This is a genomic window from Bacteroides sp. B1-V-101 (genome assembly GCF_023656585.1).
GTDB lineage: Bacteria > Bacteroidota > Bacteroidia > Bacteroidales > Bacteroidaceae > Bacteroides > Bacteroides thetaiotaomicron.
Map to the genome: position 1 here is coordinate 112,126 of NZ_JAMOKH010000012.1, position 47,848 is coordinate 159,973.

The 47,848-nt window shown below is 44.6% G+C and carries 42 protein-coding genes and 2 other RNA genes (1 of these 44 cut by a window edge); 20 read left to right on the forward strand and 24 right to left on the reverse strand.

Features of this window, described 5'->3' with window-relative positions; translation table 11 throughout:
• Positions 1–1,079: the 3' portion of a type II toxin-antitoxin system RnlA family toxin gene (locus tag NBH01_RS11545; protein ID WP_009040055.1), read on the forward strand. Its footprint begins 4 nt before the window's first position; only the last 1,079 of its 1,083 coding nucleotides appear in the window; its start codon lies beyond the left edge, outside the window; the stop codon is at positions 1,077–1,079.
• A gap of 1 nt (position 1,080) precedes the next feature.
• On the forward strand, positions 1,081–1,464 hold the full coding sequence (locus tag NBH01_RS11550; RefSeq protein ID WP_005647599.1) for a type II toxin-antitoxin system RnlB family antitoxin: 384 nt from the start codon (positions 1,081–1,083) through the stop codon (positions 1,462–1,464).
• Between the two features lie 248 nt (positions 1,465–1,712).
• On the opposite strand, the gene NBH01_RS11555 is transcribed toward NBH01_RS11550, so the two are convergent.
• The 9 genes from NBH01_RS11555 to NBH01_RS11595 all read right to left on the reverse strand — a co-directional run bounded on the left by NBH01_RS11555 (position 1,713) and on the right by NBH01_RS11595 (position 8,580).
• Positions 1,713–2,204 carry a dihydrofolate reductase family protein gene (locus NBH01_RS11555; protein WP_008627633.1) on the reverse strand — a complete coding sequence of 164 codons (492 nt, stop codon included), beginning with the start codon at positions 2,202–2,204 and terminating at the stop codon, positions 1,713–1,715.
• Between the two features lie 178 nt (positions 2,205–2,382).
• Positions 2,383–2,562, reverse strand: a complete 180-nt coding sequence (locus tag NBH01_RS11560; protein WP_050427868.1) for a hypothetical protein — start codon at positions 2,560–2,562, stop codon at positions 2,383–2,385.
• A 50-nt stretch (positions 2,563–2,612) separates the two neighbouring features.
• The gene (locus NBH01_RS11565) at positions 2,613–2,972 is read right to left on the reverse strand and encodes a helix-turn-helix domain-containing protein (RefSeq protein WP_004327328.1); all 360 of its coding nucleotides are present in this window, start codon (positions 2,970–2,972) and stop codon (positions 2,613–2,615) included.
• A complete protein-coding gene (locus NBH01_RS11570) occupies positions 2,947–5,046 on the reverse strand; it encodes a bifunctional DNA primase/helicase (protein WP_117515176.1) in 2,100 nt (699 codons plus the stop codon). Before NBH01_RS11570 ends, NBH01_RS11565 begins: the two co-directional genes overlap by 26 nt.
• Positions 5,009–5,437, reverse strand: a complete 429-nt coding sequence (locus NBH01_RS11575) for a helix-turn-helix domain-containing protein (protein WP_032581435.1) — start codon at positions 5,435–5,437, stop codon at positions 5,009–5,011. Before NBH01_RS11575 ends, NBH01_RS11570 begins: the two co-directional genes overlap by 38 nt.
• 238 nt (positions 5,438–5,675) lie before the next feature.
• The gene (locus NBH01_RS11580; RefSeq protein ID WP_004327325.1) at positions 5,676–6,512 is read right to left on the reverse strand and encodes an RteC domain-containing protein; all 837 of its coding nucleotides are present in this window, start codon (positions 6,510–6,512) and stop codon (positions 5,676–5,678) included.
• Positions 6,513–6,659: 147 nt separating this feature from the next.
• Positions 6,660–7,505, reverse strand: coding sequence for a helix-turn-helix domain-containing protein (locus tag NBH01_RS11585; RefSeq protein WP_009040051.1), 846 nt, complete (start codon positions 7,503–7,505; stop codon positions 6,660–6,662).
• Positions 7,506–7,728: 223 nt separating this feature from the next.
• Positions 7,729–8,247: a hypothetical protein gene (locus tag NBH01_RS11590; RefSeq protein ID WP_250700113.1), complete on the reverse strand. Its 519-nt coding sequence runs from the start codon at positions 8,245–8,247 to the stop codon at positions 7,729–7,731.
• 30 nt (positions 8,248–8,277) lie between these two features.
• On the reverse strand, positions 8,278–8,580 hold the full coding sequence (locus tag NBH01_RS11595; protein WP_008627610.1) for an immunity 17 family protein: 303 nt from the start codon (positions 8,578–8,580) through the stop codon (positions 8,278–8,280).
• A 130-nt stretch (positions 8,581–8,710) separates the two neighbouring features.
• On the opposite strand from NBH01_RS11595, the gene NBH01_RS11600 reads away from it, so the two are divergent.
• From NBH01_RS11600 to NBH01_RS11620, 5 genes are all read left to right on the forward strand, one after another.
• Complete coding sequence (locus NBH01_RS11600; RefSeq protein ID WP_008627608.1) at positions 8,711–9,466, forward strand: WG repeat-containing protein; 756 nt, start codon at positions 8,711–8,713, stop codon at positions 9,464–9,466.
• Between the two features lie 1,219 nt (positions 9,467–10,685).
• Positions 10,686–10,979 carry a coiled-coil domain-containing protein gene (locus tag NBH01_RS11605; RefSeq protein ID WP_011109256.1) on the forward strand — a complete coding sequence of 98 codons (294 nt, stop codon included), beginning with the start codon at positions 10,686–10,688 and terminating at the stop codon, positions 10,977–10,979.
• 13 nt (positions 10,980–10,992) lie between these two features.
• Positions 10,993–11,283, forward strand: coding sequence for a cell division protein ZapA (locus tag NBH01_RS11610; RefSeq protein WP_008760084.1), 291 nt, complete (start codon positions 10,993–10,995; stop codon positions 11,281–11,283).
• Between the two features lie 116 nt (positions 11,284–11,399).
• On the forward strand, positions 11,400–12,935 hold the full coding sequence (rny, locus tag NBH01_RS11615) for a ribonuclease Y (RefSeq protein WP_008760083.1): 1,536 nt from the start codon (positions 11,400–11,402) through the stop codon (positions 12,933–12,935).
• Between the two features lie 122 nt (positions 12,936–13,057).
• Positions 13,058–13,807: a copper homeostasis protein CutC gene (locus NBH01_RS11620; protein ID WP_225679006.1), complete on the forward strand. Its 750-nt coding sequence runs from the start codon at positions 13,058–13,060 to the stop codon at positions 13,805–13,807.
• 46 nt (positions 13,808–13,853) lie between these two features.
• Here the strand turns inward: NBH01_RS11620 and NBH01_RS11625 are convergent, their stop codons facing one another.
• From NBH01_RS11625 to NBH01_RS11640, 4 genes are all read right to left on the reverse strand, one after another.
• Positions 13,854–15,068 (reverse strand): sodium ion-translocating decarboxylase subunit beta, encoded by a 1,215-nt coding sequence (locus NBH01_RS11625; protein ID WP_008760081.1) that lies wholly within the window; start codon positions 15,066–15,068, stop codon positions 13,854–13,856.
• 14 nt (positions 15,069–15,082) lie between these two features.
• A complete protein-coding gene (locus tag NBH01_RS11630; RefSeq protein ID WP_225679007.1) occupies positions 15,083–15,514 on the reverse strand; it encodes a LapA family protein in 432 nt (143 codons plus the stop codon).
• 346 nt (positions 15,515–15,860) lie between these two features.
• The gene (locus NBH01_RS11635; RefSeq protein ID WP_225679008.1) at positions 15,861–16,298 is read right to left on the reverse strand and encodes a DUF8440 family protein; all 438 of its coding nucleotides are present in this window, start codon (positions 16,296–16,298) and stop codon (positions 15,861–15,863) included.
• A gap of 83 nt (positions 16,299–16,381) precedes the next feature.
• On the reverse strand, positions 16,382–19,099 hold the full coding sequence (locus tag NBH01_RS11640) for a transglutaminase domain-containing protein (RefSeq protein WP_008764568.1): 2,718 nt from the start codon (positions 19,097–19,099) through the stop codon (positions 16,382–16,384).
• Positions 19,100–19,425: 326 nt separating this feature from the next.
• Between NBH01_RS11640 and NBH01_RS11645 the strand changes: the two genes are divergently transcribed.
• Positions 19,426–19,563 (forward strand): hypothetical protein, encoded by a 138-nt coding sequence (locus tag NBH01_RS11645; protein ID WP_008764567.1) that lies wholly within the window; start codon positions 19,426–19,428, stop codon positions 19,561–19,563.
• Positions 19,564–19,637: 74 nt separating this feature from the next.
• Here the strand turns inward: NBH01_RS11645 and NBH01_RS11650 are convergent, their stop codons facing one another.
• From NBH01_RS11650 to dinB, 3 genes are all read right to left on the reverse strand, one after another.
• Positions 19,638–20,339, reverse strand: coding sequence for a BT4411 family hyaluronic acid-binding protein (locus NBH01_RS11650; RefSeq protein WP_225679009.1), 702 nt, complete (start codon positions 20,337–20,339; stop codon positions 19,638–19,640).
• Between the two features lie 58 nt (positions 20,340–20,397).
• Positions 20,398–22,332: a heparinase II/III domain-containing protein gene (locus tag NBH01_RS11655; protein WP_221647179.1), complete on the reverse strand. Its 1,935-nt coding sequence runs from the start codon at positions 22,330–22,332 to the stop codon at positions 20,398–20,400.
• A gap of 295 nt (positions 22,333–22,627) precedes the next feature.
• Entirely contained in the window at positions 22,628–23,719 is a 1,092-nt protein-coding gene (gene dinB, locus NBH01_RS11660; RefSeq protein WP_008760075.1) for a DNA polymerase IV, read from the reverse strand.
• A gap of 212 nt (positions 23,720–23,931) precedes the next feature.
• On the opposite strand from dinB, the gene NBH01_RS11665 reads away from it, so the two are divergent.
• A complete protein-coding gene (locus NBH01_RS11665) occupies positions 23,932–25,323 on the forward strand; it encodes a DUF4419 domain-containing protein (RefSeq protein WP_130041620.1) in 1,392 nt (463 codons plus the stop codon).
• Between the two features lie 135 nt (positions 25,324–25,458).
• Here the strand turns inward: NBH01_RS11665 and NBH01_RS11670 are convergent, their stop codons facing one another.
• The 6 genes from NBH01_RS11670 to NBH01_RS11695 all read right to left on the reverse strand — a co-directional run bounded on the left by NBH01_RS11670 (position 25,459) and on the right by NBH01_RS11695 (position 34,510).
• Complete coding sequence (locus tag NBH01_RS11670; protein ID WP_011109247.1) at positions 25,459–26,634, reverse strand: DUF1735 and LamG domain-containing protein; 1,176 nt, start codon at positions 26,632–26,634, stop codon at positions 25,459–25,461.
• A complete protein-coding gene (locus NBH01_RS11675) occupies positions 26,631–27,788 on the reverse strand; it encodes a glycoside hydrolase family 18 (protein ID WP_193759415.1) in 1,158 nt (385 codons plus the stop codon). The genes NBH01_RS11670 and NBH01_RS11675 overlap by 4 nt, the downstream gene beginning before the upstream one ends.
• A 12-nt stretch (positions 27,789–27,800) precedes the next feature.
• Entirely contained in the window at positions 27,801–29,429 is a 1,629-nt protein-coding gene (locus NBH01_RS11680) for a SusD/RagB family nutrient-binding outer membrane lipoprotein (RefSeq protein ID WP_117860111.1), read from the reverse strand.
• 8 nt (positions 29,430–29,437) lie between these two features.
• Positions 29,438–32,758: a TonB-dependent receptor gene (locus NBH01_RS11685; RefSeq protein WP_250700114.1), complete on the reverse strand. Its 3,321-nt coding sequence runs from the start codon at positions 32,756–32,758 to the stop codon at positions 29,438–29,440.
• Positions 32,759–32,925: 167 nt separating this feature from the next.
• Positions 32,926–33,912: a FecR family protein gene (locus NBH01_RS11690; protein WP_070750168.1), complete on the reverse strand. Its 987-nt coding sequence runs from the start codon at positions 33,910–33,912 to the stop codon at positions 32,926–32,928.
• Positions 33,913–33,958: 46 nt separating this feature from the next.
• Complete coding sequence (locus tag NBH01_RS11695; RefSeq protein ID WP_008760068.1) at positions 33,959–34,510, reverse strand: RNA polymerase sigma-70 factor; 552 nt, start codon at positions 34,508–34,510, stop codon at positions 33,959–33,961.
• 490 nt (positions 34,511–35,000) lie between these two features.
• Between NBH01_RS11695 and NBH01_RS11700 the strand changes: the two genes are divergently transcribed.
• The 10 genes from NBH01_RS11700 (at position 35,001) to NBH01_RS11745 (ending at position 45,886) form a co-directional block, all read left to right on the forward strand.
• Positions 35,001–36,293: a site-specific integrase gene (locus NBH01_RS11700; RefSeq protein WP_117710131.1), complete on the forward strand. Its 1,293-nt coding sequence runs from the start codon at positions 35,001–35,003 to the stop codon at positions 36,291–36,293.
• A 2-nt stretch (positions 36,294–36,295) separates the two neighbouring features.
• On the forward strand, positions 36,296–37,315 hold the full coding sequence (locus NBH01_RS11705; RefSeq protein ID WP_117710132.1) for a hypothetical protein: 1,020 nt from the start codon (positions 36,296–36,298) through the stop codon (positions 37,313–37,315).
• A gap of 221 nt (positions 37,316–37,536) precedes the next feature.
• Positions 37,537–37,845, forward strand: coding sequence for a DUF3853 family protein (locus NBH01_RS11710; protein WP_117710133.1), 309 nt, complete (start codon positions 37,537–37,539; stop codon positions 37,843–37,845).
• Between the two features lie 11 nt (positions 37,846–37,856).
• Entirely contained in the window at positions 37,857–38,927 is a 1,071-nt protein-coding gene (locus tag NBH01_RS11715) for an AAA family ATPase (protein WP_117710134.1), read from the forward strand.
• Between the two features lie 278 nt (positions 38,928–39,205).
• Positions 39,206–40,138, forward strand: coding sequence for a DUF8464 domain-containing protein (locus tag NBH01_RS11720; protein ID WP_117710135.1), 933 nt, complete (start codon positions 39,206–39,208; stop codon positions 40,136–40,138).
• Between the two features lie 184 nt (positions 40,139–40,322).
• On the forward strand, positions 40,323–41,669 hold the full coding sequence (mobV, locus tag NBH01_RS11725; RefSeq protein WP_117710136.1) for a MobV family relaxase: 1,347 nt from the start codon (positions 40,323–40,325) through the stop codon (positions 41,667–41,669).
• A 325-nt stretch (positions 41,670–41,994) separates the two neighbouring features.
• Positions 41,995–43,119: a GIY-YIG nuclease family protein gene (locus NBH01_RS11730; RefSeq protein ID WP_117589533.1), complete on the forward strand. Its 1,125-nt coding sequence runs from the start codon at positions 41,995–41,997 to the stop codon at positions 43,117–43,119.
• Positions 43,120–43,146: 27 nt separating this feature from the next.
• Positions 43,147–43,326 carry a hypothetical protein gene (locus NBH01_RS11735; protein ID WP_005680237.1) on the forward strand — a complete coding sequence of 60 codons (180 nt, stop codon included), beginning with the start codon at positions 43,147–43,149 and terminating at the stop codon, positions 43,324–43,326.
• Between the two features lie 37 nt (positions 43,327–43,363).
• Positions 43,364–43,978, forward strand: coding sequence for a hypothetical protein (locus tag NBH01_RS11740; RefSeq protein ID WP_117589534.1), 615 nt, complete (start codon positions 43,364–43,366; stop codon positions 43,976–43,978).
• Positions 43,979–43,996: 18 nt separating this feature from the next.
• Complete coding sequence (locus NBH01_RS11745; protein WP_117589535.1) at positions 43,997–45,886, forward strand: WG repeat-containing protein; 1,890 nt, start codon at positions 43,997–43,999, stop codon at positions 45,884–45,886.
• Between the two features lie 104 nt (positions 45,887–45,990).
• Here the strand turns inward: NBH01_RS11745 and ssrA (NBH01_RS11750) are convergent.
• Positions 45,991–46,388, reverse strand: a transfer-messenger RNA (tmRNA) gene (ssrA, locus tag NBH01_RS11750).
• Positions 46,389–46,594: 206 nt separating this feature from the next.
• Positions 46,595–46,991: a transfer-messenger RNA gene (ssrA, locus tag NBH01_RS11755) on the reverse strand.
• A 322-nt stretch (positions 46,992–47,313) separates the two neighbouring features.
• On the opposite strand from ssrA (NBH01_RS11755), the gene NBH01_RS11760 reads away from it, so the two are divergent.
• The gene (locus tag NBH01_RS11760; RefSeq protein WP_250700115.1) at positions 47,314–47,748 is read left to right on the forward strand and encodes a DUF6078 family protein; all 435 of its coding nucleotides are present in this window, start codon (positions 47,314–47,316) and stop codon (positions 47,746–47,748) included.
• The last annotated feature ends 100 nt before the right edge of the window (positions 47,749–47,848 follow it).

A 47,848-nucleotide genomic window follows, 5' to 3' on the forward strand; every position in this document is an offset into this window, starting at 1 on the left:
AGACCAATTTGAATGTAATGGCGACTAAAAAATACTCTCTGGCTATTGAGAAAATAGATGAAGTAGCAAAAGAATTTATTGCTGCCCGCCCTGCTTATACGCTTCACATAAAGGAATGTAACCAAGGAAAGCAAAAGCAGATAGAGATTATCAATATAAAAAATCAGGAAAAAAGCACATTAAATTGTTTTATTACTGGTGGACAAGTTTCTCATAATATACAAGGCAAAAATGGAACTTTGAATGGAATTTGCAAGGATTGTTGGGAGTATATTGTGGAACAGACTGCGATACCGGATATGGATCAAAAATGCTTCAAATTGAAAGGTGTAAGGAGCGATGATTTTGATACATTGATTTCAGCGGTAAAAGAATATAATAATGTTGTTGTTTCCGAAGTAAACACGGATAAGAGTCCGAACATCCGGAACCAATATCATCTGAAAGGGAAATACGATGCTAAGGTTTCTGTTATCTTTTATAATAACGGAACATTAATGGTACAAGGATGTATCACATCATTTTATGTGGAATTTATAACCGAAGTGTTGCAAGCTATATCTTCCATTCCTTCCGAAGCTATAGAAGAAGTGTTTGCTATCCAAGCACGTGCTGGCTATGCATTAGACAACGACCTTAGCAAGTATATTGGAAACAGAGAGCATATTGATGGAAGTGTGATAGAAAACTTTATCAATACTTCAATCAATTTGGCTAACTCTGCGGTTAAGGTGGATGATTATGGATGTTATACTTTTGGCATTTTGAAAGCGTTAGATGCGGTATTGCGCACTCGTCTTTTGGAAGATGCGCCTGATTTTGACGAATACGGGACATATTTTCAGAAAAATAATAGTGGGGCGTATTGCTTTAAAAGTGGTATCGGAACGTATGACAACAATCTACATTTGAAGCAGGCTTTGGAACAAGGATATTCATTCTTCAATCAACATAGGCACTCGACATTCCATGTGGACAGTTTTAATGTGGAAACAAGTAGAACCCTTGAATACGATGAAGCCGTAAACATTATTAAGGACTGCCTTGTTATTATTAATAATATATGTAATAATTGGTAAAATGGAAAATAAAGAATTTCAAATAATCCCCTTGCAAGGACGGAGCTTGTTAGTGGTTATTTTATCGTCAGAAATGACGAACTACTACTGGAAAGAGCTTCAGACTGAATTGGCAAATCTCAACATTGCCGATGCAGAGGTCTATTTTGATTTTCTGTACCGCAATGGATTAAAAAATAGATTCTTTAAGTCTAAACTTAAAGGGATGATGTTAATTTCCAATTCATTAAGAAAATGTGAGGCACCCAAAGAATATATCAAGGTTGCCGATACTTTTTTTGCTTCACATTCTAAATGGATTGACAGTAGTGTATTGTCTTCTTTCCAAAAAATCTTTTATAAAAAGAGAATTATTGACACTCAGTCATTGCCAACGGCATTGTAATGTTTGTCAGTTACATATTATACAACAAAGGTGCATCATTGATGCACCTTTGTTATTTTGTACCTCAAATTTAGGCAACGGTATTACCTAAATTTAATATTCTTTTGTCTTTCAAAGAATTTACCTTATCTTTGCACCAATAGAACCCGCCAAGCCTCTTGATAATGCTCAAATCGGCGGGTCGTTTTTTTATAACCCGTCATCCTTTCCTGAATGACCCAAGCCACTTTTCAGTGGCTTTTTGCATTTCATGGGCATACCCTTCCGTACACCGTCCGGATTTTCCCGTCCTCCAATACCTTGCTCGACCGCACGACCCACGTCCTGTCGTCATTCAGCCCGCACTCCAGTGCCTTCTCACCGCCGCCGACCAGTACCGGCACGGTTATCACCACGATTTCGTCCGCCAGCCCGTTATCCAAGAGCAAAGCCCCGGTTTCCGCTCCGTAAGCCGTTACCGTACCTTCGCCGTCCGCTTTTATTCCCCGCAGTTCCGCTGCCGCATCCCCTGTAACAAACCGCACCCGTTCCTTCTCCGTCAAATCAATACAGCCGTCCGTCACGACCAAAGTTTCTTTTGCCGTGAGCGGCCAGCCCAGATGGTTCAGGTAAATGCGCAGGTAGGTTTCCTCGTCGATCAGCACGCAGCCGGAGGCGTCCACCGCCGCATCGAAATACTTGTCCGATCTGACCGGACAACCGTCAATGGATTGGTACACGTGCAAGGTAATCTGTTTCATATCAATGTGTTTTTAAGGATTATGTCCGCCTCGCACCCAAAAGAACGGCGTGAACTCACGCTATTCCGGAATAGAGGCACTGGTATACCCGACAAACAGAATAGGTAAGCGCACGCCGTATAAGCATACAGCATGTGCATTACACCATCCGTCCTGTTTGTCAAAAATTACCAGTTTTCTATTCCAAGACGTTCAGCGAACGTACAATATGTATATCAATCCCTGCCTGTTTCCAAGCCGGGCATGAATCTTCTATGTCACGACAGCGGGCGTGCCCGAAAGCACCGCCTTCTGTCTTCGTGGAGCAAAGATAGCGAAACTTCCCGAATAACAAAACAATAGCCCCGCCTAATCTCACGATCCGGCAGGGCTTCATCCACCAAAAGCACCGTCAGAAAAATGTCATTTTCACGGGAACAACCCCCTTTTCCTGCGCCTTTCCTCTTTCCGGGCTTCCTTCTCCTTGCGTTTCGCAGCCCGTTCCTCCACGTCGGCGAAACGGGTGCGGATGAACTCGTGCACGTCCTTCGTGCGGTAGAACACCTTGCCGCTGATGGTGAAGTACGGCAACACCCCGATGGCACGGTAGCGTTGCAGCGTGCGGATGCCCACCTTCAGCAGCAGGCACAGGTCTTGGTTGTCCAGCACCTCCTCGCCGTCGAGCGTGTTGTTCTTCTTCAGCACCCTTTCCAGCAATTTCTCCGTCCGGTCGAAGCGTTCCATGATGCGCTCCATCCAGCCCTCAAACTCTTCCCTGTCCGTGTACATAGCAGTCGCCCTCCTTTTCGATGATTTCCTTTTCCCGCATATAGCGGATGTAGCCTTTCGCCGTCCGTTCCTTCACTTCCAGCATCTCCTGTATCAGCTCGCACAGTTCGATGTAGCCGTACTTCTCCTGCCGGGCGAACGCCTCCCGTGCCATCTCCGCCAGCTCCTTCTCCTTGCGCTTCTCTTTCTCCGCCCTCGGCTTCTCGCCCACATAGACGGGCATCCCGGCTTGCTTGTCCCATCTGAACTGCATCAGCGGAATGTCCAGCGGGCTGCCGTCCCTGACCTTCAACGCCTTCACCACCGACACCTCCGGGTTCTCGTCCTTCTCGATGGAGAGGATGGCGGCGGACTTGCGTTGCAGCTCGCTGCCGAGGTGTCCCCGCAGCTTCAGTCCGTTCGGCACGAAATGCACCACGGCGGCGATACACGTGCGGTAGATTCCCGCCAGCCGGTAGATCTCGTCAATCAGCGCCACGCTCTCCGCCTCGTCGTTGGCGCAGCGGATCAGGTCCGCCACCCCGTCGATGACGACCAGATGGATGCCCCCGTGCAGGTAGTGGTACCGGTCCATGCTCTGCACGATGGCGGTCAACCGCTCGCTTCTCGACATCCCCGTCAGGCAGTACACGTGCAGATACTCCGGCATCCGCTCACGCCCGGCACGGCGCAGCAGCCGCCCCGTGTTCTTGTGGAGCTGTTGCTCGCTCTGTTCCGTGTCGTAGAGCAGCACCGCACGCCCCTTGCGGTTCGGTTCCACCCGCACCCCCAAGAGATCGGCGTCCGTCTCCCGTTCCATGATCGCCCCGGCGACCAGTGCGGCGGTGTAGTTGCTCTTGCCCGTCCCTTCACCGCCCGTGATGCAGAGGATGTTCTCTTCCGAGCCTAACGGCACGTCCCCGGCGGTAACGATGGCGACCGCCTGTTCGGGCGGGTGGTCATAGTCGATCTCGCACGATTTCAGCATCGCCAGCGTGTCCCCGTACAGCGTGTCGAGCAGTTTCAGGAACAGCCCCATCAGCTCCTCCCTCGTGTGCCCGGCTTTGAAGTAGTCCGTCACGTCCTTCTCCGCCTTCGTCCCCGACAATGGCAGCACCAGCCGTTTCACCCCGTACTCCGCCAGTTGCGCACGGTGCTTCTCCGAGCATTCCAGCCCCGTCTTGTCCGTGTCGTACAGCAGCACGATGTGCTTGAAGCGATAGACCAGCTTGCGCACGGTCTTCGCCGGGATGACCGAGGTCTCCGAGTTGAAGCAGATGGCGTGGAAGCCGTGCGCCGCCAGCGTCAGCACGTCCTTCTCGCCGCCCGTGAGGAAGAGCAGGTCGCCCTTCGAGGGCAGTTGCTCCAGCCCGAAGCAGTAGTTGTCGCCCGTGTGCCCGCCATAGACGAAGCGCACCTCCGACATCGGGCGATAGACCTTCACGCCCCATTTCCCCCTGTACCCGAACATCGGTTCCGCCGGGGTGGAACTGAAGCCGAACGCCTTGCCCTCCCTCGTCTCGCCCCGGTACTCGGCGAGCGATACCGTCCCGTAGCGGCGCAGCACCTCCACGGTGATGCCCGATGCGCCCCAGTAGACAAGCTCCCCCTCGGTGAAGGGCTTCTCCGCCGCCCGGTAGGGCTTCGGTTCGGGACGGTCGGCGGACACAGCCGCCTCTTCCGTGTCCGTTCCGGCTTCCCCGGCACCGCCGCCCCTTGCGCCCGGCACGAGCCGCAATCTCCGACAGCCCCCGGTTCCCACCGTCCCGTCGGTCGGGCTGTCCCCGTCCAGTCCGAGGCACAGCTCCCGGTCGATGGTGTGCAGCACCTCCACGAAGTCGGCGGCGTTCCGGCAGTCCAGCCCTTTCAGCTTCGCCACGAGGAAGAAGCAGTCTCCCGAATAGTCCCCGTTGCCGAAGTCCTTCATCCGGTACGTACCGCTCCGGCGGTCGTAATACACGTTGCACGAAGCCTTGCTGTCGGCGTACAGCGGGTTCAGGAAGTTCCTGCCCACCCGCCACTTCACGGGCAGGTAGTGGCGGAACACGTCCAGCCCGTTACTGGTTCTTGCCAGCACTTCTTCCTTTCTTACCATAGCTTCCGTTTTTTCGGTTATGCAGGGGATGTTCCGCTATCATCCGGTCGATCTTGGCGGCGGGCGTCTCCACCATCCACCGCTCACGCAGGCTCTCGACAGCCTGCCGGGGATAGCGTATCTGCCGCCCGATCATCGAATAGGGGACGATGTTCTTCTGGCGGTAGCGTTGCAGGGTGCGGTGGCTGATGTCCAGCGCCTCGCACACCTCCTTGTGCGTCATCCACTTCGGGTCGGCTTTCCGTCCCTTGGTCACAGGGCTTTCCGCTTCCTCTTTCCGTTTGCGCTCCGTTTCCTCCCGGTTCCGGGATTCCTCCACGTAGGCGGTTATCTTCTCGATCTTCTCCACGAGCAGGCGGTAGGCGTTGCTCTCGATGGTCATTATTTCCATTGTCGTACTCATTTTTAGGTTTCTGCCGCAAATGTCGCCCGATTCGCCGGTTTTTCCTGCCACTATACCAGCACCTTGGCAAAGATTTTTTTTCGGGGCGCATTTTCGCCCTTGCCGCCGTTCCGGGCGGTAAAAAGGACCGAGACGGGGTAAAAAAGAGCGTCCGGAAGGCTCTTTCCAGCCCTTCGGACGCTCCCTTCCCGTGTCCTGCCGTCTCTGCCGCCCCGTTGCCAACTTGCTACCGGCTATCCATGTCCCGCATCTTTTTCAGCAGCCTCTCCTTCATCTCGTCCAAGAACGCCGTCGGGTTCTGTTGCCCCCGCAGCCTGCCGAAAGCGTGGTACACGTTGCCCAGATCCACGTGGAAATGCTTCTCGAACAGCGCAGCCAGCTCGCCGATCTCGGCGTTGCCCTCGTCCACGCTTCCCGTCACGTGTATGCCATAGACGAGCAGTATGGCGGCAACCTTCGTGTTCGTCCAGCGGTGTTCCTTCTCCGGCACGGCTTCCGTCTCCGTCCCCTGCGCCGCACGCTCCATCCGGCGGCTCAAGTGTACCAGCAGCATCTCCACCGAGATCAGCCGTGCCGCCAGTATGTCGTAGCCCGTGGAGAACTCCGCCTCCTCGTCCAGCACGAAGCTGCCGCTCTCGGGGCTTAGCTCGCCCTTCGCCCGCAGGAAATAGTAGCTGTCCCGGTACGTCGCCCCGCTGTGATAATACTGGTAAAAGGGCAGGTAGCGTTCCATCATCCGCTCGGCACGCTCCATCGCCTTGCGGTAGTACGGTTCGGCGACACGCAGGCAGGCGGGGCAGCCGCTCTCTATCTGGTACACCCGGTAATAGTACAGCAGCCTGCCCGTCAGGGCGGGTTTGTAATACTTGAAGTAGAGGATCTCCTTCGCGTCCCCGGCGAACGGATGGGCGAGGGCGTACTCCTTCAGTTCCCGGTTCTTGCCTTTCAGGTACGAGACCATCTCACGGCAGACGCCTATCACCTCCTTGCCGTCCATGCCGGGGGCTGTGGTCGCCATGCGCTGATCCACCTCCTTCAGCAGCCCGTTAAAATATTCTTCCATATAAATCTTGTTTCATGTTGTTTATAAGGGCGCAAAGTTAGCGGACGGCAGGGAAACGGACGTTCTGAATCCTCACCGCCGGATTCGGATTGTCCGCCAATCGGCCCCGGACGGTCGGTTTTTCACGGCAGGGCTGGAGAAGGGAGGCTAAACTGTACGGGCGCACCGGGCGATTTCACGGATTTCGGCAGGAGTAGCCTTCAGGTGCTTCTTGCAGAAGTCCCACAGGTAGCTCGGAGTGGCGAAGCCGCACACGTCGGCAATCTCTTGAAGGGGCATGTCCGTGTCCGCCAGCAGGGAGGTTACGTGCGCTTTCCGCTGTTCCGTCAGCCAGCGGTGCGGAGTGGTGTTCAGCTCCTCCTTGAAACGCCGTCCCAGCGTATTGACCGACATGGCGCATTCCCGTGCCAGTTCCTCCACGTTCTTCACCTTGGGCAGAGCCAGTGCGATTTCTTCCCGGAACGAGCAGCCCCGCAGGTGCGGCAGGTACTTTTCCACCTCCTGCAAGTCCGCCTTGCCGAACATCGGCGGTATGCCCTTGCGGTACTCGGACGCCCGTTCACGGCGGAAGCGGAACAGCAGTCCCGCCAGACGGTTGCAGAGCACGTTCAGGTGCGGGTATTCGTCGTAGGCGTTGATGCTTGCCTGCATCCGGCAGAGGAACAGGAATCCTCTGCAGTCCTTCTCCCGGAAATACGCCTCCGCCGTTTCCAGCAGGAAGTCTGACGAGCTTCCGTGGCGGTGATAGGCGACCAGTATCAGCAGCCCGGCTTCCTCCTTTACCCGGCACGAAAGTACGGGGCAGTGTTCCCGCAGCAGCTCCACCAGCCGCACCATCCGTCCGTTCTCCCGTGCGAGCCGTTCCGCCGCAATCCATGTCACCGGACGCTCCGCATCCGTTTGCGGCAATACCCTGCGTACCTTTTCCATCCATTCCCGCCATCCCTCCCGGACGGCTTCATTCATTAGAATTAGTGTAAGATTCTGTTTCATTTTGTTTCAACACGATATTAAATAATACAAATCTTACACGAAATTACAAATTGTTTGCAATAGATGTCCTGCCGACACCCCGTATCGGTCACGATATTTCCTTGAATTACAGATTCGGATTTTGCTCCATAGGTTCGGATATTCAGTCGTGAAAAAACAGAAAGGCTGTACCGGTTCCACCCGCAGAACGGCATGACAGTAAGCAGGGGGAGCCGGAAGAAAGTCATTCGCCGGTTGGTGAGTGCGTCTTTTCAACGGGATATTTGCCGTCCCGTATCTCCTGCAACCTTTCGATCAGTGGTTGCTCCTTGGAATGGTTCTTTTGTTCGGCTATAATGAAGAACGATGCAAAACTGCTGATAACATACAGCCAGAACAGGCATTGACCGAGCAATTTCCGGTATTCGCCCACTGTCTCGTACTTCGCCTGCATCGCTTTCAGCTTCGCAGGACGGTAATACAGCTTTCCGGCAATCCAGATAAAAGGAGCGAGCGTCGCTGCGGCGAACAGATAGGCAACCGGGTTGAACCTGCTCCATTCCACCTTGTCCGTCAGGGAAGAGAACCAGCCCGTCAGCATATCCCATCCCCATGCCTCGAACAAAAGATGGAGAGCCATCAGGTTAAGAAGCCACAGGATTGCCATCGTCCACGTGGCATTGGAGATAACCGCCTTGTCTTTCCTTGCACGTTTGTTCTTGCTCCAGAAGTAATACATCCAGTATGCCGGTTCCTTGAACATAGCTTCCTCCTTTCCTTGTTTTCCGCTTGCTTATCCCGTTACGAAGAACAGCAACAGGGCGCATCCCGTTGCGGCGGCAACGATCAGCCCCAGCCAGAAACGGTAACTCCTTTCACCCAGCGTACCCAGCCAGAAATTCCCTTCCCAACTTCCCGGACGGGAGTACGTCCACCGCCATCCGCAGACAATCCCCACAAGCCACAGCAGCAGGATTCCCGCCACGATCAGGTAGCCGTACCTCGGATGCGCCTGCAACCACTCCGGCAGACCCTCCATAAACTCGCTTATCTTATCGAACCATTCCATAGCAATAACAGAAAAAGCCAAATTCATACCTTACGGACGAACCGTTATACATCAAAGCAAAAATAGTGAAAAGTCCAATCACTCAAAAAGTTTCACCGCAAAAATCTTTTCCGTTTGGAAGAAATACGTTTTATTTGCACCTATATAGCCGCAACGTATGAAGAAAGCCTCCCCACATAAAAGAACCAGTCGGCCGAAGCTCCCCGGATTCTTCGACCACCTCTTTTATTGGACGTGGCGCAGTTGTCGGCACGGCTTCCCGGATCGTAGTTTTGCGGTCATCAGTGTGGTCCAGTTCGCCTGCCTCCTGTTTCCTGTCGCCATCGCTTTACAGTTCTTGGGCACTCCGGCTGTCCGCTTCCTTTACGAAACAGACGACCGCCTTACGCTTTTCCCGCTGATACTGCCGTTCCCCGTATTGCTCTGGAGGAATATGCGCATCTATACCGAGGAGCGTTACCGCATGATGCACGACTATTACGGGGCGTTCCATGTATCGGTACGGCAACGCTATCGCCTCCGTTTCCTTGTCTGCACGGTGCTTGCAGTCCTTGCCATCCTGCTTGAAATACGGCTGTTCACCCTTTATCATGACCGCTGCACGGCCATATCCTCCGGCAACAGCCATCCCGCAAGCCTCTATGTCCCGTACCGGTATGACAACGGCAACGACCCCGTGCAGGAAGGCGTTTACCGCATCGTCGATGAAAAAGGGCGTATCGGATATGCGGACGAGCATGGCAATACCCTCGTAGAACCACGCTTCGCTTTTGGCTTTCCTTTCGAGAACGGGAAGGCGAAAGTAACCGACACGGGAGAACTGGAAGAAGCTCCCGGTTCGGATGGGGAATACCACTATTGGGAAAGCGATGATTGGTATTACATCGACCGCAAAGGGCAAAGGATTGAATAAAAGCCCCAAGACTGCCCTAAGCCCGACATTCCAGCCACCCCACCTGCCAAGCCCTTGCAGGGCAAACACGAAGCCGCCAAGCCCTATCGGAACATCCCGTTCATCCCACCTTTCCCCCGAAACAAACACCAAAACTCAAAACCAACTCATTTACAGAAACTTAAAAGAATATCGGTGCAAGCCGCAAAACAGCCCTGTGTGGCTGGTGCAAGGTGCAGCTATATATATAAATATAGCTGCACCTTGCACCACAGAAATACACACTGAAAATCAACATTTTACACTTCGAGTAAAACCACGGGTGCAACCTCGTTTTTTGCACCGCCTCCTGATTTTATGCTTTTCCTGTAATCCGGTAATCCCGAAAAATAAAAAATCCCCGAAACATTTCCCTTTTTCGGTCAAAATTCCTATATTTGCATCAGTTCCAAGAGCAGAGCGAAGCAATGCAGCGAAACCCGCACAGCTACCAAATCGCTACCGGCTACCGAACTTTCTACTCTTTAAGTCTTATCTACCAACCGATTACAAAAAAACGATTGTTTTTCATTAAAAAAGGATATAATCCTTCAACAGAATGATTCATTTCATTTCTCGAATATCCATCGACAGGGAACTCAACAATAATAGAAATTACATTATTTTATGAACGAATCAAATGATCAAAACCACTAAAAAGAAGAGTTTATTTAGAAAGCGCCTCCGGTCTGAATGGAGAGATTTACCGGCTAGTATCTGCCGAAAAAAGAGAATATGAAGTCATGGGATTGATGAAACAGTCCGGCTGAAAACACAAAGCGGCGCTTTGTGTGAGCTAAAGCTTAGCTTTAGGAGTCGTAAAGCTAAGCTTTAGCCTCCCCAAAGCGCTATGTTATTAACCGATGCAAAAATGCACTTTTTCGGGGGCCTCCCTAACACACGCACACACGTAAGCGCACGCGTATACACATACACACACGAACATAACTAAATACGCGCAAACTATATTATATACGCGCGCCTGTGTGTGGAAAAATTGTGGAGTGCATTTTCTGCATTTTTGCATTTTTCACCTCCGCCAAGCTGTTCATAAAGAAAAGATTTATACGCATACTCTTCCATAATTCATCCCCTTTGCCCACGTATTCCGCTATTTTAAGGCTAAAAAGCACATTTTCTCCCGAAAAGTTTTTGTAATATCAGAGTTAATCGTATTTTTGTGTACAATTTTGGTGTAGTGATGACAGAAGAAGAAAAAAAGTTATTGAGTACCTTTGAAACGCAGCTACGGCATTTAATGTATTTGCACGATGAATTAAAGCGTGAAAATGCCGGGTTGAGAAAACTTCTTGAAAACGAAAAGTTGAAGAACGAGAAGGTGCAAGCTCAGTATGATGAATTGGAAGTCAACTATACAAACCTAAAAACAGCTACGGCAATCAGCCTTAACGGCAGCGACGTAAAAGAGACGAAGCTGCGATTGTCAAAATTAGTGCGTGAAGTCGATAAATGCATCGCTTTATTGAACGAGTAAAGAAGAAAGATGTATGAACGATAAGATAAAGATAAACCTGCAAATAGCAGATTCAAACTACCCGTTAACCATTAACCGAGAGGAAGAAGAAATGGTACGGGAAGCAGCCAAGCAGGTAAACATCAGGCTTAATGCGTACCGGGAATACTATAAAAACCTTGAACCGGAAAAGATTATTGCCATGGTAGCCTATCAGTTCTCGTTGGAGAAACTGCAATTAATGCAACGTAACGATACCACTCCGTATACGGAAAAGGTAAAAGAACTAACGGAATTGCTGGAGGATTATTTTAAGAAAGAATAATGCCACCGAGCCATTCACTGATAAAGAAAACACCACGCACTGCACAATATCCGAGCAAATGTATGCTCTGATATTTGGCGGTGCGTTTTTATTTATATAACTAAATTAATGTAAGAATGATAGCAATAATAGCAACAGCAATTGCTTGCTTCGTCGTAGGAGGAATCCTTTCATACGTACTGTTCCGGTACGTATTGAAGTCCAAGTACGACAGTGTCCTGAAAGATGCGGAGACAGAAGCTGAAGTAATTAAGAAAAACAAATTGCTGGAAGTAAAGGAAAAATTCCTGAACAAGAAAGCTGATTTGGAGAAGGAAGTAGCACTGCGTAATCAAAAGATTCAGCAGGCGGAAAATAAACTGAAACAACGCGAAATGGTGCTCAGCCAGCGTCAGGAAGAAATCCAACGCAAAAAGCTGGAAGCCGAAGCCGTAAAGGAAAACCTGGAGGCACAACTTGTTATCGTTGATAAAAAGAAGGAAGAACTGGACAAACTGCAACATCAGGAAATAGAAAAACTGGAAGCAATCTCCGGTCTGTCTGCCGACGAAGCAAAAGAACGTCTGGTCGAATCACTGAAGGAAGAAGCTAAAACGCAGGCACAGTCATTCATCAATGACATCATGGATGATGCGAAACTGACTGCCAGCAAGGAAGCCAAACGAATCGTTATCCAGTCTATCCAACGGGTAGCTACCGAAACTGCCATCGAAAACTCCGTAACGGTATTCCATATCGAATCGGATGAAATCAAAGGACGTATCATCGGACGTGAAGGACGCAATATCCGTGCACTGGAAGCCGCTACCGGCGTTGAAATCGTTGTAGACGACACTCCGGAAGCAATCGTTCTTTCCGCTTTTGACCCTGTTCGCCGTGAAATTGCCCGTCTGGCTCTTCACCAACTGGTAACAGACGGACGTATCCATCCGGCACGTATTGAGGAAGTGGTGTCCAAAGTACGCAAACAGGTAGAGGAAGAAATTATCGAAACCGGTAAACGGACAACAATCGACCTTGGTATCCACGGTCTGCATCCGGAACTGATCCGTATCATCGGTAAGATGAAATATCGCTCTTCTTATGGTCAGAACTTGTTGCAACACGCCCGTGAAACAGCCAATCTCTGTGCTGTGATGGCATCGGAACTGGGACTGAACCCGAAGAAGGCAAAACGTGCAGGTTTGCTGCATGATATCGGTAAAGTGCCCGATGAAGAACCGGAATTGCCGCACGCATTGCTGGGTATGAAACTTGCCGAGAAATACAAAGAAAAACCGGATATCTGCAACGCTATCGGTGCTCACCACGACGAAACGGAAATGACCAGTCTGCTGGCTCCTATCGTACAGGTTTGTGATGCTATCTCCGGTGCACGTCCGGGCGCACGCCGCGAAATCGTAGAGGCTTACATCAAACGTCTGAACGATCTTGAACAATTGGCTATGGCTTATCCGGGTGTGACCAAGACATACGCTATTCAGGCAGGACGCGAACTCCGCGTGATCGTAGGTGCGGATAAGATCGATGACAAGCAGACTGAAAGCTTGTCCGGTGAAATCGCCAAGAAGATTCAGGATGAGATGACTTATCCGGGACAGGTGAAGATTACCGTTATCCGTGAAACACGTGCGGTCAGCTTCGCTAAATAAGTAAATATTCAAAAGAAGATTCAATACAAGGGCGAAGCAATTCGCCCTTTTTTAGTTTATCATCATTCATTTCTCATGTTTGCAGTATCACGCAGCAGCATGCAGTCTAAAAGTATCAGCTTATGAAAAAGTACCAATTTGAAGTCTGTGCCAATTCCGTAGAAAGCTGTCTGGCAGCACAGGCAGGCGGAGCCGACCGGGTAGAGTTATGTGCAGGTATTCCGGAAGGCGGGACAACTCCTTCTTACGGAGAGATATCGACAGCACGCGACATGCTGACAACGACTCGTCTGCATGTCATTATCCGTCCGCGGGGTGGGGATTTTCTTTATTCTCCCATCGAAGTGAGAACGATGCTGAAAGATATAGAAATGGCACGGCAGTTGGGAGTTGACGGAGTGGTATTCGGTTGTCTGACGGCAAACGGGGAAATCGACCTTCCTATAATGCAAGAGTTAATGAAAGCCTCACAAGGGTTATCAGTGACTTTTCACCGTGCTTTTGATGTATGTCGTGATCCTGAAAAGGCTTTGGAGCAGATTATCGAACTGGGGTGTAACCGTATCCTTACTTCCGGTCAGCAAGCTACCGCCGAACTAGGAATCCCCCTGCTAAAAGCATTGCAGACACAGGCTTCCGGAAGAATTATCCTACTTGCCGGATGTGGTGTGAACGAAAAGAATATCGCCCGCATTGCTTCGGAAACCGGAATACAGGAGTTTCATTTCTCCGCACGGGAAAGTATCAAGAGCGATATGAAGTATAAAAACGAATCAGTATCGATGGGCGGCACTGTACATATCGACGAATACGAACGAAATGTAACCACCGCCCAAAGAGTGATAAATACTATTCAGGCTATAAAAAGCTGAAAACTGCGATAAACAGCGATTTATAGTCCTGCAATAGCATACCTGTTTATAAATAAGGGATAATCGTAATATAAATACCGGTAATAATAGCCGAGGTGATTACTCCTGAGATATTGGCTCCCAAGGCATCTCCCAATACGAATGAATCTGGATTATCTTTGCTTACTATCTTTTGGGCAACCTTTGCGGTGGTAGGTACGCAACTAACGGCTGCGATACCGATCACCGGATTGTAATTGCCCCGTTTGACAATGTACATGATGTATCCTCCGATAATCCCTCCGATACCGGAAAGTAAAAGTGCGACGATACCTAATACCAACAATTTCAGAATCTTCGGATCGAGCAACAGATGCGCATCGCAAAGTACGCCCAGCAATACTCCCAACATAAAGGTCGAGCCATAGAGTAACGGACCACTGACAAAGTCATAAATATGCTTCATACCGGATTCACGAACGGCAACTCCCAGGAACAGGGAGAAGAACAATGGAGAGGCAACCGGAAACAAGAAACAAAGTACTGCGCAAAGAACAGCAGAGAAAGCCAGTTTCACTTTGGCATCGTAATTCTTCGGCGCCTTCTTGGTCACCATCTTAATGGCACGGAAACGTTTGGGCACTAATAGCTTGACCAAATATGGATACCCTCCGTACGTCAGCCCCAAATACAGGTAAGCGACTACTGTAATAGGAACAAACAAATGTTTTGCCAGAGCCAGCGAAGTGAAAAGCACCATCGGACCGTCCGCACCACCTACCATAGCAACAGATGCGCTTTCCTTTAAAGTCAGTCCGAGCGCGGAAGCGATGGGCACAGTAAGGAACGTACCGAGTTCGGCACATAAAGCAAGGAATATACTCGCAAACGGTTTCTGGAGCAGGAAGCCCACATCCAGCAAAGTTCCGATGCCCATAAAGACAAAGCAGGCTATAAGCCCGTTACTGAAAGTCAGCGTGTAGACAGGTTGCAGAAAGTCTATCTGCATCGTATTCATCAGGTCATCCGTATCCGAAAGCATCGGATCGAGGAAGAGGTTACCTAATGTACCGTCCGGCATCATCAATGTTCCGCAGTTGATGGCTACCATGCCCAATCCCATCGGAATCATAACCATAGGTTCGAGCACTCCCTTCCAACCCAAATAGATAAGTAACAAACCGAGAAGTACCAGAAAGACTCTGGCAGAAGCCAGTAACCAGCCGCTTTCCATCATTGTGCCGATACCCTGAAAGAGGGTGGCAAAATCAATATTTTCCATAAATAAACGTCATTTTATTGTTTGTTGGTAGTAGATTTCTTTGTATTTTTCTTGTTGACATGCGCCAGTTCTTCTTCTTTGAGAAAGAACTCACGTGTATCCCGCAGATAATAATAATCCATCAGGTTCTCTTCCGACGCACCCGGACTTACTCCATGATAATAACCGGAATAGCCAGAAACATTCCGATTGATTCCACGGCTGAAATCTTCGCGATAATCTCCTAAAGTCCCTTCGTCCGGAAGAGGTATCTGTCTGACAAGCCTTTCTACTTTCTGCCGGTGTTGTCGCCAGCGATGTAACCGCAGCAGCTCCAGACGGTGAGAACTATAAAAATCAAAAGAATCTGCCGCATAAGCAATCAGTTTGATGACTGCCGCAACAAAAAAACCGATGAGAAAGGTGAGCCCCATCATAGCGAAAGTAGATATTAATAAATCAATCATAGCAATAAAAAATATAGGTTTTATAATATAATATTCAAAAAAAAGAAGAGGCGCCCAATGGTAAATCATTATTAAAATTTAGACACACATGAAAGTTAAATCCCATTGGGCACTCCTCATCACCCATATAGAAACAATCGGCAGATGTTATTTGCTTGAATCACTTCGGTATACATCTTTGCTTCTATACGACGTAACTCCCGTTTCACAACGAAAACACAATATCCTGATCCCGATACTTGATTAGGTATCCGGGAAATATATCACACGCTTATAGGAACAATAAATAAAAGGAGGGGCAGAGAGAAAAGATATACCTCACCCTGCCAATGGAAAATAATGCAGCCTAAATAAGAATATGGGCTAATGTATAGACGTAGTGTTTACACGAATATTTAGTGTAATTGACATCAAAACAGGTATGGCTCAGACGTTCCTCCGGAAGCAACGTATTCAGTGAGCTCAATATCTGTATTATTGCAGTATTTGTATTAAATCTCAGATTCTTGAAAGGAACAATGCTTCTAGGAAAAGATAAGTTATCAAAAATGCAGTCACTGACCTTACTGCCGTAAGTTCCGTCAGTCAGCAATGAATGAGTATCTTTACATGATTTATCGAAACCGGCAGAAGAGACACTGCAATTTGCTCCCGCATTGTATTGCATATCAATTGCCGGGACCTCAGTTTCTTTCTGAAATCCCTGCAATTCTTTATTGGAAATATGAGTAAATCCCAAAGCCAGAAATGCGAATGCTAATATGCAAAAAATGTACTTTGCCATAATTTGCTGCAAACGTAATCATTCTTTTCCAATAACAATGTATTAATGGTAAGAATTAACGATTATTGCACTCTGGCTCCTCTTTATAATCCATGTACTACTTTCATCAATTGCTCTCCCAGACCGATCGTATATCCTTGAGAAACAAAGACCACACGGTTGAAGGTATCGGCAATGATAAAGACAGGCAGGGTTGATTGATTCAACTTCATCGCATCAACAATCTGTTTTTGAATGCTGTTATCCACATCAATGCCATAAACAATGGTAGAGGGAAGATCTTTAAATTCATGGGTGTTGAACTTTTTATATTGCTCTTCCGAAGGGAAAAGAAAGACCATTTTACGTCCCCACTGTTCAAACTCGCTGCGCAAAGCCGCAATATCTCTTAAAGCATGATTGGTAGGCTCCTGCCCCACTCCGAGAACAGCAACCACAAAATAGCCGCGTCCGCAGGTTTGCAGGATACTTTGCAGGTCAGTACCTCCTACCGGACGATAGGTAGCTTCGGAATTGAAATTACCGATCACTTGCACCTGATCTTTACTTTCACGCATCACAAGGTCAACAGTAGTCGTCTTATCCGGTTCGATAGTAAAGAATGTGGTATTGGAGAGTACCGCACCACTAGCCAGGCGGGTTCCGGTCACCATCATATAATAACCTTCGTCCAGCTTTACTCCGTTTTTCAGGAGATTTGACCACGTAGCACCACCACCCATATCTACATCGCCTTCGTCATAATTGAGCAGTTGGAACGTGCCGTTCTTAAACTTGGAGATAGTGAAATGAGAATAGTATTTAGGATCGGATAAAGAACGTATCGGAGTATAGCTGGCTTTCAACATGCCGGTACGAGATTGTGTGGACCGCGAAGTCTCAAAGTTGACATCCTGCGGAGAAAGCCCATCGCTTAAATATTGAACCTTCCCGGTCACTTCATCAATCCAGGCTGGTATCCCTATGCTCCGGGCAGCTGCTACGAAGAATATATCACGGGACTTCTCATCAGCTACACGCGACTTCCATACTCCCATCGGAGAAATAGGAATCCGCTGAGAATTCAGTTCGTTATCGATCTTAATCTCTTTTCTGCACCATTCTATTAATGCTTTGGCATCATGAGCAGCATCAACAGGTGCCGATTTCAAGACTGCTTCAGAAATTGCATCATAAAGTACCTTTTTATAAGGAGTCAACATCTCATTCGCTATGCGAGGATTGAGCAACGCCCTTTTCACCAGATCAGCGTCCGTTTTTTCTCCATCTGATGTGTTTTTCAGATGATCGTTCAGTACATCGAGTGTCACGTCACGAAGATCTTTTGCCGAGATATTCTCTAATAACCACATACCCCGCATTTCCTCCCATGAAATATGTTTTTTCTCCTTTCTGATAGCTGAAAGAAAATCCTTCAATGTCTGATGGTTTCCACGCGAAGCAACCAGAAAAGCTGCCAACTTATCTTTCATAGTTTCAGGTTGCAATATATTCCCGTATAGTCCGTTCACCCATTCTTTTGCCTGTTCATCTGTCATCATCGTTGCCACATATGCATTGCGGATCGAATCTTCCTGTGCCATCCGGTGGTCATTTTCCGCCCGTTGTTCAGGAGTTACTTCGGGAAGGTTAGCCCCTTCTACCGGAGGAACAATATCCATCGGAAGTGTATAGCTTTCACCTTCTTTCTTATCTAAAGATAACTTCAAAGCATCTTCTTTTCCAAACGACAGTTTAGCATATCCGAATTTTCCATCCCTGGATGCCCATACCAACATATCTCCCTTGCCGGCAGTGAGGAAGGCTTTACCTTCGGCATCGGTATATTTCGTGGCTACCGTATAGAACTCAGCATAATTGTATATCTTAAATTCCACTTTTGCACCTGATACCGGATGTCCTTCCGTATCCGTCACCGTCACTGTAGCTTTGGCAGTAGGCGCATAATTGTCTATCACATTGATCTCCGTGTAATTCGGCGTTTCAAGCATAATCTCTTCCGGACCGGTATAGCGACCGAACACCTTTGTATGCATCAGCATCCCGCGACTGGCAGGAGCATTGAACCATCCGAGATTCAAAACCGGTTCGGGCTCGCAAGCTCCGAAGAAATACCACTGTCCATCCGCCCACGCTTCTACCCAGGCATGATTATCATCCGTATGCGCCCAACGGGGAGTATATACCTGCCGTGCCGGAATCCCCACCGAACGCAACGCAGCCACAGTAAATGTGGATTCTTCTCCGCAACGCCCATACGCTGTCTTCACCGATGCCAACGGCGAACTGGTACGTGCATCACTTGGACGATAGACTACCTTTTCATGGCACCAATGATTTACTTCCAGAATAGCGTCCTTCATGGACAGATGCTTCACCCTATCCTTCAATTCTCCATAAAACACCCGACGTGAGTCATCCAAATTCTCATTATTCACCCGGACAGGCAACACAAAATGCCGGAACAATTCATCCGGAATCTGATCTCCCCAAGGCATCTCAGTACGCGTCTGCCCGGACAAGCGAACATTCTCCAAATAATAATCTCCTGAATAATCCGTCACATCCCCTATCGGCATATAAGCATAGAGAAACATCAGAGCTTCCTGCTCATATACAGACAAGTCAGGATTCGAAAAAACAGTAAACAGGTCTCCATGAGGAAGTGCCTGCTTTTTCTGTTCAAAGTCTTCGGTCACTTGATTCCGATAATTCTCTTCTTTCAGAAAATGAGCGTTGTTGCAGGCATACAGCACAACAGACAGGATAAGAACGGATAAAAGATGAATGAATGTCTTCATAAGAGTGTTTGGTTTATTTTTAGATAATAAGATTGCTGATTCACAAAAATACAAGAATATTTTCTGAATGCCTAGATAAGTATATAAAAATGTGACAGATAAGAATAATATTGTCATCAAGGAAAGAGAACGGGAAAATTGTAACAGGTTTGTAACATCTCCGTGTCCGAACCTCTTATAAAAAGAAAATTCATAAGAAAAAGAAGATTTTTATGTTTTACAGCATATAATTCAAAAACATTTTGTATCTTTGCAGTGTTAATAAAGAAAACAAGATGTAAAACCGCTCTTCAAAACGTGGAGGGCAAAAAAAGAGGAAACAAATTATGAAAAAGAATGCAAATGAAAAAATCATGATGTTACAGTACCGTATTAAACGTTATCAAGCAATGGGAAACGGTGCAATGTGCCAAACCTTGAATGGTAAACTTCAAAAACTGCTGACGAAGCAGCCTGCCATGTAATTAAACACACTAATATATATCATGAAAAGAGCGGAGCAACCACACTGGTTCTCCGCTCTTTCTTTTTTTTCTTTTTATTTCTTCTTCAAAGTCACATCACTGATTTCTACTACACCACCCTTATTCTGTCCAAGGATAGCCACGTAACAGTCTTTCAGGATTGCAGCGTCATCATCCGTATCGGAGACTTCCAGAGCAGGATTTGATTTTTTGCTACTGATTGCATTTACGACCTGTCCCATATCATAGTAAACAACTACCTTCGTCCATTTGCCGGCATCCTTAATTTTGAAGTTGTATTGCGCACCGGAAGCATTAGGCTGGGCATCAGCATCGTAATCCCTGCGCATAAAGAAAGTAGTGTTAAGCTTGCCGTTATCATTTTTTTCCTCATTCGTCTGCTTGATATATACGCTGACCGGAGTTCCTGCCTCCTTTGCTTTTGCATAGAAAGTCAGCACATAGATACCTTTCTCCAAGCCGTCTGTAATACGTTGACCAAGAAACGCTTTATACCAGGATGTATTCTTCTCAGCACCCGAATTATCTATTTTCATCGCGTTCGGATACTTGGCATCTCCGGTCTGCTCCCAAGCAATTGTTGTCACTCCGTCCGCCTCATTATTCATAATGAACCACTCACCTGCCGTAGCCTTGTTAGGGTTGGTTACCTTGTTCGTTACTTCCGTAGCAAACTTTTCATTTTTGATCAGATTCTGCGCACTGACGCTTACTCCTGCGATAGCCACAAGACTAACTAATAATACTTTTTTCATCTTACTGCGATTTTATTGTTTATACGTTATTTCTTATTTTCACTCTGCTTGCTGAATCCTATTTTATTTGTTGAATAACAAACTTATAATTTCCAGATTCTTTCTTTTCGTTTGTTTTTAGTGTGATGCGATAAATCTCCTTACCCCATACATTAGAGAGGCGCGGATCGTCCAATTGGATTGTTTCCAGTTCGGCTTTGAACTGAATCGGATAGTCCAGTTCCACTTTCTGCCCCTTTACTTCAATCTGAATTTTGCCCAAGGACGGGAAAGTGACATTGCCCCAAGTCATGAAATTCACCTGATTGGGAGCTACGGCCTCATCCAGCGTGTAGCTGTCGGTAATCGTCAGTTTCCGGTCATCCAGTGTATACGACCGAATCCAGCTTTTCACTTTTGCTTCCGACGGATAGGCGGCAGCAATATCAGTAGAGAATATGCGTTTCTTTTCATTGCAAATGGTATTTGTCGCTTTGTATTCCTGTCCGTATTTCTGCGGTATACCATTAATCATCGGCAGATTATGATAATTACTCTGCATTGTCCAGATGGTGTAACGGTCTTTACCGAATGTCTGCTTGGTATATGTACCTACTCCTGCATCAAGGATTACGGGAATTGTATTCACATATAAGGAAAACGTTCCCACATCATTATGATTATGACTTTCGTTGTTGAATCCGCCTTTGGCAGCCACGAACATTCCATTCTTATTCTTCATGTAACAGAACTCCGTTTCGGGATACCAAGTCACGTCCGGCATATCATGCTTTGGAGTCTCTTTGGCAAGATCATTGCAGCAGAGCAGAGACTGGAGCGAGCGGAATGCATCATTCCCCATGGTCGCATACGGTTTTCTACCATTCAGCAGATAAGCTGCAAAATGCATCATTTCATCGCTGTTTACCGCTTTACCAAAACGATAGATCAACAGAGGATCGCCACCACCTTGCGCGGAAGCATCGGCAAAGTTCACCACCCAACCATTACCGATATAAGAACGGGACATATACTCTCCCATACGCCGGATCATCGGTTCATTCAACAGGGATATTTTACCACCTGTACCATCAGAAAGTATTTGCAAATAATCATAAAGCTTACCTGCCGCGTGTCCCCAATAAGAAGTTCCTTCTTCGCAAGCACCGTCAGACTTCACAAAGTTGATAAACTTATCCACCGATTTCATCGAACGGTATACAGCTTTTGCCAAACGGTCTTTATTGTTCTCCATCAAAAGGAAACACTGCAAAGCATTGGAGTTGCACCAAGGATTCCAGTTATTGATAATCTCGCCCGGCTGCCAGTTGAACGCCATCCACCACATATCGTCATCGTTCATATAAGGGTCAAGGATACGCTCCTTTATAGCTTTGCGCATTTGCAGAGAAACCACCGGATTGATTTTGTCGAAAGGTTTACGGAAGAAATAGTGCACCCAAGCCATCAATGCACCATATCCGCCGGAACCAAGATCAATGATCTGTTCGCGGAAATCAGGAAGAGAACGTTTGCTGCTTTGCCGGGGCAGGTGAGCAGACAGTACCCATGAATTCATTTCGCAACTCATATAAGCTCCGTTGAGCAGCTGATCGATGAAGCGTCCTTTGCCTTCCGCCAGTTCTGCCAGCATCAGCGTATTCAATGCCTGACGGTTGGCGTCATAGGGAACTTCCATGATTTTACGATTACCGGTCCGCTCATATTCAAGATAGGCGGTAGCAGGGATCAGTTGCCATTTATAATCGAGGAGCTTCTCGCCTGCCGCGATAAGACGCTGCTTGTTGGGCCCCATCAATGAGTCCCAAGCAGCACGATCAGTATAGGCCGGATAAGGTACCCATGCCTGTTTCATTACCAGCACATTTTTCAACGTAGTTTCATCTGCCGCTTTTTGCAGCATATCGCGTTCTGTATAGGCATTGGCTTTGAAAGAGAAACTTCCAAAGGTAGCTAACAGAAAAACACAAATTAAATGCTTCATTCGATTCATGGTATTTTGTTCGTTTAAGTATGGCAAAGATAACGCATCTCTCAAAAAGTAAGGTGAGCAAATCATACGAACCTCATGACAAAAAAGTACAGACTTCAAAAAAAGTACATCCAGAAGCTCTCAGCCCTCTCGTGAAACAGACGCTCTGTTCAAAGCAAACAGACCTTCTATTTAGGGCAAACAGAGCCTTCATTCAGAGTAAACAGAGGTTCCGTTTGAAAAACATCCTGTTGATTATAAACAGATACTTCATTTGAGCTTCTATAAAATCTCCACCGATGGTAAAACCTGAACTTTATTCCCAATCGCTAAACTCAAAACTGAGCTGCTCCCAAACTCCATGCTGTTCATCCGCCTCCTCTTTCGGATTGGAAACAGAAAGCCCGATCAGGCGGATAGGATGCTGTTCGTACTCCACACTTTTCAATAACTCTTTAGCGAGTGGAAGTATGCGGTCTAATGTATACAGCTCCTGCGACTGCGTAATACTTCGGGTTATCTGACTAAAATCATGAAACTTAATCTTCAGAGTCAATGTATTTCCTTTAAACTCTTTACGTTGAAGACGTTCTATTAATTCTACCGCTACATGATACAATTCAATGATAACGGAAGAATGAACCGATATATCTCTTTCCAGCGTTCGTTCACAACCGATAGACTTCCGAATACGAACCGCCTCAACCGGACGTTCATCAATCCCTCGCGAACATTCATAATAGAGTGCCCCCACCTTTCCAAAGTGGGCCGTCAGCATTTCGAGCGAGCATTTACGTAATTGAAGACCATTGTGAATACCAAGCAAATGCATCTTCTTTGCTGTCACAGGTCCTACTCCCCAAAAAGACTCGATCGGAAGTCCGGCTATGAAGTCCAGCGCCTGGTCAGGATGTATGGTACACAGTCCATCCGGTTTCCGATAGTCCGATGCAATCTTTGCAAGAAATTTATTATAGGAGACTCCGGCAGATGCGACCAGGTTCAACTGTTCCCGGATACGAAGTTTTATCTCCTTTGCAATATCAACTGCCAGAGAGATTCCTTTCTTATTCTCCGTAACATCCAAAAAGGCCTCATCCAAAGACAGAGGCTCAATTATATCGGTATACTCATGAAAGATTTCGTGTATCTGACGGGAGACGGACTTATAAACATCCATTCTTCCGGATACAAAAATAAGCTGGGGACATAAACGTTTCGCCTTCTGAGAAGACATGGCAGAACGGACCCCGTAACGACGGGCTTCATAACTGGCTGCTGCCACAACTCCCCGCTCCTCGGCATGTCCCACCGCCAAGGGTTTGCCACGAAGTTCCGGATGATCACGCTGTTCTACAGAGGCGTAGAAAGCGTCCATATCGATATGTATTATCTTACGCTGAAACACTTGTATTCAAATTCCATAGCAAACTTACTATAATTTTCCGAATAAACAGCCTCTAAAATAATATGCACCTATTTTTTTAGAGGCACAGGACATAAAAAAGATTCGATATCATAGCGATTCCATTTCTAATAATACTATATTTGTATATTGTTATCTATAATCTATCAACAGGAAAATATTTGAAATACAAACCATAAAGTAAATTTAGTATTATGAAAAAACTACTATTCTATTTATTCATTCTATGCAGCACTTCCATAGTTGCTCAAAATGGAATTACTTTTGAAGTTGAACAACTCTCCAAGCCCGAAAAATTATATCCCGTGGCTTCCCCTGATGAAATCTACAGATATCTGATGCTATTTGACAATGAATCAACCATTCGAATTACAGAAAAAGACATCTGGAAACCTCCATTTAATGTAATAGCCAAGAGTGAATCTCCTGACAGTTTATTATACTTCGGGTATAATTCTTTTTTCTGCGGTATGTATCAGGCTTATGCAGATCATAGGCCGTTCGTTTTATCTCCGGATATGATTTGGCTACTGATTAATCAAGGTTTTGCCCAACATGTGAATGCCAACCATGAGTCTTTGAGAAAATATTTTGTAAATTTCTCCGGAAAGGAATCTTTAATTGTACAATCCCATAAGAAACTGAAAGACCCGAGTCTTTTATGGGAAGAAATTTTCCCGCAGTTTACGGAACAGATAAGAAAAGAGGTAGGAGGCCATTTGGTTGAAACACTCACTTGTAATTTCTCTACAACGACCTCTTTGGAAAAGACTGTTTCTGAAATAACAATAATGGAAACGGTAAAATCATACTTCGAGTTTATCACCATAATGATTGTTTGCGGTATTCCGGAAATCACGCTTGAAGGGACACCACAAGACTGGGAAAAAGTTTTAAATAAAGCCAGAGGACTAAAAGAATATAAACTCGAATGGTGGATTTCACAACTTGAACCTCTTTTGGAGGAGTTTGTGAAGGCATCAAAGGGAACAGTAAACCAAGAGTTTTGGCGCAATATGTTTAAATGTCATTCGCCAAAGTCATGCGGAGCTCCCGAGACTTTTGATGGATGGATCATTAAATTCTTTCCTTACGACAATGAGGGGAAAAGAAATAATCTAAAACAGATTGTGGGGCGTAAAAAGCTTCCGAGCGAGATAGTAAAAGTTGATTTAAAGTATATTGAAGCATACAATGACACCGTAATTGAAACACCACTGGAGTTGTGGTCCGGTTTCATCGGACTCAAACAAAACAATGAGAATTTTGCACTGAGACCACAAATTGGCTGGATGGTCAAAAAGAAAAACACAGACAACACCGGACTCATAAACAGATTGAAAGCCGATGCCAAAGGCAGGGGTATCAACCTTAGAGTGAAAGAGTTCCCTTCCGTCCTGCTGAAACTTGAAGAAATAAAACAGTTGGAGCTTACCTTTATTAATGAAATTGATATACCGGACGAACTGTCAAAAGTGAAAATCGAAAGGTTGAAGCTATCCGGCAGAATTACTAAAGAAGAGATGCAACGTATCAAAACTTTATTTCCCAATACCGACATTAAGATAAACGGAAGTAGAATATAACAAAAATATTACCGAGTAATTCACAGAAACATAAAAGGAATAATCTGGATTTCATATAAATAAAAAATAGGGGCTGAATTCTGCATTGAGAATTCAGCCCCCGCTATTTAATCTACCTAGAAAACAAACCTATATTTATTCAAGCCGAACCCTCATATCTACTACTGTCGGCTCTACAAAAGACTGACTACCACCGGTTTCACCACGCAAACCATTATTGGAAGTTGCGTCATTATGATTCGGCGACTGATCGAGTACATACCACACTCCGTCCCGTTGTTCGATGTCTTCTCCATTCAGCTTCCAGTAACCGACCAGACCATCTGAACCTGAATCGACAAACATCATATTTTCACGAATCTGATTCGCAGTACGGGCTACCGACCATAAACGGACTTCACTCATAAATCCGTTCCATTTACGATTCCGGTCATAGTCATAAGCATAACCGATACAGAAACGTTCGTTCAAGTCGAATGTCAGTGAGCCTACCGTCTTTTCTGCTATTTTCTCTCCATTGAGATAGAGAGTAGCCATTCCCGCAGAAGCATCGTAAGTGAACGCTACATGATACCACTGATTCAACAGGAATATGGATACATCGGGCATCTGAAGTGCAACACTTCCGGCCATTTGAAGCTCGTTATCAGGATGATTCAAGTCACCGGTACGCATAATCAAAGTACCTTCATTGCCCATAATGGTGCCCAGATTCTTCCAACGTTCGGCATAAACCAATGCTTCGTAGGTGACAGAACCCATTGTTTTATAAGCAGTCGGCAGACGTACATCAAGCCAGCCCGGATTGATACGGTATACCTTATCAATAATAATTGGTTTCCTTACTACAATATAAGTCACGCTCGAACTGCTTATCTTTTCAATGTCCGTACTGTTCACTATTACGGGCAGAATATACGTTACCCCGTCTTCCCCCTTGGTAATGTTCTTTACCGACAATCCGCAGGGATCAGCATACAGTTCGCCTGCTTTAATGGTCGAAGAAGTTCCTGTCATTTCATAGTTATCAGTCGCCAGAAGCTGTCCGGTCGTCCCGTGTTTATGATTGTAGTCATCCACAAGGTCCTGCCCTCCTACCTGATAGTTCACATTTACGTTACTCTTTACCATCGTTGAAAGCCGCGACACCAATTCGCACTCGTAGGTATCCGCTTCAACTTCCACTCTTATCACATTACTTTCAAAGTAAAGTTTCGGCTCCAACAGATCGCTTTCGCTGTCGTTGCAACCCACACTAGAGAAAGACAATGCAACTAGTGCACCTGCATATAAGATTTTGATACGTTTCATTGCTGTTCTGTATTTTCATTAGATTGATTGTCCATATATTCCTGATAAGCCTGCAGATTGATCTGTATAGCATGACGCACAAAATTGTAATCACGGGCATTATCATAGTCATTATCAAGTCGGAAAGCACCGACGCCACCTTTCGGTCCATTGGCATGGTTATAAGCAGCCTGAGTCAAAAGTACACCACCGGTAGTCCAGGATGACTCAAAGTTCTCTGTAAAGATGTGCTTACGATAGTCATAATACTCTCCACACCAGCTTTGCAAGGTACTCACTCTTCGGTCGAGATTGGAGTCGCCATACGCCTGAGTGATGAAATAGTCAAAATAAGGAGCAGATTCTTTGTTAGAGTTCCATATTTCACCGTCAATCATAAAATAGTAATACTTACCATTCGGACGCTCGGTTGCCATCGGACCAAAGTATTTTCCTATCTCTTCTACCAGATAATGCAGAAACTCACCACGCGGACCACCCCTGCGGTCTTTCAGACTGCCTACGTATCTTCCGCCGTCACCACCATTATCGGGTTCCCAGTCAATGTCCAGACCATCATAATCAGTCGCAACAATCGTGTCTACCAATGCTTTGGCATAGCGTTGAATGGCTGCGATATGGTCTTCAGCACCTTTCTCCCCACTGGTAAATCCCCAATAAGCTTCTGTTGCCTTATTGACCAGTTCCGTGATTTCCTCACTGGAAGCATTCGGGTTTTCCGCCTGTACTTTTTCTGAAACGGAAGCAGGCGTAATACCAGTTCCAATATTATGCAAAATGTAACAAACCGTGATCTTACCGCCTTTCTTCTTTTGGAAAATCTCCTTATCAGCCAGTTTCGCTTCATTCAAGCCGAATGGACCACTCCACATCGATACCATGTCGATGCTGTCTGGCAAAGAAGCCAGATATCCTTTACGAATAGGCCCTTCGGGAGACCAGTTGCTGAACCATCCGAAGAAAATAGGACGTCCGTAACCCTGACTGGTTGCCTTCCATGCACGAAGATCGACATAATACTGTGCACTTTCTTCATTGTCCATCGTGTTGTAACCGCCGATATGTTCAAAATCCTTGCTCTCTATATCGACACACGACGCAATCATTATCCCTATAACAGGAAGTATATATAATATTCGTCTTAACATTTTCATATGAATCATAGTTTAATAGATTTGATTTTTACAATCCCACCACAACTGAGTTGTTGCTTTGTCTTTATCAAGACCGCCCAAGAGCTTCAATGCTTCTTCATAATTAGCTCTATCCTCTGCCGACTGATAGAAACTTACAGGATACACCATACGACGAATACCACCTTCACGAGTAACGCCCTGTCCGCGGTTGGTCTGCACCTGATTCAGTTTCGGATAACCGGTTCTTCTCCACTCAGTCCATGCTTCGTGACCGTTCGGATACAATGCAATCCACTTCTGAATCATGATCTTCTCCAGTTTCTCTTCCGTTCCACCGCTGAAGGCAGGTGTCGCAGTAGTAGGAGCCGCAGCATTGTAACTGTAATAGGAGGCTCTCATATTATGGGCAATCGGAGTCAATCCGGAAGCCAGATAGTCGTCTACAGACGAACTGATACCATTTTCATCAAATGACGTGGCAACTCCTTGTTCGTACAGTGCTTCCGCATCACCAAATTCGCTTCCCCATCTCAACGCAGCCTCAGCTCTCAGGAAATAAACTTCGGAAGCACGCATCCAGTAAGTCGGAGTGTTCGAGGTAATATTGGGCTTGGAGAAATCGGTATAAATCGTATTTTGCTGATTGGCATTGCCGGGAGGCACCGCCTGATAGTTTTTCCCGTCAAAAGCCGCTACCGCATACGCACTGGGAGAAGCTTCAAAATAAGCACTCAGACGCGGGTCCTGATAACCCAACAAATAAGAAAACATGGAAGAGCCCATGCGACACTCATTATACTGATTGGCCAGCCACTCGATGTTGTTACGAAAGACCATTCCGGCTCCGGTACTCATCTGGGCTTCGTCTGATTTCGAAGTCATCACTCCAAATGTATGATTCAAAGCCTGACGGGCATATTTCTGTGCTGTCGTTTCGTCAGCATAACTGATACGCATTGCCAGACGCAACATCAGTGAATTGGCGTATTTCACCCATTTTCTCGTATCACCGGCATATACGGCATCATAATCGGCAACAATGGTTGCCCCTTGTTCCGCTCTCACAGTCAAAATGTCGATAGCAGCTGTCAGATCGGTAAACATAGCATTGAATGCAACTTGTTCGCTGTCGAAAGGTATCACCAGTGCAGGTTCTCCTGCATGGGTGTAAGGAATGGGACCGAAAGATTCAAGCGTTTTATGCCATGCAGATATCTTTAGAATCTGAGCCAAAGCAAAGATTTCCGGTGTTTCGGTCTTTTCGGATTCTTGTTTTATCTTTTTCCAGGAAGACAGCAGTGTCGTATATGAATTGGTATAAGTAGCCGCCACCCAATTGTCCTGCAAGTAATAGGTAGTATTATTACTGCCGCTATACCAGTTATTGTTCTGTCCGAAAAATCCGCTCCACGAATCGGCTGACAGATTATATGCAACCTGATACTGGTTGATGGCATCCGTATCGTCAGCCTGAGTTCCTACGGTGACTACAGCTCTTTGCATCGCTGTTACAGCACCTCCGACAGCAACACCATCTCTTATGCCCATTTCGTCGGTCATCTCGAACGGATTGGTGTTTAGCTCTTCAAAGTCACAAGCAGTAAAGAGCGACAAAGCGCAGATTCCTGCTAATAGTTTATATTGATTTATCTTTTTCATGAGGTCAGTTATAATTTAAATTTAATACCGAAACCGAAACTTCTCACACTCGGCTGCATAAAATAGTCATTACCTTGACCGTAAGTTCCTACGGACGGAGTCAGTTCCGGATCATGCGGAGCTTTGCTGTAGAGCATCCAAGGGTTATTGGAAATGAATGACAAAGTAACATCTTTCAGCACATTCTTAAACCAAAGGTCGGGGAACCTGTAACTCAAAGTCAGCTCTTGCAGACGGATATTGGTTGCACTATACACATAATATCCGGAAGTGGTATAGTCACCCGTACCTATCAGCTGATAATACGATTGTGCATCCACTCTCCCTTGTCCGGGCAGTAAGACACCGCCTGCATCGCGTGCTTCGGCAGATGCTTTGGATACTCCGAAGCGATCGAGAATAGCTTGAGTAGAGGAAGTTACCACACCACCAAAACGTCCGTTAATCAGGAAGCTGAGTCCGAATCCTTTGTATGACAGCGAGTTGCTCCATCCCAGATTAAAGTCCGGTGACGTCTTGCCCAAGAAAACGGGTTCACCTTGTTCGAGTCCGTACGAACCGTCTTGTTTGATTTCAACATACCCCTGACTGTCTTTCTTCAGGAAAGTATTGGCATATATATCGTTGATGCTGCCGCCGACTTTTAATATAACGCGTCCATTGTCTTTCCTTACTTCCGGCACGTTGATAGGCTCGGGACTCATGTCGGTACGATAGTTTTCCACCATTTCTTTGATTTCGTTGACATTGCGCGAGAAGGTCAGATTGGAGGAGAAGCTAAAGTCTCCGAAGCTGTCTCTGTATCCCAACGATGCTTCCCAACCGTGATTTTGTACATTACCAGCCTGCAAATAGATTTGTTTGTAACCCGAAAATTCCGGCAAATCGCCAATAAAGGTCTGATTGTATGTATTCGATTTATAGTAAGTAACTTCGGCACTCAGTTTATTCCATAAACGTACACTCAATCCCAATTCATAAGAACGGGTACGTTCTGCCTTGAAATCAGTAAAAGGATAGATGCCTGTGGGAGCCAGTGCACCACCGATAATCGGAGTGGTCACAGTTCCCGGAGTAAGTCCCGACTGTGATACCGGAGAACCGACTTCCGTATAAGACCCGCGTACCTTTAAATAGGAAATGAACTCGGGCAGTTTCACCATTTCAGAGATAATACCGGACAGACCTACCGAGGGATAGAAAAAGGATTCTTCGCTGGTGTTTACCAACCGGGAGTTCCAGTCATTACGACCTGTCAATGTAAGATAAAGCATACTTCTCCAGCCCAGTTCGACGTTGGCAAAGATAGCGTGATTACGTACGCGACTGTCACCTCCGTCTTCCGAGATACGACCGTTGGAAGGGTCGATGTTGCTGGCGGCAAACAGGTTTGTTACTCCGAGCAAGGTTCCTTTGTAGCCTCTTGCCAGCGACCAGTAGTTAGAGTAGCTATAACCCAAGTTGGCAGAAATATTAAAATCGTTGAACTGCTTGTTGATATTTAACATAAAGTCGGCATACTCCTGACGGTCTTTGTAATTGCTGTAATCATACAGACCTTTCTTTCCTTCGGCAAATTTCTGATCGGAAGTAGCATAAACCTTACGTTCAAACTGAACATGAGTATCGTCCATACGATAACGTCCGGCAAGATTCATCCAGTCGGTGATCTTATAGCTCAGACCGACATTAAACATATAACGGCTCTTCTCGTTCGTTGCGATGTTGCGATAAGCAGTCCAGTACGGATTCTGCGAACCATAGGTTGCATCGGCAATCGGCCAATACTGTATCGGAATATTGCGGCTCTGGTCATAACGCTCGAAAGTCTTGATATCTTCGAAGTCTTCTCCACGGGGGAAAAGGTAGGCAGAAATCACCGGATTCCAGTATTGTCCCTGCGATACCATGTTTTTATCTTCCTGTTTCACATAGGACGCTCCTAAATCCAACTGCAATTTATCGTCCAGAAAAGTGGCTGTATTGCGAATGGTGAAGTTCAGACGGTCATAAGAATTGTTGGGAACAATACCTTTTGAATTGGTGGATGAAACCGAAGCAAAAGTTTGATTCTGCTTTGTACCGGTAGACAAGGTCAACGAGTTGATAAAGTTGGTTCCGGTGTTGAAGAAATCACTCTTGGGATCATACGAATTCGGACGGGCCAGTTTGTCACCCCAGCTTTCGAACATACCTTCTTTATTTCCATACGTGTTCTGGAATTCGGGCACCATGTACGCTTTGCTGAATTCGGATGAAGAAGAAAATGATATCTGTAATTTGCCTTCCTGTCCTTTCTTAGTAGTAATCAGAACGACACCATTTGCCGCACTACTACCATACAAAGCAGCAGCCGAAGGTCCGCTCAGAATAGAGATACTCTCGATATCTTCCGGATTGAAATCAGCAATACCTTCCGTTCCGGCTTTGCCTTCACCCATGATACCACTATCTGTGTTTCCCATATTAGTATTAAACAAAGGGATACCGTCTACTACATACAGTGCATTGTTGTCGCCTTCGATAGATTTAGCGCCACGCATAACGACACGCGTCGCACCACCGACACCACTACCACTCTTGTTGATACTTACACCGGCTATCTTACCATTCAGTGAATTGATGAAGTTGGCATCTTTAATGCCGGTTATATCCTCGCTTTTTATCTGCTGCACATTGTAAGACAGTGCCTTTTCTGCCCGCTTGATACCCAATGCCGTCACGACTACTTCGTCCAGCACTTCCGTATCTTGTTTCATTGTAATCGGGTAAAAGTCCTTATTGGAAACAGCAATCAGTTGAGTTGCATATCCTATATAAGATATTTTCAAACGGGCATTACCGGGACTTTTAATCGAAAAGTTTCCGTCAAAGTCTGTAATCGTCCCTGTAGAACTGCCGTCCACAGAGATATTTACTCCGATCAGGGGTTCACCATTCTCATCGGTTACTTTCCCTTTGATATCTTTGACAGATTGTGCAGCTGCCGGTTTCTTCTCCGTAACTATAATATAATTACCTTGAATCTGATAAGAGAAACCTGTTCCTTTCAAGATTGCGTCGAGTGCAGTAGTCACCGATACGTCTTCCAAGTTAAGATCGGCAATTTTCTTTCCCTTCAATTCGGAATCACTATAATTTATAGACATCTTCGACTGTCTTTCCACAGTTTTCAATGCATCTACTACAGTGATATCTTTCTGCTGGATAGTAATTTTACTATCACTTTGAGCAAAAGCAAGGGTCTGCATCAATAATAGACCTAAAAAAATGAGAAAGACTCGCTTTTGAACAACATTATCTGCTCTTTTTTCGTAAATTTGTAGCATCTTTTTAGTATTAGTTAATTGGTTATTATTCTATGATCAATTGAAATAGCGTCGAGATACGCTAATATTAGAAGGACAATGATTTCACATCCGGGAGAAACGGCCATTTCTTCCGGATACTTTTTTGCATAGTACATTAAGTTAAAAAAGGTTCAACAATCGTTTTTCTATATTTTATCAGTTATATAGCATTTATTCCCCTTAATTATATATTTCACATCCCCTGCCACCTGCGTTATTATCTTCATCACCTCTTCCAAAGTGGCTTGCTGTTGGAAACGGAAACTATACGATTTATTGTTCAGGCTGTGAAGGCTATAAACAAAGGTATAGGGAAATTTGCGTTCGAGACTCGTAAAAATCTCATCGAGATGCATATCACTGAAAACCAGTTCTCCACGCTGCCAGGCAGTCACATCCTCTATCCGAGGCGATTGGAGGCTACGTTTCCGGGTCTGTTTATTATACGTTATCTGCTCATTGGGTTTAAGTATTACATTAGATATCAGATTATTAAATTCTACCTTCACACTACCTTCCAGCAGAGTTGCAATCAGTTCATTGTTCTCCGGATAGGCATTCACGTTAAACTCTGTACCTAAAGCTGTTATTTGAAAATCATTGGCTTTCACTATAAAAGGATGTTTTTCATCCGGCTTTACCTGGAAATTTGCTTCGCCAATCAAATATACACTTCTGGTCTTACCGGCAAACTGCTCCGGGTACAGTAAGGTGCTTCTCGAATTTAGCATCACCCGGGTACCATCGGGCAATGTAAGTTCACGTATTTCCGCCGTTGGTATGAAACATTCTACCAAGTCTTTTTGCAGTTTGTCTTTCTCCAACATCAGATAGATAGAAACAGACGATACTGCCAACAGGAAAATAGCTGCTGCTCTCCATATAAGTAACTGATACTTTTTACCGGAACCGACAGACTGCATTCCCAGATTTTGTTGCATCCGTAATATGGACTGTTGCATTCCGCGAGGTACTTTCTGTTCTCCCGCTTGTTGCCACAACGTGTGAAGTGCTTCTTTTTTTTCTTCCGCATGATTGTCGTCAGCCAACCATCGCTGCACTTTTCTACGCGTAGCCAATGAATACTCATTATGCCCGAATAACTCTATGATCTGTTGAATATAGTTTTTCATCATTAATTTCTTCCTTTATACACTAAATACAACTAAAAGAAAAACACTACTTAAAGGAAAATAGAAAAAATAAAAATAGAAGCACTTTTTTTAGTTCTATCAGTGCTAAATACACCTGGTGCTCTACCGTACGGATGGAAACATTAAGCTTTTCTGCGATTTCTTTATAACTTAATCCCTTAAAACGACTCAGCTCGAATATTAACCTTCGCCGTTCAGGCATTTTTTCCAAAGTCAGGCGAACAACCAGCAACATTTCTTCATAATATATATTATTAAGGGCATCTTCCCCTTCTATCAATTCATGAAGTACTGTTTTCTCAAGGTATCCTTCCTGATATTCCCGTTCGATTTGCTGATGCTTGAAGATATTCAGAATAATGTTTCTGGTCATTATAAAGAGGTAGTTATCTAATTCATTTTCATTGTCAAGCCATATTTCCGGTTGTAACCAAAGCTTACAGAAAATATCTTGAGCAACATCTTCAGCATCAACTTCCGACTTAAGCAACAGCTGGGCATAATTCTTTACTTTCGGAAAATTAGAAATAAAAAAACGCTGAAACTTCAGCTCAATTTGGTTAACATTATTTTCCATATCCGCTAAGATTATTATCGATTACAAGTATAAAAGTAGACATTCTCAAAGATTAGAACATAATAAAGATATATTATTAATACTTGTTTGCATATATTTATAATTATTCCGTATATAAAACAAAAACACATAAATATTGACAATACCAAATAGCCATATTATCATACCAAAAGAGAATAGAGTGATAGGATGTATAAGAAATTGACTTTGTATTTAAAAAGAGATAAAATAAAGGATCAACAATAAAAAGGGGAGTAAAAGAGAAAAACTGCAAAAAGAAAAAGCTCTGATAATCAGAGCTTTCATTTGTTTTTTTTAAGTGGAGCTGGAGGGTGTCTCTCGAACCTTTTTATAAAATCTCACAGAACATCAAATATCATATAATCAGTTATTTATCTCTTTCTTTCATTAATCTAAATATCTCTTAATATCATTGTATATCTCATTTTTCGGGTGTATTTTTGGGTGTCATTTTCAAACACACCCAATTATGAATATTAAAAGAAATATCATTTTTGCACCGGAAAGCCGCAAAAAAGACGGTATTCCAGTTACAAAGAATGTGCCAATCCGTATGCGTGTTATCTTTGCCAGTCAGCGTATCGAATTTACAACGGGATATAGAATTGATGTAGAAAAATGGGACACAGACAAGCAACGGGTTAGAAACGGTTGTACCAACAAACTAAAGCAAAGTGCATCCGAAATCAACGCAGAACTATTGCGGCAATACACCGAAATACAGAATGTGTTCAAAGAATTCGAGGTGCAAGATGTAATACCCACCCCTGCACAAATTAAAGAAGCGTTCAACCTAAAAACAAAAGAGGAAAAAAAAGAAAGCCATGAAGAAAAGCAGAAGGTTGAATTGGATTTCATGAAAGTTTTCAATGAATTTGTTGCAGAATGTAGCAAACAAAATGACTGGTCTTCCTCAACCCTCAAAAAGTTTGCAACAGTCAAAAAACACATTTACACATTTGACCCTAATACTACGTTTGACAGTTGGACGGAAAAACATTTCAATGACTATATAGAATTTTTACGTACAGAAAAAAACATGCGCAACACTTCCATTGCCAAACAAATCAAGTTCGTAAAATGGTTCTTACGTTGGGGTAATCGAAAAGGGTATCACCAAAACATGGCTTATGATAAATTCACGCCTAAAATGAAAAGTGCACCAAAAAAAGTGATATTCCTCACCCAAAATGAAATAAATAAACTAAGAACCTGCCCAATACCACCAACAAAGAAATACCTTGAAAGAGTAAGGGATGTATTGCTATTTTGCTGTTTCACAGGATTACGTCACTCCGATGTGTATAATTTGAAACATAGTGACGTTAAAAACGGTCACATCGAGGTTATTACCATAAAGACAGCAGACAGTCTTATTATTGAATTAAATGATCACAGCAAGGCAATACTCGAAAAGTACAAAGATGTGCCGTTCCCTAATGACAAGGCATTGCCAGTTGTAAGCAACCAAAGAATGAACGAATTTTTAAAAGAACTGGGACAACTGGCAGAAATAGATGAACCAATACGAGAAACATATTATAGAGGAAATGAACGAATAGACGAAGTTACACCTAAATACGCATTGTTAAGTACCCACACTGGAAGACGAACATTTATTTGTAATGCTTTGGCGCTTGGGATTCCAGTACAAGTAGTAATGAAATGGACGGGACACAGCGATTACAAAGCGATGAAGCCCTATATTGATATAGCGGATGAGATTAAAATCAATGCCATGACTAAATTTAATCTGATATAACTATGGACGAAAGAATAACATCAATGATACCCCGCTACGGGAAACTCAACAAGATATACACCGAAATAATGTCCGGAGGCAGTTTCTCTTTTGAGAAGCAACAGTTCATTTCCGGTTTTTACAGAGAGTACGGGGACACGCAGACCTTTGAAACCGCACTTATCAGCCTCATACTTGAAATGGACGCTACACACTATTCCGTACTCCTGAACAGCCTGAAACGTGAGATTGAGAACAATATATCGACCTACAATACCTGCAAGGAGTTTTTCGACCGTCTCGATACCGGATATGTCTGCCGACAGCATGAAAGCCGTTTTGACTGGGGCATTGACAGACAGATGAAAGTCACAAATGAATATTACCGGGAACTCATGGAAGCCAACGGCTCTTTGGAGGCGGTAGGTTTCAGGGAGCACGACCGTCAGGAAGAGGAGCTTTTGGAAAGAAGGTACGAACGGTGCAAACGGGAATACGACAAGGAGAAAGCCAGGCTGGACGAACTGTACAAGCAAAAGGAGCAGGCAAAGCGTGAAGCCCTGCAATGCCTGAAAAACCATTGCGGGGATATTTGCAGGCTGAGCGGCTCACTATTGGCTATCCTTGAAAAATACCTGACAGACCAAAAGAAAAAGGAGGGAGAAGAAAAGGAAGCTGTCACCGCACAGACAACCCCGCCCACCTACTTCCCCATGAAACTCTTGTCAGCCGTTTACGAAAAATGCAACGGTGAGCAGTTCGAAGCCGTTTCCGAATTGGACTTCTACGCCAACATGAACCTGCAACCATACGAAAGCAGACTGAAAATAAGACCGAGGGAGAAGGCACGTGTATGCTATCTCATTTTCCTTATGGGTGAAACGCTACCCAAGCCGGACAGAGAAAAATGGAAAGAGGACATCATGAACCTGCTGGGAATAGACGATACATACTACAAGTCAAAATACAAAGAGCCCGTTTCCGATTTTCCCAGTGACAGCAATCAGGAATTTGCTAAGGAAATGCGGTCAATATTCCGATAGCCGATGATATGTCCCGACATTCCACGACACAACCACTTTTACCACTCAAAATAATTTCTACCACTTTTTATTACTTACTGATATTTAACAAGATAGCGTGATACCCCAATCACGCTATCCACATCCTTACCACTCGTACCCGGGACTAACTTTGCACTGTTCGAACGAGGTAAAAAGCCCACGCGCAGGGCTTACAGTGTAAACTTAATCATATCAAGAAAATGGAAGTGAAAGAACTTTTATCAAAACCCGTATGGCAGATGACGGGCGAGGAATTCATATTCCTGAACCGCCATGCCTTGCAGGAAAAAGAAATGGGAGCAGCGCAGCCCGTAGCCAACAAGGACAAGAAATACGTGTACGGGATAGGCGGCATAGCCCGGCTGTTCGGGTGCAGCATACCCACCGCAAACCGTATCAAGAAAAGCGGAAAGATAGACAGAGCCGTCACGCAGATAGGACGCAAAATCATCGTCGATGCGGACATGGCACTGGAACTGGCAGGACACAAAAACGGGGGACGCAGATAAGGAGGCAGGCTATGGAGTACAGAGAAAGAAAAGAGGTCACGCCCGAAGAGGCGGTGATACTATGGCAAGCCTCACGGCTCGACCTTTCGGATGACTACGAGAAGGCACCCGAAATCCTGAAAGTGCGGGGCTCCGTCATAGGCACGCTGGGCAATTTCAGTGCGTCAATCGGAAAAGCCAAAAGCAAGAAAACATTCAATGTTTCCGCAATCGTGGCGGCTGCGCTGAAAAACGGAACGGTACTAAGCTACACGGCTGAACTGCCCGAAAACAAGCGGAAAATACTCTATGTGGACACCGAGCAAAGCACCTACCACTGCGCAAAGGTGGCAAAACGGATATTGCGCATGGCGGGACTACCCACAGACAGAAACCATGAAGACCTTGAATTTCTCGTCCTAAGGAAATACACGCCCGAAGAGCGTATAGCAATCGTAAGGGAGGCAATCTACCGAACCGAGAATGTAGGGCTGGTAATCATTGACGGAATACGGGACATGGTGTATGACATCAACAGTTCCGGCGAGTCCACAAGAATTATCTCCCTACTGATGACATGGACGGGGGAAAGGAATATCCACATCCATACTATCCTGCACCAGAACAAGGGGGACGAGAACGCAAGGGGGCACATCGGAACCGAACTCAGCAACAAGGCGGAAACCGTACTGCAAGTGGAGAAGGACAGCAAGAACCCCGACATAAGTACGGTCAAAACCGCACATATCAGGGCGGTGGATTTCGAGCCGTTCGCATTCCGTATCAATGAGGAGGCACTGCCCGAACTGCTGGACGGCTATCAGTTCAAGGAGAAGGAGCCGGGCAAAGGGAGGAGGAAATTCGACCCGTACAAGGATGTCACCGAGCAGCAGCACCGCATCGCACTGGAAGCGGCATTCACCCTGAAAGACGAATACGGCTACAAGGAACTCGAAAGGGTATTGAGGGAAACCTACGCCTCTGTCGGTGTCATGCTTGGCGGAAACAGGGTGACAGACCTCATTACCGTATTGAAGAACAAACGGATGATCGTGCAGGAGAACGGCAGGAAATACACCTTCAAACCCGATTTCCACTATTAGCGGTATTGCATGGAAACCACTTTACTTTAGTCACGTACTATATATATACGGAAATAAAGTAAAGTGGATATAGCCCGTAATATATAGAAAAGGTACGGGCAAAAACAAAAAAGACATTTGCACCACTTGACAAGAAAAACAGCATGACAGCCCGGAAACCGCTTTACTTTAGTCAGGGTGCATATATATAGCGAAGTAAAATAAAGCGGATGCAGCTCACAACATGCAAAAAGTACGGGCGAAAAGAAAAAACAATGTCCACTTAAACAGAAACCCACATGAATACGAATGAAGCGAAGCAGATACGCATAGAGGAATATCTGCACAGTCTTGGCTACAACCCAGTAAGACGGCAGGGAGACAGCCTATGGTACAAGTCACCGTTCAGGGACGAGCAGGAACCGTCCTTCAAGGTGAACGTGGAACGCAACCTATGGTACGATTTTGGCGCGAGCAGGGGCGGGAACATCATCGCACTGGCGCAGGAGCTCTACGCGTCCGACAGCCTGCCCTACCTCTTGGAACGGATAGCGGAGCAGGCACCAAACGTGCGCCCGGTCTCCTTCTCTTTTGGCGGGCAACCACTCTCTAAACCGAGTTTCCGGCAGTTAGAGGTGGTGCCGCTTTCTTCCCCCGCCCTATTGTCCTATCTGCGGCAAAGGGGGATAAATACGGAACTGGCAAAAAGAGAATGCAGGGAGGTGCGCTACCTGACTGACGGCAAACCCTACTTTGCCGTCGGCTTCCCCAACCGTTCGGGAGGCTACGAAATACGCAACAAATTCTTCAAGGGCTGTATAGCCCCGAAAGACATCACACACATACGGCAGGAACAGCCAAAGGAATCCTGCTACCTCTTCGAGGGCTTCATGGACTACCTTTCCTTCCTCACCCTGCGGCTGGAAAGGTGTCCTGCCCGCCCCGACCTTGACGGGCAGGACTACATCGTACTGAACTCGACTTCCAACCTCTCCAAAGCAATCCGACCATTGGGCGGTTACGGGCTCATCCACTGTTTCCTTGACAACGACAAGGCGGGAATGGAAGCCGTTCAGGAACTGCGGGAGGAATACGGGCTACGCATCCGGGACGCATCGCACATATACGGAGGCTACAACGACCTGAACGACTTCCTCCGGAGTAAACAGAACGAACAACCCGAACGGCAGCAGGAGAAGCCGGAGAGGAAAGGCAAAGGTTTCAGGATGTAACCGCACGTGCACCGGACGACTTTTGAAAAAGTCATAGCTCATTAGGGCTTTTTCTTGACGCAATGCACGCATCGCTAAAAAAGCCCCAATGAGCAAAAGGGACGCCGCCCCTTTTGAAACCCCGGAGCCATGCGGCATGGAAGCAAGGCAGGGGAAGTATTAACCGAAAAAATATATTACAGTTATGGGATATGCAGTTTTGCATTTGGAAAAGGCGAAAGGTGCGGACGGTGCAATGTCCACACACATAGAGCGTACCATTCATCCGAAGAATGCAGACAGAACACGAACGCACCTGAACCGGGAACTGGTGCGGTTTCCCGAAGGGGTGAAAAACCGAACGCAGGCGATAGCACACCGGATAGAAACGGCAGGTATCAGACGCAAGGTGGGCACCAATCAGGTGAAGGCAATCCGGGTACTGCTCACCGGAAGCAACAAGGACATGAAACAAATGGAAGCGGACGGACGACTTGACGGCTGGTGCAACGACAACCTGAAATGGCTACGGGAAACATACGGGGAGCAAAACCTCGTATCGGCAGTCCTGCACATGGACGAGAAGACACCGCACATACACGCCACTATCGTACCGATAGTGACGGGAGAACGCAGGAAAGCCAAACAAGACGAACAGAACGGGAAGAAAAAATACAGAAAGAAGAACCCGCAGGATGTACGGCTGTGCGCTGATGACGTAATGGCAAGGCACAAGCTGAAACACTATCAGGACACTTATGCACAAGCCATGAACAAGTACAGTTTGCAAAGAGGTGTGGACGGCTCACTGGCAAGACACGTTTCCACCTCACAATATTACAAGGAACTGGTGGAACAGCAGGACAGCCTGCAAGAGAACATAGAAGCCCTGCTGGGGCTGGAAGAGGAAGCGCAGAAGAGGTTGAAGCAAGTAAAGAGGGAAATCAACGTGCAGAAGATGAAAGGTGCGGCGGTAAACGCCACCACAGTCATAGCGGACGGGGTGAGTTCTCTTTTGGGCGGCAGCAAGGTCAAGAGGCTGGAAGCGGAGAACGAAAATTTGAAGCGAGACATTGTAGATCTGCAAAAGCAGGTACAAGCCGAACAGAGGGAGCAGACAAAAATGGAGAACCGCCACAACAGCGAGATAATCAGGATAGACCGAAGTTACCAGCAGAAAATTGCAGGGTATGACAATAGGCTGAAACAGATAGACACCTATTTCCCTATCGTAACGGAACTGCTGCCCATAGCCGAACAATGCCGGGAAGTGGGGTTCACCGAAGAACTGACAAGGCAAATCGTCAGCCTGCAACCCGTGGAGTTCAAGGGAAGGCTCTATTCAAAAGAACACAAGGAGAAGTTCAGGACGGAGCATTCAACGGCAACCGTAGAGAGAAATCCGCAGGAGAAAGGAAAGTTCCGGCTGTGCATTGACGGAATGCCGATACTTGAATGGTTTAAAATGAAGTTTCAAGAGCTCAAAGAGAAACTGGGTGTAGGCTACACCCAAAAAGAGGAAAACATACCCAAAAGGGGATTGAGGATGTAAAGCGTAATAAAAAATAAGGGGCTTTGGTTTCATTTATTCAGCTGTTTTTCATATTTTTGCACTGGATTGAGTGTGTTCTTTCCAAGACATATTAGAATTTTTAGAAGCGTTATGCTTATCTTGTAGATGAAAACGTAGGAAATTTTCAAAGAGTACAAGGATAGCATAGTGGTTCTCACGCTATAGGCGTGGGCTGCTATATCCATATCTGTACTCAAGGTATTTTCCTACGACCTTCATCTAAGACGTGGCATGTAGGCCCACGCTTCTTTTTGTATAACTCTGCTTAGTAGGGTCTCAGGCGGCTATGTATGAAACCAACAACATGATTTCACAAGATGAATTTTCTTTATTTGACCCTCAAAAAACGAGAGCTTCAGTCTTACCTGATAAGCCCGGTAACTATATCATAGTATTACGTAGTACGTCCTCATTGCCCATAAAAGTGCAAATTTCCACTACTCCCATACTAACCTCTTTTCAGCACAAAAAAGAAAAATACAATGTCGTGTATGTAGGCAAAAGCAGTAAAAGTCTGCGTATTCGTGACTATAAACAACATTTCACTGGCACTGCCGGAAATTCCACAATTCGTAAATCATTAGGATGTTTATTGGGATTCAAACTGATTCCAAGAGACATTAACTCTCCCCAAAACGGAAAAACTACATTTGGTGAATTTGACGAGCGTACACTGACCGAATGGATGAAAGACAACCTGCTACTTTTTTATTATGCAAATAATGATTATGCAAATGTTGAAAAAGAATTGATTCGCACATATAATCCCCCTCTTAACTTGCAAGGAAATTTCAATAAAACTAATCTTGATTTCCGCAAGGAGCTTTCTGCGCTTCGTTCATGCACTTCAGCGAAACAAGCCCCAATACCAAATAACCAATTAAAACTAAATACTTATCCACAACAAATGCAATGCAGCAATTGTGGTATAAATCTAACAATTGATGAAGGGTTAAAAAATGAGGAGTACATTAAATGCCTTTCTTGTGGTTGTATTATTCAAAATCCCACCTACATACAAAATAAAAAAAATAAAGAACGCCGACAATGGATAGCGGTATTGATTTTTCTTGTTGTGGTTATAATTTTTAATATTTCAAGTAGAGAATACAGCACTTCTTCAAAGGGTAACAATAGAATCGAAAACTACGGGAGCAACAAAGGACCATCTCAAACAAAAGCTATGGCAGGAGTAAGGGTCTATCTTAAACGGCATTATCTTAAAGACCCTGACAGTTATGAAGGAATAAGTTGGGAAGCCTTTGGTATATATAATAAAGACAATAATACTTATTTTGCTCTTCATAAATATAGGGCTAAAAACAGTTATGGCGGTTACGTAGTGGAAGAAAAACTTTTTGTATTGGATTCTGACGGGAATGTTATAAAAGTTGTAGATGACATGAATGAAGTCATTAATGGTTATTGATATTTCCAATGAACAAACAATGAAGTTATGAAGGAGCAAAATGCTGAAAGACTTTCTGAATATGAGAAAGCCCAAATAGAGTTTGCAAAAGGTAAAGCGGAGTTTCTACAAGGATGTGGCGGTTGCCTGATGATTCCAATCATCATTATCATTCTACTTTGTATAGTAATTTTAATAGGTCTAATCGCTTCTCCTTTTATGGATTAATCAAAAAATTTAATTCTAACTTAAATAATATAGCATCATGAAAAAAATTATTACTTCTATTTTCATTTTGATGTTTTATCTTGGTTGTTCACCATCACAGAAGGATGTACTATTTGCAAACGCTTCCGATGAACAAATCATAGAATGGGGTAAACAGTACGTAGTCCATTCCATTGAGGATAGTTTAAAGGAAGGAGAAAGTTACAAAATAATGGAATGGATTTTGGCAGAAAAAAAGACAAGTATTCCCGTTGAAGTATGGCAAATGGATAATACATATAAAAAAGATTCAATACCAGGATGCACCAAGCTATTAGATACACGAGGTATTTTTGATGAACTCGCATTTATAGGAAACGGTGATAGCGCATTTGTAGCTTTCGCTGTTGCATATACAATAAATGAAAAGAATGGGAACTGCTCATTCTTAGAAAAAACATTTACCCTCGATAAAAACGGTAAAGTATCAAATTGCAGCGATTACCTCAGCCCTTCTCAAAAGATGAAACAAACAGAAGAAAAATTCCACAAAGCTTTGGAACAACTGGGACCTTTTCTCATTCAGGCGGTAAAGGAAGGTGCCGCTATGGCAGGCAAAGATACAAGTGGCATAACAAATGTGACGATTAATGGAAAAACATATTCCGAATAACTTATAATATGACGTATTATGAAGAAAAATGAACGTATTTCAAGTATCAACAGTGTATTGCAAGATTATTTTACGAAACATCCTCAAAGCGAAATGACTCTTGCAAAAGAGTTTATGCATCTTTTTATAAAGAATGGCATTTTCAATAAAGATTATAAGGAAGGTTTACCCATTCGAAAAATTCTGAGAGCTTTGGATGATGAAAATTCATTAGACAAAATCCCCTACGTTCATGCCGAAAGGAAACCTAAAATTACTAATTGGTATTTTCGCCCTTTGTTTTTATCGTTTGTAATATTTATGGGTACGCTTTCGAGTTGTTCTTTTAAGTCAAATACCGATTTTCCTGAAGTGACCCATGTAGCTTTCCAAAAAGAAAAACATGGGAAATGGGGCATGGTTGGAGTTGATGGAAACATCTTGTTTGAAAACAAATTTGATAAAAGACCGTCTTATGCAGTAAATGGAGTGTTTAGAGTTTGGGATTATGATACAAATCAATATCTTTACTATTCCGCAACTCCAACTCCTAAATTAATAGGGACTCCAAAAGGTTATAAGCAAGGAGGTGTATGTAGTGAGGGAATAATCCCAGTTGTGTCTACGGATGAACGTATTCACTATTTAACAGAAACGGGAGAAACTGCTTTTTATTTGCTTCCGTATCAGGGGAAGGAATTCTTATGTGTATCTCCGTTCTTTACGGAGCAACGTGCTTGGTTTCGATTAGAAAATCGTAAATGCGGATATATAGATCCACAAGGCAATGTTGTGATAGAACCTATTTATGATAACGCTTTCCCTTTCCATGAAGGAAAAGCTATTGTATATAACAAAGAAGTTGACAAATGGTTAGTTATCGACCCCAATGGAAAAGAATTATTTGAAGCCAGTTCCAATGGATACCAACAATATTCATACACTTTTTTTGAAAACGGATATTGTTTAATAGAAAACTTCTTACTCAATGAAAAAGGCGAAAAAGCACAGAGATTCCCCTCTAATATTTATAGTATTTCACCTTTCATTGACAATGTCGCTTTATTTCAAGACAGTAAAACTGGATTATGGGGACAACTTAACATACAAGGAGAAAGCATTGTAGAGCCTAAGTATTCGCGAGCTTTAGGTATTGTAGGTGATTGGATATATGTTGCTGATACAATTGCTAATTTAAAAGATGACTGGGATAATCAATATATGAATGTATATGCAATAAATTCTAAAGGTGAGATTAAAAATAAAATAGAAAACGTTTCATGTTTTTACCCATTATCCCAATATATCATAATGGCAGAAAATGAGAAATATTACTTTGCTAACAAGAAAGGGAATCCAGTAGACAACAACTCTTATTACAAAATTTCAGTTCCCCCATTTACAAATTCCCCCAGTTACTCATCCTTTTGGTCTTCTTTAATAGCACCTCACTCCTTGTCTGATTATGATGCTTGGGGAGTTGTAACCAATTATATAGATGAAAAGAAAACATTGGCGTCAATATTTGATAAATTAACATCCGATGGCATTGATAGTTTAAAAATGGGTCAACCTATTTCAAGAATTATGGATTTATACAATATAAAACAAATGCCAGCAAGTGGGATGGTTGACTTGCATAACAGAGATTGGGGTATAAATCAAGTTTTTGCAACATATTCCGTCGGCATTCTTTATGAATGTAAGTGTGTAATTGTGATTAAAGTAGAGATTAATGCGAATGCTTCACCGATAGGTGATAATCCTCAAAAATTATTTGATGCTATACCACAATATCTTACAGAAACTTTGGGACTAAAAAGGGAAGATGAAAACCTTTATCGCTCTAAAGATGCTTGTTATGATATTGTTTATTGTAAAGGAGAAAATTCGTTCTTTTTAATGTCTAAAGCGATGACAGAGGAATAGTTAAGAAATATTCATGTATCATCGAACACTTAAAAATATTCCCGCACAGGACATCAAATTCTGTACGGGAATACTTTTATACATAAAAAATAATTATCTAAGTATTGTGGACCTGGGGAGAATCGAACTCCCGTCCAAACGAGGAAACCATATGCTTTCTACATGCTTATCTTTGCCTAAAATTTTCGAACATAAGCAAGACCAAAGCCACCAACTTATGCCTTATCCTCTAAAGTTTCGTAAGAGTTACGAGGAAAAACTCAAACTATTCCCGATTTTACTGTGCCACTTTATCAAACGCTTCGGAACAAGAGCTTTTGAGTGACATCTCGTTTCTACCACTTTGGCGGAAATAAAGCTAATCTACTATACTTCGATTAAGCAGCGAGAGCATAATTTTCGTTGCCAGATAAATTTTTGAAAACTGGGATTATAGTGCCAATCAACCACGCACTGCATGCTTACATACCATTCCAACTCGCTGTCAATTCCAGTCAAGCCCAAAATGATTTTGCAAAGATAACGTTTCTTTATTACTTAAACAAATCCATAGATTAGTATCTTTGTATATTAGAAAATATCATACTGTTAATTTATTTAAGAAATAGACTATCATTCAATATAAAGAATGATAAATAAACATCTGCCACATTAAACCGGGTGTAAATTAGGGTGTATTATTCATAACTACCTAATAATCAACATCTATTGTGGAGCTGGAGGGAATCGAACCCTCGTCCAAACGAGGAAATCATAAGCTTTCTACATGCTTATCTTTGCCTAAATTTTCGTGCAGGAGCAGAACCAAAGCCATCAATTCCTGCCTTATCCTCTAAAGTTTCATCAAAAACGCGAGGCCGCTTCTGACTATCCCCGATGTTACTGCACCACTGAACCGGAATGCTTCGGAGCAACAGCTTCCGAGTGATGTCTCGTCCTGGCACCTAGTGCCTGGATTAAGCTAATCTACTGTGATTCGATTAAGCAGCAAGAGCGTAATTAGTTTCGCCAGATAAAGTTTTGATAACTGAGATTTAAGTGGAAATTACCGACCCACTGCATGCTTACCTACCATTTCTGCCCGCTGTCAAATCCAGTCAACCCCATGACTTTGTAACGGTCTGAAAATCAAAAGAGAACAATCGTTATTTTATATTTGAGAAACAAATAAGGGATAAATAATACATCATATCCTTTCAATAATCCTGTTTTCTTTGGCACAAAGATACATATTCTTTTGTTACTAACCATCATATATTTGCAAATATTAGCCGATGATATGCTATCCGGTATACAGAGATATATCATGAGCGGAGGCAGACTTGGCTCCCAGACATACAACATTTGTAGGCCCGGTTATTTCCAACTTACCAACATTATCCGTACATTTGTGGAATATAATAAATACTATCAACCCCAAAAAAGCAATGGAAGAACCATTTGATTATTCTCAAGTACCTTTCACATTCGGAATGTGCGCTGCCGAAAATTGCCCGCAAGCCTCGACTTGCCTGCGACAGATAGCTTTAAAACACGCCCCTGCAAACAAAGTTTTTCTGCCAATTATGAATCCAAACCATATAAAGGGCATAAAAGGAAAATGTGACTATTTCTGTTCGAACGAAAAGGTGCGCTACGCCAAAGGATTCATGTGCACAATAAATGCACTCACAGTGCGCGTTGCAAACACGTTCCGCTACCGGATGATCGGATATCTGGGACGTAAAAACTACTACTTGAAACGCAGTGGCAAACTGGCGCTCACTCCCGCCGAGCAGCAATGGGTTATAAACACCGCCAAAGAACTGGGAGTCATTCAAAGTGAGTATTTCGACAGTTTGTCTTACCCTGGATTTGGTTGACTACTATAAGTATCAACTAAAATGAATAAAAGATGAAAAAGAGTGACATGACCTTTAGTCCTTATCAGCTTGAACTTCTTGGCGATTTCTATCGTTCGAA

What these genes read in the sequence shown, in the direction of transcription:
- NBH01_RS11550 (WP_005647599.1), top strand. Translation starts at nt 1,081, where the DNA reads ATGGAAAATAAAGAATTTCAAATAATCCCCTTGCAAGGACGGAGCTTG.
- NBH01_RS11555 (WP_008627633.1), bottom strand. Translation starts at nt 2,204, where the DNA reads ATGAAACAGATTACCTTGCACGTGTACCAATCCATTGACGGTTGTCCG.
- NBH01_RS11565 (WP_004327328.1), bottom strand. Translation starts at nt 2,972, where the DNA reads ATGTACACGGACAGGGAAGAGTTTGAGGGCTGGATGGAGCGCATCATG.
- NBH01_RS11570 (WP_117515176.1), bottom strand. Translation starts at nt 5,046, where the DNA reads ATGGTAAGAAAGGAAGAAGTGCTGGCAAGAACCAGTAACGGGCTGGAC.
- NBH01_RS11575 (WP_032581435.1), bottom strand. Translation starts at nt 5,437, where the DNA reads ATGGAAATAATGACCATCGAGAGCAACGCCTACCGCCTGCTCGTGGAG.
- NBH01_RS11580 (WP_004327325.1), bottom strand. Translation starts at nt 6,512, where the DNA reads ATGGAAGAATATTTTAACGGGCTGCTGAAGGAGGTGGATCAGCGCATG.
- NBH01_RS11585 (WP_009040051.1), bottom strand. Translation starts at nt 7,505, where the DNA reads ATGAAACAGAATCTTACACTAATTCTAATGAATGAAGCCGTCCGGGAG.
- NBH01_RS11590 (WP_250700113.1), bottom strand. Translation starts at nt 8,247, where the DNA reads ATGTTCAAGGAACCGGCATACTGGATGTATTACTTCTGGAGCAAGAAC.
- NBH01_RS11595 (WP_008627610.1), bottom strand. Translation starts at nt 8,580, where the DNA reads ATGAATTTGGCTTTTTCTGTTATTGCTATGGAATGGTTCGATAAGATA.
- NBH01_RS11600 (WP_008627608.1), top strand. Translation starts at nt 8,711, where the DNA reads ATGAAGAAAGCCTCCCCACATAAAAGAACCAGTCGGCCGAAGCTCCCC.
- NBH01_RS11605 (WP_011109256.1), top strand. Translation starts at nt 10,686, where the DNA reads ATGACAGAAGAAGAAAAAAAGTTATTGAGTACCTTTGAAACGCAGCTA.
- NBH01_RS11610 (WP_008760084.1), top strand. Translation starts at nt 10,993, where the DNA reads ATGAACGATAAGATAAAGATAAACCTGCAAATAGCAGATTCAAACTAC.
- rny (WP_008760083.1), top strand. Translation starts at nt 11,400, where the DNA reads ATGATAGCAATAATAGCAACAGCAATTGCTTGCTTCGTCGTAGGAGGA.
- NBH01_RS11620 (WP_225679006.1), top strand. Translation starts at nt 13,058, where the DNA reads ATGAAAAAGTACCAATTTGAAGTCTGTGCCAATTCCGTAGAAAGCTGT.
- NBH01_RS11625 (WP_008760081.1), bottom strand. Translation starts at nt 15,068, where the DNA reads ATGGAAAATATTGATTTTGCCACCCTCTTTCAGGGTATCGGCACAATG.
- NBH01_RS11630 (WP_225679007.1), bottom strand. Translation starts at nt 15,514, where the DNA reads ATGATTGATTTATTAATATCTACTTTCGCTATGATGGGGCTCACCTTT.
- NBH01_RS11635 (WP_225679008.1), bottom strand. Translation starts at nt 16,298, where the DNA reads ATGGCAAAGTACATTTTTTGCATATTAGCATTCGCATTTCTGGCTTTG.
- NBH01_RS11640 (WP_008764568.1), bottom strand. Translation starts at nt 19,099, where the DNA reads ATGAAGACATTCATTCATCTTTTATCCGTTCTTATCCTGTCTGTTGTG.
- NBH01_RS11645 (WP_008764567.1), top strand. Translation starts at nt 19,426, where the DNA reads ATGAAAAAGAATGCAAATGAAAAAATCATGATGTTACAGTACCGTATT.
- NBH01_RS11650 (WP_225679009.1), bottom strand. Translation starts at nt 20,339, where the DNA reads ATGAAAAAAGTATTATTAGTTAGTCTTGTGGCTATCGCAGGAGTAAGC.
- NBH01_RS11655 (WP_221647179.1), bottom strand. Translation starts at nt 22,332, where the DNA reads ATGAATCGAATGAAGCATTTAATTTGTGTTTTTCTGTTAGCTACCTTT.
- NBH01_RS11665 (WP_130041620.1), top strand. Translation starts at nt 23,932, where the DNA reads ATGAAAAAACTACTATTCTATTTATTCATTCTATGCAGCACTTCCATA.
- NBH01_RS11670 (WP_011109247.1), bottom strand. Translation starts at nt 26,634, where the DNA reads ATGAAACGTATCAAAATCTTATATGCAGGTGCACTAGTTGCATTGTCT.
- NBH01_RS11675 (WP_193759415.1), bottom strand. Translation starts at nt 27,788, where the DNA reads ATGAAAATGTTAAGACGAATATTATATATACTTCCTGTTATAGGGATA.
- NBH01_RS11680 (WP_117860111.1), bottom strand. Translation starts at nt 29,429, where the DNA reads ATGAAAAAGATAAATCAATATAAACTATTAGCAGGAATCTGCGCTTTG.
- NBH01_RS11685 (WP_250700114.1), bottom strand. Translation starts at nt 32,758, where the DNA reads ATGCTACAAATTTACGAAAAAAGAGCAGATAATGTTGTTCAAAAGCGA.
- NBH01_RS11690 (WP_070750168.1), bottom strand. Translation starts at nt 33,912, where the DNA reads ATGAAAAACTATATTCAACAGATCATAGAGTTATTCGGGCATAATGAG.
- NBH01_RS11695 (WP_008760068.1), bottom strand. Translation starts at nt 34,510, where the DNA reads ATGGAAAATAATGTTAACCAAATTGAGCTGAAGTTTCAGCGTTTTTTT.
- NBH01_RS11700 (WP_117710131.1), top strand. Translation starts at nt 35,001, where the DNA reads ATGAATATTAAAAGAAATATCATTTTTGCACCGGAAAGCCGCAAAAAA.
- NBH01_RS11705 (WP_117710132.1), top strand. Translation starts at nt 36,296, where the DNA reads ATGGACGAAAGAATAACATCAATGATACCCCGCTACGGGAAACTCAAC.
- NBH01_RS11710 (WP_117710133.1), top strand. Translation starts at nt 37,537, where the DNA reads ATGGAAGTGAAAGAACTTTTATCAAAACCCGTATGGCAGATGACGGGC.
- NBH01_RS11715 (WP_117710134.1), top strand. Translation starts at nt 37,857, where the DNA reads ATGGAGTACAGAGAAAGAAAAGAGGTCACGCCCGAAGAGGCGGTGATA.
- NBH01_RS11720 (WP_117710135.1), top strand. Translation starts at nt 39,206, where the DNA reads ATGAATACGAATGAAGCGAAGCAGATACGCATAGAGGAATATCTGCAC.
- mobV (WP_117710136.1), top strand. Translation starts at nt 40,323, where the DNA reads ATGGGATATGCAGTTTTGCATTTGGAAAAGGCGAAAGGTGCGGACGGT.
- NBH01_RS11730 (WP_117589533.1), top strand. Translation starts at nt 41,995, where the DNA reads ATGATTTCACAAGATGAATTTTCTTTATTTGACCCTCAAAAAACGAGA.
- NBH01_RS11735 (WP_005680237.1), top strand. Translation starts at nt 43,147, where the DNA reads ATGAAGGAGCAAAATGCTGAAAGACTTTCTGAATATGAGAAAGCCCAA.
- NBH01_RS11740 (WP_117589534.1), top strand. Translation starts at nt 43,364, where the DNA reads ATGAAAAAAATTATTACTTCTATTTTCATTTTGATGTTTTATCTTGGT.
- NBH01_RS11745 (WP_117589535.1), top strand. Translation starts at nt 43,997, where the DNA reads ATGAAGAAAAATGAACGTATTTCAAGTATCAACAGTGTATTGCAAGAT.
- NBH01_RS11760 (WP_250700115.1), top strand. Translation starts at nt 47,314, where the DNA reads ATGGAAGAACCATTTGATTATTCTCAAGTACCTTTCACATTCGGAATG.